General features: G+C 50.8%; 57 protein-coding genes and 1 pseudogene (1 of these 58 cut by a window edge). 21 read left to right on the forward strand and 37 right to left on the reverse strand.

What is annotated here, in order from left to right:
• Positions 1-350, forward strand: partial view of a uracil-xanthine permease family protein gene (locus Q0852_RS08770; RefSeq protein ID WP_299017181.1) — the 3' portion only. Its footprint begins 1,021 nt before the window's first position; only the last 350 of its 1,371 coding nucleotides appear in the window; its start codon lies beyond the left edge, outside the window; it ends in the stop codon at positions 348-350.
• Positions 351-437: 87 nt separating this feature from the next.
• On the opposite strand, the gene envZ is transcribed toward Q0852_RS08770, so the two are convergent.
• Complete coding sequence (gene envZ, locus Q0852_RS08775) at positions 438-1,775, reverse strand: two-component system sensor histidine kinase EnvZ (protein ID WP_299017397.1); 1,338 nt, start codon at positions 1,773-1,775, stop codon at positions 438-440.
• A 17-nt stretch (positions 1,776-1,792) separates the two neighbouring features.
• Positions 1,793-2,515, reverse strand: a complete 723-nt coding sequence (gene ompR, locus Q0852_RS08780; protein ID WP_299017184.1) for a two-component system response regulator OmpR — start codon at positions 2,513-2,515, stop codon at positions 1,793-1,795.
• 399 nt (positions 2,516-2,914) lie between these two features.
• Here ompR and Q0852_RS08785 point away from each other — a divergent pair, with 399 nt between their 5' ends.
• From Q0852_RS08785 to Q0852_RS08805, 5 genes and pseudogenes are all read left to right on the forward strand, one after another.
• Positions 2,915-3,958, forward strand: coding sequence for an SGNH/GDSL hydrolase family protein (locus tag Q0852_RS08785; protein ID WP_299017187.1), 1,044 nt, complete (start codon positions 2,915-2,917; stop codon positions 3,956-3,958).
• Positions 3,955-6,057, forward strand: coding sequence for a methyl-accepting chemotaxis protein (locus Q0852_RS08790; protein WP_299017190.1), 2,103 nt, complete (start codon positions 3,955-3,957; stop codon positions 6,055-6,057). Before Q0852_RS08785 ends, Q0852_RS08790 begins: the two co-directional genes overlap by 4 nt.
• 236 nt (positions 6,058-6,293) lie before the next feature.
• Positions 6,294-6,764, forward strand: a complete 471-nt coding sequence (gene greB / locus Q0852_RS08795; protein ID WP_299017192.1) for a transcription elongation factor GreB — start codon at positions 6,294-6,296, stop codon at positions 6,762-6,764.
• A gap of 262 nt (positions 6,765-7,026) precedes the next feature.
• Positions 7,027-8,541, forward strand: a pseudogene (locus tag Q0852_RS08800) (BCCT family transporter); the annotation flags it as partial.
• Positions 8,542-8,612: 71 nt separating this feature from the next.
• Positions 8,613-10,964 (forward strand): Tex family protein, encoded by a 2,352-nt coding sequence (locus Q0852_RS08805; protein WP_299017197.1) that lies wholly within the window; start codon positions 8,613-8,615, stop codon positions 10,962-10,964.
• 69 nt (positions 10,965-11,033) lie between these two features.
• Here the strand turns inward: Q0852_RS08805 and Q0852_RS08810 are convergent, their stop codons facing one another.
• From Q0852_RS08810 to bioH, 3 genes are all read right to left on the reverse strand, one after another.
• The gene (locus Q0852_RS08810) at positions 11,034-11,495 is read right to left on the reverse strand and encodes an ATP-dependent Lon protease (protein WP_299017200.1); all 462 of its coding nucleotides are present in this window, start codon (positions 11,493-11,495) and stop codon (positions 11,034-11,036) included.
• Positions 11,496-11,528: 33 nt separating this feature from the next.
• Positions 11,529-11,900, reverse strand: a complete 372-nt coding sequence (locus Q0852_RS08815) for a hypothetical protein (RefSeq protein ID WP_299017203.1) — start codon at positions 11,898-11,900, stop codon at positions 11,529-11,531.
• A 106-nt stretch (positions 11,901-12,006) separates the two neighbouring features.
• Complete coding sequence (gene bioH, locus Q0852_RS08820; protein ID WP_299017206.1) at positions 12,007-12,777, reverse strand: pimeloyl-ACP methyl ester esterase BioH; 771 nt, start codon at positions 12,775-12,777, stop codon at positions 12,007-12,009.
• 58 nt (positions 12,778-12,835) lie between these two features.
• On the opposite strand from bioH, the gene Q0852_RS08825 reads away from it, so the two are divergent.
• Positions 12,836-13,531 carry a ComF family protein gene (locus Q0852_RS08825; RefSeq protein ID WP_299017208.1) on the forward strand — a complete coding sequence of 232 codons (696 nt, stop codon included), beginning with the start codon at positions 12,836-12,838 and terminating at the stop codon, positions 13,529-13,531.
• 124 nt (positions 13,532-13,655) lie between these two features.
• The gene (nfuA, locus tag Q0852_RS08830; protein ID WP_299017400.1) at positions 13,656-14,234 is read left to right on the forward strand and encodes a Fe-S biogenesis protein NfuA; all 579 of its coding nucleotides are present in this window, start codon (positions 13,656-13,658) and stop codon (positions 14,232-14,234) included.
• A 145-nt stretch (positions 14,235-14,379) separates the two neighbouring features.
• Here nfuA and Q0852_RS08835 read toward each other — a convergent pair whose 3' ends face one another.
• From Q0852_RS08835 to Q0852_RS08860, 6 genes are all read right to left on the reverse strand, one after another.
• Positions 14,380-14,772, reverse strand: a complete 393-nt coding sequence (locus Q0852_RS08835) for a hypothetical protein (RefSeq protein ID WP_299017210.1) — start codon at positions 14,770-14,772, stop codon at positions 14,380-14,382.
• Between the two features lie 104 nt (positions 14,773-14,876).
• Entirely contained in the window at positions 14,877-16,226 is a 1,350-nt protein-coding gene (gene dinF / locus Q0852_RS08840) for an MATE family efflux transporter DinF (protein ID WP_299017213.1), read from the reverse strand.
• 139 nt (positions 16,227-16,365) lie between these two features.
• The gene (cyoE, locus tag Q0852_RS08845; protein WP_299017216.1) at positions 16,366-17,289 is read right to left on the reverse strand and encodes a heme o synthase; all 924 of its coding nucleotides are present in this window, start codon (positions 17,287-17,289) and stop codon (positions 16,366-16,368) included.
• Complete coding sequence (locus tag Q0852_RS08850) at positions 17,282-18,337, reverse strand: heme A synthase (protein WP_299017219.1); 1,056 nt, start codon at positions 18,335-18,337, stop codon at positions 17,282-17,284. The genes cyoE and Q0852_RS08850 overlap by 8 nt, the downstream gene beginning before the upstream one ends.
• A gap of 9 nt (positions 18,338-18,346) precedes the next feature.
• Complete coding sequence (locus Q0852_RS08855; protein ID WP_299017222.1) at positions 18,347-18,895, reverse strand: cytochrome oxidase; 549 nt, start codon at positions 18,893-18,895, stop codon at positions 18,347-18,349.
• On the reverse strand, positions 18,892-19,569 hold the full coding sequence (locus Q0852_RS08860) for an SURF1 family protein (protein ID WP_299017225.1): 678 nt from the start codon (positions 19,567-19,569) through the stop codon (positions 18,892-18,894). The genes Q0852_RS08855 and Q0852_RS08860 overlap by 4 nt, the downstream gene beginning before the upstream one ends.
• A 26-nt stretch (positions 19,570-19,595) precedes the next feature.
• Between Q0852_RS08860 and Q0852_RS08865 the strand changes: the two genes are divergently transcribed.
• Complete coding sequence (locus Q0852_RS08865; protein ID WP_299017228.1) at positions 19,596-19,802, forward strand: DUF2909 domain-containing protein; 207 nt, start codon at positions 19,596-19,598, stop codon at positions 19,800-19,802.
• 83 nt (positions 19,803-19,885) lie between these two features.
• On the opposite strand, the gene Q0852_RS08870 is transcribed toward Q0852_RS08865, so the two are convergent.
• From Q0852_RS08870 to lexA, 6 genes are all read right to left on the reverse strand, one after another.
• Positions 19,886-20,788, reverse strand: a complete 903-nt coding sequence (locus Q0852_RS08870; RefSeq protein ID WP_299017231.1) for a cytochrome c oxidase subunit 3 — start codon at positions 20,786-20,788, stop codon at positions 19,886-19,888.
• A 9-nt stretch (positions 20,789-20,797) separates the two neighbouring features.
• Positions 20,798-21,361 carry a cytochrome c oxidase assembly protein gene (locus tag Q0852_RS08875; protein ID WP_299017234.1) on the reverse strand — a complete coding sequence of 188 codons (564 nt, stop codon included), beginning with the start codon at positions 21,359-21,361 and terminating at the stop codon, positions 20,798-20,800.
• A 9-nt stretch (positions 21,362-21,370) separates the two neighbouring features.
• Entirely contained in the window at positions 21,371-22,969 is a 1,599-nt protein-coding gene (gene ctaD, locus Q0852_RS08880; protein ID WP_299017237.1) for a cytochrome c oxidase subunit I, read from the reverse strand.
• Positions 22,970-22,983: 14 nt separating this feature from the next.
• The gene (gene coxB / locus Q0852_RS08885) at positions 22,984-24,132 is read right to left on the reverse strand and encodes a cytochrome c oxidase subunit II (protein ID WP_299017403.1); all 1,149 of its coding nucleotides are present in this window, start codon (positions 24,130-24,132) and stop codon (positions 22,984-22,986) included.
• Between the two features lie 252 nt (positions 24,133-24,384).
• Positions 24,385-25,182, reverse strand: coding sequence for a class I SAM-dependent methyltransferase (locus Q0852_RS08890; RefSeq protein WP_299017240.1), 798 nt, complete (start codon positions 25,180-25,182; stop codon positions 24,385-24,387).
• Positions 25,183-25,300: 118 nt separating this feature from the next.
• On the reverse strand, positions 25,301-25,921 hold the full coding sequence (gene lexA / locus Q0852_RS08895) for a transcriptional repressor LexA (RefSeq protein ID WP_299017243.1): 621 nt from the start codon (positions 25,919-25,921) through the stop codon (positions 25,301-25,303).
• A gap of 334 nt (positions 25,922-26,255) precedes the next feature.
• Between lexA and plsB the strand changes: the two genes are divergently transcribed.
• Complete coding sequence (gene plsB / locus Q0852_RS08900; RefSeq protein ID WP_299017245.1) at positions 26,256-28,706, forward strand: glycerol-3-phosphate 1-O-acyltransferase PlsB; 2,451 nt, start codon at positions 26,256-26,258, stop codon at positions 28,704-28,706.
• A 332-nt stretch (positions 28,707-29,038) separates the two neighbouring features.
• Here plsB and ubiA read toward each other — a convergent pair whose 3' ends face one another.
• Together ubiA and Q0852_RS08910 are read right to left on the reverse strand one after the other, a co-directional pair.
• Positions 29,039-29,899, reverse strand: a complete 861-nt coding sequence (gene ubiA / locus Q0852_RS08905; protein WP_299017246.1) for a 4-hydroxybenzoate octaprenyltransferase — start codon at positions 29,897-29,899, stop codon at positions 29,039-29,041.
• Positions 29,890-30,438: a chorismate lyase gene (locus tag Q0852_RS08910; protein ID WP_299017249.1), complete on the reverse strand. Its 549-nt coding sequence runs from the start codon at positions 30,436-30,438 to the stop codon at positions 29,890-29,892. Before Q0852_RS08910 ends, ubiA begins: the two co-directional genes overlap by 10 nt.
• 170 nt (positions 30,439-30,608) lie before the next feature.
• On the opposite strand from Q0852_RS08910, the gene Q0852_RS08915 reads away from it, so the two are divergent.
• Positions 30,609-31,022, forward strand: coding sequence for a flagellar basal body-associated protein FliL (locus Q0852_RS08915; protein ID WP_299017252.1), 414 nt, complete (start codon positions 30,609-30,611; stop codon positions 31,020-31,022).
• A 90-nt stretch (positions 31,023-31,112) separates the two neighbouring features.
• On the opposite strand, the gene glpD is transcribed toward Q0852_RS08915, so the two are convergent.
• The 9 genes from glpD to ftsY form a co-directional block, all read right to left on the reverse strand.
• Positions 31,113-32,633, reverse strand: a complete 1,521-nt coding sequence (glpD, locus tag Q0852_RS08920; RefSeq protein WP_299017255.1) for a glycerol-3-phosphate dehydrogenase — start codon at positions 32,631-32,633, stop codon at positions 31,113-31,115.
• A 208-nt stretch (positions 32,634-32,841) separates the two neighbouring features.
• Positions 32,842-33,603: a DeoR/GlpR family transcriptional regulator gene (locus Q0852_RS08925; RefSeq protein WP_299017406.1), complete on the reverse strand. Its 762-nt coding sequence runs from the start codon at positions 33,601-33,603 to the stop codon at positions 32,842-32,844.
• Positions 33,604-33,700: 97 nt separating this feature from the next.
• Positions 33,701-35,071, reverse strand: coding sequence for a glycerol-3-phosphate transporter (glpT, locus tag Q0852_RS08930; protein ID WP_299017258.1), 1,371 nt, complete (start codon positions 35,069-35,071; stop codon positions 33,701-33,703).
• Between the two features lie 274 nt (positions 35,072-35,345).
• The gene (glpG, locus tag Q0852_RS08935; RefSeq protein WP_299017261.1) at positions 35,346-36,176 is read right to left on the reverse strand and encodes a rhomboid family intramembrane serine protease GlpG; all 831 of its coding nucleotides are present in this window, start codon (positions 36,174-36,176) and stop codon (positions 35,346-35,348) included.
• A 20-nt stretch (positions 36,177-36,196) separates the two neighbouring features.
• Positions 36,197-36,526, reverse strand: coding sequence for a thiosulfate sulfurtransferase GlpE (gene glpE / locus Q0852_RS08940; protein ID WP_299017264.1), 330 nt, complete (start codon positions 36,524-36,526; stop codon positions 36,197-36,199).
• A 516-nt stretch (positions 36,527-37,042) separates the two neighbouring features.
• A complete protein-coding gene (gene rpoH, locus Q0852_RS08945) occupies positions 37,043-37,903 on the reverse strand; it encodes an RNA polymerase sigma factor RpoH (RefSeq protein WP_299017267.1) in 861 nt (286 codons plus the stop codon).
• Between the two features lie 122 nt (positions 37,904-38,025).
• Positions 38,026-38,952, reverse strand: a complete 927-nt coding sequence (gene ftsX, locus Q0852_RS08950) for a permease-like cell division protein FtsX (RefSeq protein WP_299017270.1) — start codon at positions 38,950-38,952, stop codon at positions 38,026-38,028.
• Complete coding sequence (ftsE, locus tag Q0852_RS08955; RefSeq protein WP_299017274.1) at positions 38,942-39,610, reverse strand: cell division ATP-binding protein FtsE; 669 nt, start codon at positions 39,608-39,610, stop codon at positions 38,942-38,944. Before ftsE ends, ftsX begins: the two co-directional genes overlap by 11 nt.
• Before the next feature lie 3 nt (positions 39,611-39,613).
• Entirely contained in the window at positions 39,614-40,888 is a 1,275-nt protein-coding gene (gene ftsY / locus Q0852_RS08960) for a signal recognition particle-docking protein FtsY (RefSeq protein WP_299017276.1), read from the reverse strand.
• A gap of 84 nt (positions 40,889-40,972) precedes the next feature.
• On the opposite strand from ftsY, the gene rsmD reads away from it, so the two are divergent.
• Both rsmD and Q0852_RS08970 read left to right on the forward strand, forming a co-directional pair.
• On the forward strand, positions 40,973-41,578 hold the full coding sequence (rsmD, locus tag Q0852_RS08965) for a 16S rRNA (guanine(966)-N(2))-methyltransferase RsmD (RefSeq protein WP_299017278.1): 606 nt from the start codon (positions 40,973-40,975) through the stop codon (positions 41,576-41,578).
• Entirely contained in the window at positions 41,575-41,841 is a 267-nt protein-coding gene (locus tag Q0852_RS08970; protein ID WP_299017280.1) for a DUF1145 domain-containing protein, read from the forward strand. Before rsmD ends, Q0852_RS08970 begins: the two co-directional genes overlap by 4 nt.
• Positions 41,842-41,888: 47 nt before the next feature.
• Here the strand turns inward: Q0852_RS08970 and Q0852_RS08975 are convergent, their stop codons facing one another.
• From Q0852_RS08975 to Q0852_RS08990, 4 genes are all read right to left on the reverse strand, one after another.
• A complete protein-coding gene (locus tag Q0852_RS08975) occupies positions 41,889-42,479 on the reverse strand; it encodes a YhgN family NAAT transporter (RefSeq protein WP_299017283.1) in 591 nt (196 codons plus the stop codon).
• A 156-nt stretch (positions 42,480-42,635) separates the two neighbouring features.
• Complete coding sequence (locus tag Q0852_RS08980) at positions 42,636-42,875, reverse strand: YecH family metal-binding protein (RefSeq protein ID WP_299017286.1); 240 nt, start codon at positions 42,873-42,875, stop codon at positions 42,636-42,638.
• Positions 42,876-43,091: 216 nt separating this feature from the next.
• Positions 43,092-43,715: a lysoplasmalogenase gene (locus Q0852_RS08985; protein WP_299017289.1), complete on the reverse strand. Its 624-nt coding sequence runs from the start codon at positions 43,713-43,715 to the stop codon at positions 43,092-43,094.
• Between the two features lie 1,033 nt (positions 43,716-44,748).
• Entirely contained in the window at positions 44,749-45,114 is a 366-nt protein-coding gene (locus tag Q0852_RS08990) for a DUF4145 domain-containing protein (RefSeq protein WP_299017291.1), read from the reverse strand.
• Positions 45,115-45,387: 273 nt separating this feature from the next.
• Here Q0852_RS08990 and Q0852_RS08995 point away from each other — a divergent pair, with 273 nt between their 5' ends.
• A complete protein-coding gene (locus tag Q0852_RS08995; RefSeq protein ID WP_299017293.1) occupies positions 45,388-45,720 on the forward strand; it encodes a DUF2500 domain-containing protein in 333 nt (110 codons plus the stop codon).
• A 32-nt stretch (positions 45,721-45,752) separates the two neighbouring features.
• Here Q0852_RS08995 and Q0852_RS09000 read toward each other — a convergent pair whose 3' ends face one another.
• Positions 45,753-46,757: an acyltransferase gene (locus tag Q0852_RS09000; RefSeq protein WP_299017296.1), complete on the reverse strand. Its 1,005-nt coding sequence runs from the start codon at positions 46,755-46,757 to the stop codon at positions 45,753-45,755.
• 120 nt (positions 46,758-46,877) lie between these two features.
• Positions 46,878-47,600, reverse strand: a complete 723-nt coding sequence (locus tag Q0852_RS09005) for an SDR family oxidoreductase (protein WP_299017299.1) — start codon at positions 47,598-47,600, stop codon at positions 46,878-46,880.
• A 219-nt stretch (positions 47,601-47,819) separates the two neighbouring features.
• Between Q0852_RS09005 and Q0852_RS09010 the strand changes: the two genes are divergently transcribed.
• Positions 47,820-48,659, forward strand: a complete 840-nt coding sequence (locus Q0852_RS09010; RefSeq protein WP_299017302.1) for a LysR family transcriptional regulator — start codon at positions 47,820-47,822, stop codon at positions 48,657-48,659.
• A 60-nt stretch (positions 48,660-48,719) separates the two neighbouring features.
• On the opposite strand, the gene Q0852_RS09015 is transcribed toward Q0852_RS09010, so the two are convergent.
• Both Q0852_RS09015 and rhtB read right to left on the reverse strand, forming a co-directional pair.
• The gene (locus Q0852_RS09015; RefSeq protein WP_299017304.1) at positions 48,720-49,958 is read right to left on the reverse strand and encodes an EAL and HDOD domain-containing protein; all 1,239 of its coding nucleotides are present in this window, start codon (positions 49,956-49,958) and stop codon (positions 48,720-48,722) included.
• Positions 49,959-50,046: 88 nt separating this feature from the next.
• Positions 50,047-50,664, reverse strand: a complete 618-nt coding sequence (gene rhtB, locus Q0852_RS09020; protein ID WP_299017309.1) for a homoserine/homoserine lactone efflux protein — start codon at positions 50,662-50,664, stop codon at positions 50,047-50,049.
• A 243-nt stretch (positions 50,665-50,907) separates the two neighbouring features.
• Between rhtB and Q0852_RS09025 the strand changes: the two genes are divergently transcribed.
• Both Q0852_RS09025 and Q0852_RS09030 read left to right on the forward strand, forming a co-directional pair.
• The gene (locus Q0852_RS09025) at positions 50,908-51,909 is read left to right on the forward strand and encodes an alpha/beta fold hydrolase (RefSeq protein ID WP_299017312.1); all 1,002 of its coding nucleotides are present in this window, start codon (positions 50,908-50,910) and stop codon (positions 51,907-51,909) included.
• A 102-nt stretch (positions 51,910-52,011) separates the two neighbouring features.
• Positions 52,012-52,809 (forward strand): Cof-type HAD-IIB family hydrolase, encoded by a 798-nt coding sequence (locus Q0852_RS09030; RefSeq protein WP_299017315.1) that lies wholly within the window; start codon positions 52,012-52,014, stop codon positions 52,807-52,809.
• Between the two features lie 172 nt (positions 52,810-52,981).
• Here Q0852_RS09030 and Q0852_RS09035 read toward each other — a convergent pair whose 3' ends face one another.
• Positions 52,982-53,440 (reverse strand): EVE domain-containing protein, encoded by a 459-nt coding sequence (locus Q0852_RS09035; protein WP_299017318.1) that lies wholly within the window; start codon positions 53,438-53,440, stop codon positions 52,982-52,984.
• A gap of 61 nt (positions 53,441-53,501) precedes the next feature.
• On the opposite strand from Q0852_RS09035, the gene Q0852_RS09040 reads away from it, so the two are divergent.
• The 4 genes from Q0852_RS09040 (at position 53,502) to Q0852_RS09055 (ending at position 57,395) form a co-directional block, all read left to right on the forward strand.
• On the forward strand, positions 53,502-54,530 hold the full coding sequence (locus tag Q0852_RS09040) for a hypothetical protein (RefSeq protein ID WP_299017321.1): 1,029 nt from the start codon (positions 53,502-53,504) through the stop codon (positions 54,528-54,530).
• 79 nt (positions 54,531-54,609) lie between these two features.
• A complete protein-coding gene (locus tag Q0852_RS09045) occupies positions 54,610-55,185 on the forward strand; it encodes a tRNA-uridine aminocarboxypropyltransferase (RefSeq protein ID WP_299017323.1) in 576 nt (191 codons plus the stop codon).
• Positions 55,186-55,315: 130 nt separating this feature from the next.
• Entirely contained in the window at positions 55,316-56,752 is a 1,437-nt protein-coding gene (locus Q0852_RS09050; RefSeq protein ID WP_299017325.1) for a coniferyl aldehyde dehydrogenase, read from the forward strand.
• Between the two features lie 67 nt (positions 56,753-56,819).
• On the forward strand, positions 56,820-57,395 hold the full coding sequence (locus Q0852_RS09055) for a TetR/AcrR family transcriptional regulator (protein ID WP_299017327.1): 576 nt from the start codon (positions 56,820-56,822) through the stop codon (positions 57,393-57,395).
• Positions 57,396-57,507: the final 112 nt, after the last annotated feature.

Consider the following 57,507-nt stretch of genomic DNA (forward strand, 5'->3'; position numbering starts at 1 on the left):
GCCGCTATATCGGCTACTTTGTTGCCGGGATGCTGCTCTTACTCGGCCTGTTCCCTGGCGTTGCTAACCTCGTCCAGCTGATCCCGGAGCCAGTACTCGGTGGTGCTACAATCGTAATGTTCGGTACCATTGCCGCATCCGGCGTACGGATCATCTCTCGATGCAACCTCGACCGCCGCGCCATCCTGATCATGGCACTCTCTTTCTCAATGGGCCTCGGGATTGCCCAGAAACCGGAAATCCTTCAGTTCATGCCGGAGTGGATCAAAAGCATTCTGTCTTCAGGCATGGCGGCTGGCGGGATCACGGCGATTATCCTGAACCTGGTATTGCCGGAAGAGAAAAAATAAAAACGAGAAGCGAAACAGATAAAAACAAAAAAGCGAGAGTCACAGTGACTCTCGCTTTTTCTTTTTATGTAGACGAATTCTAGAAGATTAATGCTTCTTACCGGCGTCCAACGGCAAGTTAACCTGTACTTTCAGCCCCCCGGCATGGCGGTTAGTCACCGAAATCGTACCTTCATGCTGGTCGATGATCCGCTTAACAATCGCCAGGCCAAGGCCGGTCCCTTCCGACTCACAGCCCCGCGCAGTATCTCCCCGGGTCAGCGGCTGAAACATCTTAGTCACCTGCTCCGGCTCAATACCCGGCCCGTCATCCTCAACACAGTACCAGGCTGTCTTACGATCGGCGGTCACACCGCTGGCAATCCTCACCCAACCGTTACCGTAACGGAGGGCATTGGTCACCAAATTCGCAACCGAACGTTTAATCGCCACGCCATTGACATGCACCACACGGGGAATGTCATCAAGAGCCAGCTCAATCTCGTGCTCATAACCACCTTCAGTCTCGGCAACCTCCTGCAGCAGGCTGTTCAGGTTGAGGGCTTCCTCTTCCTGCTTTTTAGTCGATTTCAGGTAGTCCATAAACTGGCTAATGATCTCATTACACTCCTCGGTGTCATTGATCATGCTCTCGGCCAGGTAACTATCATCCGGTGACATCATTTCGGTAGCCAATCGGATCCGAGTCAACGGCGTACGCAAATCATGGCTCACCCCGGCCAAAAGCAGCGCCCGATCTTCTTCAAGCTGCTTGATACCCTCTGACATTCGATTGAACGATTTGGTTACGGCGCGAATTTCCGACGCCCCCTTCTCAGGCAGGTGCGGCGGCGTTTCCCCCCGGGCAACCAGCAAGGCCGCTTTCTCCAATGCCACCAAAGGCCGATTCTGGATCCGGATGAACAACCAACCACCAGCAATCACCATCAATGCAATCACCAGGCTATACTGGAACAACGGTGCAAAATCATCCTCTTGCAACTCCGACAGTGGGATCCGCATTAAAAAGCCGGGCATCGCCTCGCACTTCATCCACAGGACATAGCTGTCAGCCCCCAGCACCAAACTGACTTTTGTCGGCGTCTCCAGGGCTCGTGTCATTTCCTCACTGAGGTATTCAATTTCCGTAGCCTGCAAGTACTCCTGGTTCTGAGGGATGCTGTCGGGGTGCAAGGTCACACCCAGCTGCTCCAACAAACGGCGCCTTACCGGTGTATCCAGGTGGAAGGTTTCACCATCAGCCAGCTCAACATCTTCTTTCAGCATCAGCCGGACTTCATAAGCCAGAATCCGGTTGAACTGCTGCAAACTTGGTAACAAGGCATAATTGAGCACAGCCAGGTAAGAAAAAATCTGGCTGGCTATCAACAAGCCAGCCAGCAGAATAAGGGTACGGGTGAATGTACTGCGCGGGAATATCCGCATCATACTTGCCTCATGGATTAAGCTTCGCTGCCGTCAGGGACAAAAACGTAGCCCAACCCCCATACGGTCTGAATATAGCGTGGACGACTTGGATCTTCCTCAATCATCCGGCGCAGGCGGGAGATCTGCACATCTATCGAACGCTCCATTGCTGAATACTCACGGCCTCGGGCCATATTCATCAGCTTGTCACGCGACATCGGTTCACGAGCATTTGTCACCAGCGCTTTAAGCACCGCAAATTCACCTGAAGTCAGCGGCATTGCCTCATCACCACGGAACATCTCACGGGTTCCCAGGTTCAGTCGGAAGTCACCAAACTCAATCATCTTACTTTCCACACTCGGCGCGCCCGGCGCCTCAATAGTCTGGCGGCGCAGCACGGCACGGATCCTGGCCAGCAATTCTCGTGGGTTGAAAGGCTTCGGCAAATAATCATCGGCACCAACTTCCAGACCAACAATCCGGTCCACTTCGTCCCCTTTGGCTGTCAGCATCAAGATCGGCAACATATTATTGGCATTACGTAAGCGGCGGCAAATCGACAAGCCGTCCTCGCCCGGTAACATCAAGTCCAGCACCATTAAGTGAAAGGTTTCACGGGCTAATAAACGGTCCATCTGCTCACCGTTCGCCACACTGCGAACCTGAAAGCCCTGCTCCGACAGATAGCGCTCCAACAGCGCGCGTAGACGCATGTCATCATCAACAACCAGAATCTTAAAGTTTTCCTGCATCATTACCTACCTGCATCATTCTCACAACGAAAATCACCTTCGCGCATTCGATGATATGTTACCCAAACCGTCTCGCAGATACCCTGCCATCCGAGGAATAAATTGTTACGTATTATGTCCGCAAAGCACAACGAAAAAGACATGGCCTAACTATCAGTTTCGCCACTCATTTTCACAAGATGAGTCATGTTCGTCCCATTCATCAGGTATATAAAACACCCCATGCTGATAAATTTGATAACAATAAGTCATTCCATATAATCACTATGAACAATTACTTGCAGTGAATCGATTTAAATAAATCATGATTGCATAGAAATTTTATATCCTGTCAAAACATACATTCGTAACTAACACCATGCAAATGTTCTCTGCTTAGTTACACGAATCAAGAATTACACCATGAAAAAAATCACACTAACAACACTTCTGGCTATCATGCCTCTTTGCTCTCACGCTGCAGATTTCAACACCATCTCAAACTTCGGTGACAGCCTGTCTGATATCGGCAACAAACATATGATCACCGTTGGTATGAACCAGACCACCTCAGGAAAAATCGGCATTCGCGCTGCCAAGCCTAACTTCGATGGCCGCTTCAGTAATGGACCGGTATGGACTGAATATCTGGCAGGCTTTCTTGCTAAACCAGCACCAAGCCGAGCTCATGGTGAAATTACCAGCCAGGTAGTCTTAAAAGACCAAGCTGGCAAAATTATTACCTACCGTTACCACGACCAAGCTCAGCCAGGTTCCAACTGGGCTGTCGGCGGCGCAATGTCCGGCCTGGGTAACTTCATCGACATTGACGCCTCTCAAGGCTTCACCGCTGAATCTGGCCTAGACGTGCTAACCAACAGCGGAGAGCAAATCCAACAGCGTATCGCCAACAAAGGTCAGTTCACTGGCAATGAGCTGGTCAGCTACATGAGCGGAACCAACAACCTGTGGTTCACCCTGTTCGGCGATCTCAACCAGACCGGCGACAAGGCCGCAAGCTATGCCCTTGCCGATGTGAAAACCTTAATTGATGCCGGTGCAAAACAGATCCTGGCCGCTAACATTCCAAACTTCGCCGATGCCCCATGGTTTGCCGGTCAGCAGAAAAAAACCACCCAGTTCATCCTGTCACACAACCACGCCCTGAAAGCAGGTTTAGATAATCTGGCAGCAACCCATCCTGAGGTTGAAATCTTCTACTTTGATACGTTTGCCTTGTTTAGCAAGGTGAGCCACGAAGTGAAAACCAACGGTCAGTACCACGATAAAGAGCTGGCAGTCACTATCACGGACGTAACCGGTGAAGCCTTCAGCTATGCAACCGGTGAAGTGATTGCTCAGCCTAACCACAACCTGTTCTGGGATGGTCTGCACCCAACAACGGTAATGCACAAAATTATGGCTAAGGGCGCAGCTGATCTCGTCAAAGCCGGAAAGAGCTTATGATTTCACTCAAATCTATACGTCATCAAATCATTATAGGCGCGGCAACGTGCCTGTTTATCTCGCTAATGGCGGTCCTTTTTGTCGGCCTCAAATACTCCAGCCAGCTGGAAGATATGGTGTCTGACAAAACCTATTCATTTGCAGATAGCACGCTCAGCCAGCTACTGGAAGAAACCAGCAAGTTCCATTCAGGCCAGATCGAGAACCAGCTGTCCGTTGCGATGAACTCTATTGAGGCCATGGCAAGCGTTATCTCCGGCATGGCGAGCAACCAGGACGGGCAGAATAAGGTTAGCCGGGAAGCACTGTCACTGATGGTGCATGACCTGCTGGCCGGTAACCAGCAGTTCCTGGGTGCCTATATCGCCTTTGAACCCAACGCCTGGGATGGCAAAGACGATAGCTACGAAACCATTGACGGAAAAGGCCAGTTCAATGTGTACTGGACCCGCAGTAGTGACAGCCAGCTCAAACCGTCATCCGTTGACACTGATCGCTTTTATATCCAAGACAGAACCAAAACCGGGACGCGTGTCAGTGAGTGGTACCTCTGCCCGGTTGAAACCGGCCGCAGCTGCCTGATCGACCCTTGGGCATACAATGTACAGGGTAAACAGGTACTCATGGCTAACCTTGTCACTCCGATCAAGGCCAATGGCCGCACCATCGGTATGCTGGGTATCGACTTATCGGTCAACTTTATCAACGAACTGGCTCTGAAACTCCAGCAAGAAAAGTTTGGTCCGAACGCTCGTATCAGCATTATCACCCACCGTGGTGTTGTTGCGGCTGATACCGATCCTGTCTCGCCACTGGGCGGTATCCTTCCCGACTGGGCTCAATATCGCTCACAGTTTCAGGCTGGCAACCAGCTATGGCTATCGACCGACGAGTATTCCAGCCTGGCAACACCGATCCGGGTAGGTAATACAAACACACCATGGATGCTATGGATCTCAGTACCGAAAGCAGAACAGCTCAGTGAGATAAACCAATTGCAGAGCGATCTGGACTCCTCGTTCGACGAGTTCCTGAACAGCCAGGTTATTGCCGGTTTGCTGATCTCTATCGCGGCGCTGACTGTGCTTTACATCCTGGCCAGGCGTATTTCCACCCCGATCCAACAAGTGGTTCAGATTGTGCAGCGGCTCAGCCAGGCAGGCGGTGACCTGACCTTCCGGCTGGATGTCACCAGGAAAGACGAAACCGGAGAACTCACGTCCGGGCTCAATATCCTGATGGCCTCGCTGCAAAGTATGATCCGCGATATCGCAGGCTCCGTCGACAGGTTAAAACAAGCGGCAAACCACTCCGCCGATATTGCCGAAACTTCACATCAGGATGTACAGCAACAGCGCCTGGAGTTGGAACAAGTCGCCACCGCCATTAATGAAATGGCCTGTACCGCCAGTGAAGTTGCCAATAATGTCGCCAACACGGCCAGCTCGGTAGAAGAAGCAAACCAGGCCATTACCCGTTGCGGCAATGTCGTAAATAATAGCGCCAGCATGATCAACCAGCTAGGTGAAGTCATGGAAAACTCCACGGCGACCATTGCAGATCTGGAGACCCAGAGCCACCAGATCAGCAGTATCCTGGAAGTGATTCGCAGTATTTCTGATCAAACAAACTTGCTGGCCTTGAACGCGGCAATTGAAGCGGCCCGTGCCGGTGAGCATGGCCGTGGATTTGCCGTAGTAGCCGACGAGGTGCGTCAGCTGGCTTCCAAAACCCAGAGCTCAACAGAAGAAATCCAGCAAATGATCGACCGCTTCCAAAGCCAGATCAAGCTAACCGTTGATACTATCTCGAATGGCCGGGCCTTTAGCCAAAACAGTATCGAAAGCACGAAAACAGCAGTCATGGAACTGGAAGCACTCATGGCGACGACATCGGCGATTCAGGAAATGGTGTGTCAGATTGCCACTGCAGCAGAAGAGCAGCATCAGGTAACTGAAGACATCAACCGCAACATCAGCACAATTACCGAGCTCACCGCCAAAGCCGCCCAAGCCGCAGAGACATCCAGCCAGGAAGCACAAGGGATGTTGACGCAAACCAGTGACGTTGAAGCAAAACTAAACAAATTTAACTACTAGTTTAATCCTTGCCTTTAACGGCTTACCCGAAGCTATTTCGTTCCAGGCCCACAGCTATCGCTGGGTTAAGGGCGAAATAGCCTCTCCTATCACCCACAGAATTAGAATCGTTCTGAAAAAATGATAATTCACCCTTCACCTTTTATTCTTAGCCACACTATTTTCAACGGGTAAGATTGACGCCACCGACAAACCGTTAGACTATTTGGCAGGCATTAGGAAGCTGGATAAGAAAAATGAAGACCAACTTAATTACGCGCGAGGGCTACAACAAGCTCAAAAACGAACTTGATTTCCTATGGAAAGAAGAACGCCCGGAAGTTACCAAGAAAGTAACCTGGGCAGCCAGCCTGGGCGATCGCAGTGAGAACGCAGATTACCAATACAACAAAAAACGCCTGCGCGAAATCGACCGCCGGGTCAGATACCTGCGCAAGCGCCTGGAACAAGTTCAGGTAGTGGACTACTCACCACAGCAAGACGGAAAAGTCTTCTTCGGTGCCTGGGTCGAAATCGAAAACGAAGACGGCGAAACCAAATCCTTCCGCATTGTCGGCCCAGACGAAATCTACGGCCGCAACGACTATATCTCTATCGACTCGCCAATGGCACGGGCACTACTGAAAAAAGAAGTCGATGAAGAAGCCGAAGTAATGACACCGCAAGGGAAAAAACTTTGGTTCGTCAACAGTATCAAATACAACTAAGCGCTTTCAGCCTGTTAATGGTTTACCCGGGCTGATAAGCCCGGCCTCCCCTCCATCTGCCACCAGCAATGAAAAACACATCATCTTCGCTATCCTTAATTCAGGTTTATCCCTTGTTGTTTGCCCGCAGTGATGAACTGGATGCGTAACGGTCACAGGTCAAAAACCATTACGTTTATGCGAATGCAAATCCGATAACGTTTGGAGACATGACATGTCTGACTTAACGAACATTGTGAAAGCAGAACATACACCGATACAGCAATCGACCAGCAAAAAGCTGGGACTGGATAACCCGGCACTGTGGATGAGCGGCGGTTTTATTGCGTTATTTGTCGTAATGGCTCTGTACGACAATGTCCTCCTGTCATCTATCGTCAGTTCAGGGTTCTCCTGGGCAGTTAAAATATTTGGTCCATACTGGCAGCTGCTGCTACTGCTTACTTTTCTGATCAGCCTGATCTTAGCCGCAGGCAGAACCGGGCATGTCAGACTTGGCGCGCTGGACAGACCCGAAATTGACGGCTTTCGCTGGATGGCCATTATTCTTTGCACCCTGCTGGCAGGGGGAGGCGTGTTCTGGGCTGCCGCTGAGCCAATCGCGCATTTTGTCAACCCACCACCACTATATGGTGCGCAGGAAAACCTACAGCAAGGCGCAGTTAATGCCCTATCGCAATCATTCATGCACTGGGGGTTCCTGGCCTGGGCAATCCTCGGCAGCTTAACCTCCATCGTATTAATGCATCTCCATTATGATAAAGGCTTACCATTGCAGCCACGTACTCTGCTTTATCCGATACTGGGTGAACGCGCACTTAACGGCTTAACCGGCGCATTCATTGATGCCTGCTGCATCATCGCGGTTGCTGCCGGTACAATAGGCCCTATTGGCTTCCTTGGTTTGCAAATCAGCTTTGCCCTCAACGCATTATTTGGTATCCCAGACGGCTTTGCCACGCAATTTGCCGTTGTCCTTTTTGCGATTGCTATCTATACCATTTCGGCATTAAGCGGGTTAAACCGCGGTATTCAGATCCTCAGCCGTTATAACGTAATCCTCGCGGTTGGCTTAATGATATATATCTTAGTCTTCGGCCCGACGAGCTTTCTCGTCAACAGCTACCTACAAGGTGTTGGCACCATGCTGGACAACTTCATCCCAATGGCCACTTACCGTGGTGATGAAAATTGGCTAAGCTGGTGGACCGTTTTTTTCTGGGGTTGGTTTCTTGGCTACGGGCCGATGATGGCAATTTTTATTGCCCGTATCTCGCGTGGCCGCACCATTCGCCAACTGGTGATGGCAGTCAGTATTGCGGCACCGTTTATTACCTGCTTCTGGTTTACGGTCGTCGGGGGATCTGGGGTTGCCTTTGAAATTGCCGAACCGGGCTCTGTCAGTAAGGCTTTTGAAGGGTTTAACTTACCCGGGGCACTGCTTGCAATTACCCAGCAACTGCCAATGCCAATGCTGATCTCTATTCTGTTTTTGTTCCTGACCACCATCTTCATCGTAACCACGGGTGACTCGATGACCTACACCATCAGCGTTGTGGTCAGCGGTGATACCGAGCCCAATGCCATTATTCGGGTCTTTTGGGGGGTAATGATGGGAATCACGGCAATCATCCTCATCTCCCTTGGCTCAGGCGGTGTTTCGGCACTCCAGTCCTTTATCGTCATCACCGCTGTTCCTGTTTCATTAATCTTGCTGCCATCACTTTGGAATGCACCCCAAATGGCAATAAAAATGGCGAAGGAACAAGGTTTATAACGTTCAGTATTGTTCGTAGCCTAATCCGCCGTAGAATGGGCGGGTTAACGACAACCAAGAGATACCAACGGATGAGCAACGCTATCAATCAGACGATTGCCAAAGAACTAGCGGTACGCGAAGAGCAAGTCAAGGCAGCTGTAACGCTACTTGATGACGGTAACACCGTTCCCTTTATTGCCCGCTACCGAAAGGAAGTGACCAGCGGACTGGACGATACCCAGCTTCGTAACCTTGAATCCCGCCTCGGTTACCTGCGCGAGCTGGATGACCGCCGCCAGGTCATCCTCAAGTCAATCACCGAACAAGGCAAACTGACACCGGAACTTCAGGCCGAAATCCACAGCGCTGACAGCAAAACCCGCCTGGAAGATTTATACCTGCCATATAAACCGAAGCGCCGCACCAAGGGGCAGATTGCGATCGAAGCAGGCCTGGAGCCGCTGGCAGAAACCCTGTGGAACCAGCCGGAGAGCGATCCGGAAGCTATCGCCGCCCAATATATTGATACCGACAAAGGCGTGACTGATAACAAGGCTGCCCTTGATGGCGCCCGTGCAATACTGATGGAACGCTTTGCCGAAGATGCAGCGCTTCTGGATAAGATCCGCCGCCACCTGCAAAGCAGCGCCGAGCTGACTTCTCGCCTAGTCGAAGGCAAAGAACAGGAAGGCGCCAAGTTCAAAGATTACTTTGAATATAACGAACCCCTGAAAAACATCCCTTCACACCGCGCTCTTGCCCTGTTCCGTGGCCGTAACGAAGGCTTCTTACAACTTTCTCTTAATGCCGATCCTCAGCAGGAAGAAGGGGTACGCGGCTCTTACTGCGAAGTGATGATTGCCGACCACTTCGGCGTAGCCCTTGGCACCCAGCCAGCCGACACCTGGCGCAAGCAGGTGATCAGCTGGGCATGGCGTATCAAAATCCTGATGCACATGGAAACTGAGCTGATGAGCGCGCTGCGTGAAAAAGCTGAAGACGGGGCAATGCAGGTATTTGCCGACAACCTGAAAGATCTGCTAATGGCAGCACCGGCCGGCCCGCGCGTCACTCTGGCCCTCGACCCAGGCCTGCGTACCGGCTGTAAAGTCGCAGTGGTTGACGAAACCGGAAAACTGCTAGATACCGCAACTATCTACCCGCACCAGCCACAGCGTCAGGTTGCTCAATCGGAGGCCACGGTACTGGCTCTGATCACTAAGCATAACGTCAACCTGATTGCGATCGGTAACGGCACCGCATCCCGTGAAACAGACAGCTTCGTCGCTACGCTGCTGAAAGACAACAATCTGAAGATCCAGAGCGTGATGGTGAGCGAAGCCGGAGCCTCGGTTTATTCTGCTTCCGAGCTGGCCGCCAATGAATTCCCCAACCTTGACGTATCACTGCGTGGTGCCGTCTCTATCGGCCGCCGACTGCAAGATCCACTGGCTGAACTGGTGAAGATTGACCCGAAATCGATCGGGGTTGGCCAATACCAGCACGATGTCAGCCAAAGCATGCTGGCCAAACGCCTGGATGCCGTTGTTGAAGACTGTGTTAACGCCGTTGGCGTCGATGTCAACACTGCCTCACCAGCCCTGCTGACCCGTGTTGCTGGGCTTAACAACACTATCGCGCAGAACATCGTCAACTTCCGAGACGAAAACGGCCGCTTCGAAGCACGTACCGCACTGAAGAAAGTCGCCCGCCTCGGCCCTAAGGCATTTGAGCAGTGTGCCGGCTTCCTGCGTATCATGGGCGGCAAGAACCCGCTAGACAGCTCGGCTGTTCACCCGGAGTCTTACGCTGTCGTCAAAAACATCGCTGCCGCCAACGACAAAGCCCTGGATGCAATTATCGGAAACCGCGACTTCCTGCGCGGCCTGAAAGCGGCTGATTACACCGACGAGAAATTCGGCCTGCCGACCGTCACCGATATCATCAGCGAGCTGGACAAACCGGGCCGCGACCCGCGTCCGGAGTTCAAAACCGCCACCTTTGCCGAAGGGGTCAATGAAGTTAAAGACCTGAACCCGGGTATGGTACTGGAAGGAGTGATCACCAACGTCACCAACTTCGGTGCCTTTGTCGATGTCGGCGTCCATCAGGACGGTCTGGTTCATATCTCTGCCTTATCCGATAAATTTGTCTCGGACCCACGCGAAGTGGTGAAGGCCGGTGATATCGTCAAGGTAAAGGTGATGGAAGTCGATCTGCAACGTAAACGGATCGGTATGTCGATGCGCCTAAGCGACGAGCCGGGGCAAGAAAAGTCCGCTCGTAAACCGCAAGGTCAGCGCCAACAGCCGAGAGAACAACGCCAGCCACGCAGTAATAGCAATCGCGGAAACCAAAACAACAACCGCGGAAACCAAAACAGCAGCGCAATGGGTGGTGCCTTTGCTACAGCCTTTGCCAACGCGAAAACCAAGAAATAGAAACAGAATATGTTTCTATAAATAGCAAAGAGCCAGCAATCATTGCTGGCTCTTTTAAATCTGCTTCACTTATGAAACAACCAAATATTCAGTCGGTGGGTTGGGCACCGTTGACTGCGCATACTTATGGGCAATCACACCTTTGGTACGCTCGGTATCACTGATTTTTTCCAGCTCGTCCAGCAAATCCCGGGGCAACTTGATGTGCATCGAATACCCCAGTTCACTGACATCTTTCATGTAACTATCAGCTGATAAAGCCTTCACCAACTGCTCCAGATCATCCTGGTAGCCGTACTGTTGCTCGGCCACGGGCAGTTCAGTGTAGTCCGGGTGTTCGCTGGGATCCCAGGACGGCTTCTTTAGCTGCTTTTCCTCGCTATTGAGCGGTTTTTCCCGGGCGGATTCGGTGGTCTGGGTCGGAGGGACGATTTTTTCACGCACGCGATTATCCCGCGCAACCTGTTCGGTTGGCGGGTTCACTGAAGGAGCTACTGTTGGCGCTCCAACCTGTATGGGTGAAACTAGCATGCTGATGCACTTCTCCGGCCATCAGCTGATGGGTCAGGCAATTGCGAGCAACACCGTAGCCACCGTACCCAGGGCTGACAAAACTTGCCCTGCAGTATAGAAATCATCGGTATTTTGCTGCACTTCATCAGGATGATCCATCCCCAATGCGCCATAGGCAAACGACTCGGCCTTCTTCGTTGCCAATGCCGTCTCCTCATCAGCCTCTATGTTATGTTTGCCCGCATCGGCAACCTGCATAAGTTTCGCCTCCTCGGAGATCGACACCGTACTGTCACCGGCCTTCGCGGTTTGGGACTTATCTGCCACCTGAATCCCTTCAGCAGCCTGAGCTGAAGCAGCAACCGACGCCTTGAGCGTGGCTGGCGAATAAGCATTTGTACTCGCTACACTTCCTACTGTCATTATGGCCTCTCTCTGTCACAGAGCAACTCCATTTAACAAGGTATCGGCAACACTCGCGAAAAGTTTAATAGAATGTTACCAACCCGCCACACATGACAAGTATTCATCAAGACCGCTCGATAAACGACCGCAGCGCCTCTACAAATTCCTCAGGGTGGGAAATGAACGGTGCATGCGATGCCGCGGCAAACACTTGCCGTTGCGACTGGGGAACCAACGCATCCAGTTCTGCGGCAATCTTCACCGGCACCAACCCATCCAGGCGCCCGTACAAACGTAACCAAGGCTGGGATAGCCCAGACAAATACTCGCGTAAATCCACCTCAGCCAACAGCTTCAACCCAACTTCCAGCGCCTTCGGCGCAGGTTGAGGGCGTGATAATACCGCCTGCTTAAGTTGCTTAATATCCTGCCGAGCACTCGGACTACCCATCGCCTGTAGCGCCATAAAGCGCTCTACTGTCAGCTGGAAATCCTCACCCAACTGGCGGCGAAAATCGTCCAGCACCCGAGGTTGAATACCTCGCCATGTGTTGTGAGCCGCAAAGCGCGGGGAGCTAGCAACCGTCACCAGTTTATTCACCCGCTCTGGTGCTAATAGCGCCGCCTGGGTTGCCACCAATCCCCCCAGGGACCAGCCCAACCAAACTGCAGACTCTGGTGATTTTTCAAGCAACAAATATGCCATTTGTTCAACAGTATCAGCGGACACATCGCGGCTATGCCCATAACCCGGCAGATCCACCAAATGAACTCGGTAGTGCGGCGTCAACAGCGGCAGTAGCTGCTGCCAGACAGCCCCATTCATTCCCCAGCCATGAATGAGAACCAGATCCAAACCTTGCCCTTCTGTTTGCCAGTGTAGCTTGACTGTCATTTACACTTCCTTCTTTAACCACGGAACAGGCTGGTAGCAGCCCGACAGGATGGCAAGGATGTTATCCCCTTCATCGCTAAGATCAATCTTTCAATGGACCAACCAGCAATGCCAACTATGTCACCTGCCATTGCAGCCTGGTGAAACGCTCTGGTGCCAATACTGCCTTAGCCAATTTCCCCAACCACCCTACTGCAGCCGATGCGGCAGTACAACCCTGACACCGACAGCCCAGTGTGGCCGCTGCCTGCCATCACCGCCTCCCTGGCAACAGTTCTATCGTCTAGGAGAATATGACTTTCCCCTACGCCAGCTGGTTCACCAGCTTAAATTTCGCCGCAAATTCTGGCTGGCCGCACCACTAGGACACCTGCTCGCCAAGCAAATATCCCACCCGGCTCCGGCTTTGCTTCCTGTGCCGCTGCATCCTCTCCGCCGGCTCTACCGCAGCTTTAATCAAAGTACACTGCTGGCACAAGCTATTGCCTCCGACACCGGTAGCTTGTGCCTGCCAAATGCCATCAGCCGTGCTCGCTATACCCCCATGCAGCGCCAGCTAAGCAAGCGTGAACGCCGGAGAAACCTACACCGGGCTTTTATACTTAAAGAAAAGCAGATACCTGAGCATGTGGCGATTGTCGATGACGTCGTGACAACAGGCAGTACAGTGGCCGAAATGACGAAATTACTCCTAAGGCACGGAGTAAAGCAGGTCGACATCTACTGTATTTGCTATACCCCGACAACAAATTAAGGCCACAGAATCACCTAGATATGTGATGAAATCATGGTTGCAACGAATAAGGGGTGATAGAAAGGGCGTCTCGGAGTAGAATAGAATTAATCTTACTAATTAAGTCAGGTATTACGTCGTGTCTATGATTACTATTTCTGAAAATGCTCAGCAGCACTTCGGCAAGCTTCTTGCTCAGCAGCCTGAAGGCACTAACATCCGCGTCTTCGTGGTTAACCCAGGAACTCAAAACGCAGAATGCGGCGTGTCCTACTGTCCGCCGGAAGCAGTTGAAGCAAGCGATACTGAAATCAAATTCGAGCTGTTTTCAGCCTACCTTGATGAGCTGAGCCTGCCATTTTTAGAAGATGCAGAAATCGATTTTGTTACAGACAAAATGGGTTCGCAGCTTACCCTTAAAGCACCGAACGCCAAAATCCGTAAAGTGTCTGACGATGCTCCTCTGATGGAGCGTGTTGACTATGTGATCCAAACCCAGGTCAACCCACAGCTGGCGGGCCACGGTGGCCATGTATCACTGTCGGAAATCACTGAAGACGGCATCGCTATCTTGCAGTTCGGCGGTGGCTGTAACGGCTGCTCCATGGTAGATGTAACCCTGAAAGAAGGGATCGAAAAAGAGTTACTGGCACAATTTGCCGGTGAACTGACAGGCGTTCGTGATATTACCGAACACGCCCGCGGTGAACACTCTTACTACTAACTCTATGCAGGCGTAGCCAGTGTCGAAGCGCTTCCCTACAGGCCATAACGACACTACTTGCTGCACCATATAAACAAAAAACCAGCCTTGCGGCTGGTTTTTTTATGATAGCACTTTAGATATAAAACTCTTCGATATAAATCCGTTACGATTCTACGATAGTTATGGTCACTGCCCGGCGGCCCCATTTTTTCGCCGCCTTGATATCTTTGCCCATATAGATATCAATCTTGCGGGTCCAGCGCTTGTTCATCTTGTCCAGCACCACATACTCCCCCGGCAGCCCCGAAATCTTCACCTTGGTACCGCGGGTTATCCCCATCTTCAACAAATCACGGGATACCGCAATCGCCTTCATGCCGGGCTTCAGGCGATCCCCCCAGGCTGCAATTGTTGGGTTATTATTAGTCTGCGCCCGTACCGAATTATAAGCAGTCGCCGTTACCTTCAATGACTTACCTTGTATACTGGCCTGTGCAAAAGCACCCCACCCCAGCGTCATTGCAGCCAGCAAAAAACCAATAATTGCTTGTTTCATATCAACTACTCATTCATAAGTTGTTCATATTTTAAACAAGGATATCAAGTGATAGGTAGCATTTTTTGTCGCAAAAACGACCAATTACAGTTGAAACAATCTAACTAATTGTTTGTACTGGCTGGTTCAAGGAAAATATTTTTCTGCCATTGATAAACAAAGATCACCGCCAGCCCAATACCTCGCATAGCCATAAAACCCAGCATCGCCCCCCACAGAGCATGATTGCCCCACGAGCTAAGCAGCCACCATATCGTGAAGAAACAACAAGTCGCCACGAACATGCTGTTGCGCATCTCGCTACCGCGCGTCGCGCCGATAAAAATACCGTCGAGCAAAAAACACCACATCGATACTATCGGTACTGCAGCCAGCCATGGCAGGTACTGAGCAGCCTCTTCCCTCACTTCAGGAATGTCCGAAATCAGGCCGATAACATCCCGCCCGAACAGAGTAAATGCCAAAGTCAGCACCAGCGAAATCATCAGGCTCCAAAACGTGGTTCCGACCAGCGAGCGGCCGAGAGCATCACGGTTACGGGCTCCTATCGCCTTACCCACCAATGCTTCCATTGCATAAGCAAAACCATCCATCGCATAGGACACCAGCATCAGAAAGCTCATCAATACCGCATTAGCAGCCACCACATTATCTCCCAAGGTGGCGCCCTGGAATGTCATAAAGGTAAACGCCAGCTGCAAACAAAGGCTGCGCAGGAAAATATCACGGTTAAGCTTCAGCAACCGGCCCATACCATGGCGGACCGAACTGATCTTCTCCCGCAACCGGGGCAATGCCTGCGACAGCCACACCCGAGAGACAAACCACAATCCCAGCCCCAACCCGCTATAATCTGCCAGCACCGAGGCACCTGCCGCACCCTGCACTTTCCAGCCAAAACCGAGCACAAACAACATATCCAAGACGATATTCACCACATTCGTGATGATCAGCAGCCACATCGGTAACCTGGCATTCTGAGTTCCCAGCAGCCAGCCCATAATCACCAAGTTTGCCAATGCCGCCGGTGCACCCCAGATCCGGATTGAGAAATACTGTTCGGCATAAGTCTTTACCTCAGCACTTGCACTGCTGAAGTGGAACACTGCATCAGCAACCGGCTGATGGAAGGCAATCAACAACAAGGCCAATAACCCTGCCATGGCAATGCCCTGTACAAACACCCCGGCCTGAGCCTCCTTATCACTGGCACCATAAGCCTGCGCGCTCAGCCCGGTTGTGGCCATGCGCAAAAAACCCAGCAGCCAGAAGGTTACATTCATCATGGTGCCGCCAACAGCCACACCACCAAGATACCACGCATGGTCGAGATGCCCGATCACCGCCGCATCGACCAGCCCCAACAAAGGCACCGTAATATTGGATAACACCATAGGAAGCGCCAGGGCGAAAACCTGGCGATGTAACGAAACATCCCTTAACGCTTTGAGCACAACAGACCTCAACCTCGACCGGTGCCATGCAATAAGCCGGGACCGATATCGCTATAAAAATACCGGCCCACAGTGTAACGGGTTGCCGACAGTGACAAAAGCCGGCAGGAAAGAGTTAATAAATAATTCTGTTAATGCCTCACACCAACCATGCAACCAGCCAATGATCGGCCAGCAGCACGACAAACAAGACCAACAGATGCCAAATTGAATACTTGAACGTAGCCCAGGCATGGCCTGTCTCGTCGGCAAACTTCAATTTAGCCGCATAAGCAATAAAACCGAGATTCAGCGCACTGCTCCCAAACAAATAGAGCTCGCCACTCATGCCAGTCAGCCACGGTAAAAAACCGACCAGCGCCAGCATCACGGTATAAAGCAATACCATGGTTTTGGTGAATTCAATCCCATGCGTTACCGGCAGCATCGGGATCCCGGCTTTGGCATAATCATCCCGGCGATGGATAGCCAGAGCCCAGAAGTGCGGCGGGGTCCAGGTGAATACCAACATCACCAATAACAAAGCATGGGGTTCGAACTGACCGGTTACTGCCGTCCAGCCCAGCAGTGGTGGCGCCGCCCCTGCCAGACCGCCAATGACAATATTTTGTGGAGTCGCATGCTTCAGCCACACCGTGTAAACCACGGCATAACCAATCAGGCTGGCAAAGGTCAACCAAGCTGTCAGCGCATTGAGCAACCAAAGCAGGCCGAACCCTGCCACCATCAGAGCAGAAGCGAAAATCACCGCCTTGTACGTCTCAATCCGCCCCTTGGCGAGCGGGCGATGATAAGTCCTTGCCATTTTGGCATCGAAACGGCGATCCAGCACGTGGTTAAAGGCCGCAGCCGCAGCCGACTGCAAACCAATCCCGGCCAGCCCGAACACCACTGCCTCAACCGGCGGAATACCGGGCACCGCCAAGCACATACCAACCAATGCAGTCAGCAGCAACATTGCCACCACTTTCGGCTTGGTCATAGTCAGATAGTCCTGCCAGGCTCGCTGACGTCGGGCAGTGGGTTTTACCCCGGCATTACCGGCAACCTGTAACTTAGCCATGATTTTTGCCCTCCCGTGCAATATTCCAATAACTGCGGTTCTCTGCCCGGCAGCAATAAAGGTGATAATTGGTTGCGACCAGAGCCAGCAACAACAAGGCCCCTACCAAGTTATGCCCAACAGCAACCAGCAGTGGCAGGCTGGCAACAATGTTGGTGATCCCAAGCCCAAGCTGAAGCAGCAAAAGTCCTCCAATTATCACTCCCAAACGACGCAAAGCCACGAACTTCCAAAGGTGCCAGATCAGCATGGCCAGCATCCCAGTTACCACCAAGGCCCCCAGCCTATGGGTGACATGAATCGACACCCGCTGTGAAAAATTCAGTACCCCGTATTGATAACTGTCATGCTCGGGCTGGATCGGACTGAAAGCCGACAAATCAAACTGCTGCTGCCAGTCCACTTCGCAAAATGGAAACTGGGTACAGACAACGGCGGCATAATTAGCCGCAGTCCAGCCACCGAGCGCAACCTGCCCGACAGTTATCATCAGCGCCAGCGCCGCCAACCATGCTATTCCGTTATAGTTATGGCCAGTGGACGGAAGATAATATGCGCTGCCGGAACCGGCTTCCCGGCGACGGATAGTCAAAGCCAGCAACAACAATAAGGCTGCCGTCGTGAAACCACCCAGCAAGTGCCCCATCACCACCACCGGCATCAGAGCCAGGGTCACGGTCCACATGCCAAGCACCGCCTGGAAAATCACAGTGCCAAGCAACAGGGCTGGCAACACCCTCGGGGTATCGCGGCGATACCAAGCGACAATATTTATGATGAGGATCAGCAGGCCCAGCGTACCTGCGAAATAACGGTGAACCATCTCATTCCACGCTTTTTCCACTTCCACCGGATGGCCAGGGAAGGCCGCTTCAGCCAGCAGTTGCTGCAGCCCGGCTTGCGGCACAGCAGCAAAACCGTAGCAGCCCGGCCAGTCAGGGCAGCCCAGTCCGGCCTCGGTAAGCCGGGTATACGCCCCAAGAGCAATCACGAAAAGAGAAAACAGAAAGGTCAGATAGACAAGAGATTTGAAGCTAAACAATCGCATAGGCTCTCCTTAGCCAATTTTCGACACCTTCAGCAACCGCTTGAGATCGCGCAGTACATCCTTGCCAAGGGCAAGCACCGCGGCCTGCCCCTTCACCAAGGGATAAGCCATCATGACGTTACCGAGCGGATCGGCAATATAGATAGCCTGAGCGCCGTACTCCAATGTACGGAGCTGGGTAATAACATGATCGGGAACCAGCATCGACTCCAAGCCCTCGACCTGTTCAGCATAAGACGAAGATAAAGACGCCCACTCAGCTTCTGCCACCAGCAAAACACTGCTGATCCGCTCCTGCCCGGCGCCCACTACCTGGGGGATCTGGCGCAGGTTAAACAGGGCGCCGACACACCGTTCATCACACTCCGGCGGCATCAGGTAGACCAGCTGCCACTTATCGCTCTGTCCCAGCCAATCCGATGTCAGAGGGGATGCCAGTAACTCCCCCCGATTGGTCACCCCCCCCTGATACCAGTTCAGATCCAGCACCAGCTTAGCCAACACCACTGGTAGCATGAACACCCCGAGCAACAGCAATAACGTCCAATGTTTCTTCATACCTTACTCCGTCTCAGCCACCAGACCGCCAACCCGATAATCGCTACCGCCATCAAAAACCACTGCGTGGCATAGGCATAATGCTTTTGCGGCCCCATCACAACCGGCGTCCAGTTCTGCTGAAGAGCAACCGGATGTTCCGGATCAATCTGTAAAATCCAAGGCATCAGAGGCAGCCCCATTATCTCGCTGAGCTGACTGAGATGCAGGTTCTGCACCCGCAGCGGCCAATCCGGTCCAAGTAGCTCTGACTTCAGCTCCATCAGGTGTGAAGGGGGCGCGATGATCCCGGCCAGCTTCAGCTCACCATGGTACTCAGGCAACACCGGGATTTGATCCCGATAGGCAGGCGCAGCTATCCAGCCCAGGTTCACCAGCACCCAGCTTCCATCGGCCAAAAACGGATAAAGAACATGATAGCCAGGGCGACCACGATAGATCTGGTTATCCAGCAATACTGTCTTACCGTGATCAAACTCACCATGCAGCGCCAAACTGTACCAACGTGGGTCAACAGGCAAACTGGCAACACTGTAGTACCTCTGCTCGCTGCGATACTTAAGGGCTGAGCTCAGGGTTTGCTTTTCCTGTGCCCGTGACATTTGCCATAACCCCAGCTTGACCAATGTCGCCAGTACCACCACAGTAAAAAGTATGAAACCGATCCTTCGCATACCACCTGTATTCCATTGGAGTGTCTATGTTGCTAAAAGCGATTCTCATCTGCCTGCTGGTATTTATTATCCTCAACCTTTTCCGTGCCCTGCCCGCAATGCTTAAAGGCCAAAGCAACCAGCCGATGTCACGTCCCCTCGGACGGCGAGTCATGTTCTCCGTCATCCTGTTTGCCCTGCTGCTGCTCGCTCTCAGTACCGGCTATATCATTCCAAACCCGCGGCCTTATTAAGCAATCACATAAAAAGCACCACAGTAAGAACTGTCCGACCCAAAACCATCTGATTAAAGATATTCCCCCGGTTATCTCGCATGTCAGAGGATATAAACAAAGACAAACAATCCGAGCCAGACCACATCAACGAAGTGCCAGTACCAGGCTCCGGCCTGGAAGGCAAAATGCTTCTCAGGGGAGAAGTGTCCCCGAAGTACCCGCAACCAGACGATAAATAGAATCAAAGTACCAAGGGTGACGTGCAGGCCATGAAATCCCGTCAGCATAAAGAAAGTATTGCCATAAATACCGGCGTCCAGAGTCAGCCCCATATCTTGATAAGCATGGACATACTCCACTCCCTGCAAGTAAACAAACAGGCTACCCAGCAAGACGGTCAGCAGTAAAAACAAGGTCAGACGCGGTCGGTTTCCCTGTTCCAGAGCGGTATGAGCGATATGGACAGTGACAGATGATGTCAGCAGAATCAGGGTGTTATAAAGCGGCAGTCCCACCGCTCCCATCGCCTGCGTCTCTCCGCCACCCGGCGTCATCACCAGTGGCCACTGGGCAACAAACTCCGGCCACAATATGGCATGAGTCATCTCATTGTTACCGGCTCCACCCAGCCAGGGGATCGCAATCATCCGGACATAAAACAAGGCACCGAAAAAAGCAGCAAAAAACATCACTTCAGAAAAAATAAACCAGCTCATTCCCTGCTTGAACGACCGATCCATCTGGCTGCTGTAAAGCCCGCCCATAGACTCTTGAATAACATCCCGGAACCAACCCACCAACATCAACAACAACAAACCAACACCGGATAACAGGATCCACGGCCCTTGCCCGTTGAATAGCTCCCCGACAGTCGCCCCTGCCCCGAGGGCAATCAAAAACAAGGCTATGGCGCCAACAATCGGCCAGATACTGGCTTCCGGCACATAGTAACGTTCATATGGCGTGTTTATGGATTGGTCATGTTCAGTGTATGGATTTGCCATCTTTCAACCTCACTGGGTTTGTGCCGTATCCGTCGGCTGGACGTTAAATAAGGTGTATGCCAATGTCAGGGTATGAATTTCATCGGGCAACTCGGGATCGACATAAAAGATCAACGGTAACTGTGCCGACTCCCCAGCCGCCAACGGTTGACGATTGAAGCAAAAGCATTCGATTTTGTTAAAGTAACGGGCACCAAGCCCCGGTGTCACAGAAGGAACCGCCTGGCCAACCGTCGTCGTCGAAGTCAGATTACGCGCGGCATAGTTAACAGTCTTGGTCTCGCCGGGATGTACCACCATTCGCCGGACCTCCGGCTCAAATGTCCACTTCATCCCCGGGCTGATATAAGCCACAAACTCCACCGTCACCTGGCGGTTACTATCAATCCGCTGGCTTGCTACGGTCGGCCCCGCCGCCGTCTTACCATTAATCCCGGTAATGTCACAGAAGACGTCATATAGCGGGACAAGCGCAAAGGCGAAACCGAACATCACCACCGCCATACCAACCAGGGACCACAGCGAACGCTGCTTGCTACGATTTACCTGCGACGATTCCGATTGCTTAGCCATTACTCCCCCCTAATCAACCTTCGGTGGAGTCGAAAACGTATGGTGCGGTGCTGGTGATGCCACCGTCCACTCCAGCCCCTCAGCCCCGTCCCATGGCTTGGCTGATGCTGGTTCACCACCACGAACACACTTAATCACCACCGCCAGGAAAATCAGCTGAGACAGGCCAAAAAGGAAGCCACCGACACTGACAACCGCGTTGATGTCGGCAAATTGCAGGGCATAATCCGGGATCCGGCGCGGCATGCCGGCCAGACCAAGAAAGTGCATAGGGAAAAACAGGATGTTGACCGAAACCACCGAGCACCAGAAATGCAGCTTCGCCAGCTTTTCATCAAACATATAACCAGTCCATTTCGGCAGCCAATAATAGGCCGCCGCCATGATTGAGAAAATCGCTCCCGAGACCAGCACATAATGGAAATGGGCCACCACAAAATAGGTGTCGTGGTACTGGAAATCAGCCGGAGTTATGGCCAGCATCAGGCCGGAAAATCCACCGATGGTAAACAACACTATGAAAGCAATAGCAAACATCATCGGCACTTCAAATGTCAGCGATCCCCGCCACATGGTTGCCACCCAGTTAAACACCTTCACCCCGGTCGGCACTGAGATCAGCATGGTGCAATACATAAAGAACAGCTCGGCGGCCACCGGCATCCCGGTAGTAAACATATGGTGAGCCCATACCAGAAAACTCAGGCCGGCAATTGAGGCCGTTGCATAAACCATAGAGCTGTAACCAAACAGCTTTTTACGGGAAAATGCAGGGACTATCGCCGAAACAATACCGAAACTAGGCAAAATCATGATGTAGACTTCAGGGTGGCCAAAGAACCAGAAGATATGCTGGAACATCACCGGATCGCCGCCCCCCGCTGCATCAAAAAAGCTGGTACCGAAATACTTGTCGGTCAGCACCATGGTCACCGCTCCCGCCAACACAGGCATGACAGCAATCAACAGAAACGCAGTGATCAGCCAGGTCCAGACAAACAGCGGCATCTTCATATAAGTCATCCCCGGTGCGCGCAGGTTGACGATGGTGACGATGACATTAATTGCCCCCATGATGGAGCTGATCCCCATGATATGTACGGCAAACACAAACAAACCGGTACTTTCCGGGCTAAACGTTGTCGACAATGGCGCATAGAAAGTCCAGCCAAAGTTCGGACCACCACCTTCCATAAAGAGCGAGGCCAGCAACAGGGAAAAAGCAAACGGCAGAATCCAGAAACTCCAGTTATTCATCCGCGGCAATGCCATATCCGGTGCACCAATCATCATCGGGATCATCCAGTTAGCCAAGCCGGTAAAAGCCGGCATCACGGCACCAAACACCATGATCAGACCATGAACCGTCGTCATCTGGTTAAAAAAGTTCGGATCCACCAATTGCAGGCCCGGCTGAAACAGCTCGGCCCGGATCACCAGAGCCATGGCACCACCGATCAGAAACATCGCAAAACTGAACATTAAATACAGTGAGCCGATATCCTTATGATTAGTCGTAAACAGCCAGCGCTTGAACCCTGTTTGATGGTGCTCGTGCTCGGTCGTGCTTTCCTCGACCTCGGTCTGCTCACGCAACATGTCCGTCATCGTCACTCTCTCCCTTATAACTCTTGACCATCAAGGACAGCCTGTACCTCGGCAGCCTGCACGGTATCACCCGTATTATTGCCCCAGGCATTGCGCTCATAGGTAATCACCGCCGCCAGCTCTTTCAGGCTAAGTTGCGGCCCGAATGCTTGCATTGCAGTCCCGCTCCGACCATGAACAACTATGCTGATATGCTCAAGCTTCTTGGCCGGATCGATAGAGACCCCCTCCCCGGCCAAAGCCGGAAATGCACCGGGCAACCCCGCACCGTTAAGCTGATGACACATCGCACAGCGGGTGCCATAAACCTGCTCACCAAGAACCATCAGCTCATCCATCGACATCTGCATATCGAGCAGGCGCTGCTCTTCCTCGCGGGCCTCTTGCTGGGCAATTTTGGTTGCCTTCAACCACTGGTTATATTCGTCCTGCGGCTTGGCAATCACCACTATCGGCATGAAACCATGATCTTTACCGCACAGCTCAGCACACTGACCACGGTAAATCCCCGGCTTATCGATCCGGGTCCAAGCCTCATTAATAAAGCCAGGATTGGCATCTTTCTTAACGGCAAAATCCGGTATCCACCAGGAGTGAATGACATCCTGAGAAGTGATCAGAAAACGCACCTTTTGGCCGACCGGTAACACCAACGGACGATCAACTTCCAGCAGGTAGTTATCTCGTTTGTCCCGTTTATTCTCAATTTGAGCTGTGGTTGTCGCCAACAGTGAGTAAAACTCAACATCTTCTTCGAAATAACGATAATGCCACTTCCATTGCGATCCCGTGATCTGAACCGTGATATCAGATTCCGAAGAGTCTTCCATCGCCAGCAGGGTATTTGTGGCAGGAATTGCCATCAGAATAAGAATGACGAAAGGAATGACCGTCCAGATAATTTCAACCTTGGTGCTTTCATGGAAGGACGCCGCCACTGCCCCCTTCGACTTACGGTGCTGAATAATGGCCCAAAACATCGCACCAAATACCGCAATACCAATCGCGACACAGATATAGAAAATGGTCATATGAAGATCAAACACACGCTGGCTGACTTCGGTTACCCCTGGGGTCATGTTAAAGCGCATGGTTTCTGTTTCGGCCGATGCAGGCAGTGTCATCACTGCTGCCAGCAATCCGCATAGCAGTTGACGAATCATCACCAGGGTCCCTCCCTTCCTTGTTCCAAAATCACTCGACAACAGGTCAAGTAAGTGGATTTACCCACACAGACTGTGAGCAAATTCATGCAACCGCGATTAACAGTTTATTTACATTTAACTTAGGACAGGATCGAAAAAATAAGCAATAAATTGGCAGGAAAAAAGTACGCAGCGAATAAGGAGAAATCAGCTACTTTACAATGAGAAGTAGCAATGAAAATTAAAAAGCACGCTCTCAGGAAGAAAAAATTATAGTCGAATATGAACCAAAACCGGGGTCAGGCGATATTTCAAACTCGGTATTTTTGCAATCCAACGCTGCCAGGGACGCCAACGGGAACAAGGGTGATCCAACGGGCTGTGACTACTGGCCAACTCCGCCCACGGCAACCAGTTAAGCACCTGGCGTATCGGATCCCGATAACCGTGCCGATATTCGTCAGCCCCCATTTTTTTCGCCACAGCCGAACCACAACGATCGCCGGCAATCACCAGGCAAGCCTCAATCTGGCTGAAGTGGCAGCCGATACGCTGGATAAAGTTCGCTAGTTCACCATCACAGCATTGCAGCAGGGCCTGATCGCACAACAGTAATACCGGAGCATTACCCATCACCGGGAGAGACTTGAGCCAGGACAGATCCGTCACCGACCCCGAGCGCATGGTATAGCGCTCACTGCGATGAAACAAACGCTGACGCCACAATAAGTTCTCATCGGTATCAAGTTCAAACCAACGGCAACGGCCATTATCAAGACGATAAAAACGGGTATCTAACCCCGCACCGACATTAATAATCCAGCCGTTAGGGTGACGCTTAAGAAACTGCTGAACCTGGCGATCACATTGCAGCGTTAAGGTGGCATGAAGCAACTGGCGCTCAGTCACATTACCTGACAAACAGTCTGGTTTGAGGTGACACTGGCTACAGGCAGCAGCTGCGACTGGATCATAAATGAGGCCATCATCGACCAGACTCTCGCGGCTACGCAGCCAGAGCGGTTGAAGCAAGGCAGTCGGTATGTGGTAGCGGGAAGAATTGGTCATTATCATCTCCAGATCGACACCAAGATATGATAATGACTATCATTAACCTTTGCAAAGCATTCTATACAAAAAACAACCTATTTTTGTATGCTTCAAGCAAAAGTCGATCTGCAGAATCTTACATCCAGTCTCCGTTGCGGATCACACCTACCGCAATGCCCTCAATAGACAACTGCTGGTAGTTAAGATCAACCACAATCGGTTCAAACTCTTCGTTCTCGGCATGCAATAATACCTGGGAGCCTTTTTTCTCCAGGCGCTTCACTGTGACATCATCTTCAACACGGGCCACTACGACCTGACCGTTGTGGACATCCTGCGTTTTATGAACAGCAAGTAAATCACCATCCATAATACCGATATCTTTCATACTCATACCGTTGACTCTTAGCAGGAAGTCAGCGCGAGGCTTGAACAATGCCGGGTCAACTTCATAGTGGGTTTCCACATGCTCCTGAGCAAGAATAGGCTCACCCGCAGCAACCTGGCCAATCAACGGCAAGCCTTGCTCGTCCGAGCCCTGATCAGTCACCAGAAGGCGAATACCTCGGGAAGCCCCGGGAATGATCTCAATCACTTCTTTACGCGCCAATGCTTTCAGGTGTTCTTCGGCAGCATTGGCGGAACGGAATCCGAGTTCACGGGCTATTTCAGCACGTGTTGGCGGCATTCCAGAATCTTCAATTTTTGCTTTGATTAAATCAAAGACTTCTTGTTGGCGCGGCGTTAACGGCTTCATGACTCACCCTGTCTGTTTATACAGTTCACTGTGAGTATATCCAGTGTTCACAAGCTTGAAAAGGTAATTGTTTACGAAAAGAGCGATTTCCCTTTCGGGCTAAGCGGGGTGTGCTTTCCACTCCGGGCTTTTTGGTGTTTAAGTCCGGCGAAAAACAGTATAAATTCTCGGAAAAATGTAATACGCAGCTAGCATCACTAAATAGAACAATAAGTTACTGAAAAAGTGATTCAAAAATAATATTTAACCAAAAGTATGTGGCATTTCACAGCAAATCTACCCGCATTTTCTGCTATCCTTGCCACGCATTAAGAATTCGAGGCTAGTAAAAGATATGTCAAGTTGGCAGAAAATCTATCGAAATTTATTGAATTTGCCGCTTTCTCTGCTGGTTAAAACTCATTCCATCCCTTCAGATCCAATGGCGGATCTGGAATTAGATTTAGAACGACCGATTATCTATATTCTGCCGTTTTGTTCTAACACCGATTTAATGACACTACGCAGCAGCACCGAGGCACTGGGATTGCCCGACCCGCTGCAACCACTAGAGATCGGCGGCAAATCATACATCCGCTATGTATTCATTTCCGAAGGTCCGAGCGTATTTGGCTCTGACGGCGAACTCCCGCAGAAATCCATCGACCTGTTCACTGCTCTGCTTGAACAGCACAAACAAGATAGCGAGCTGGATATCCAGGTTGTTCCGGCATCGATCCTTTGGGGCCGCAAGCCCGGCAAAGAAGACAACCAGAAACCAACCCTGCGCCCACTTAACGGACCAGAGAAATTCTTTACCATTATGGCCCATGGCCGCGACTGTATGGTGCGTCTGAGCCCAGCAGTTTCGCTGCGCTATATGGCCGATCACCACGGCACTGATGATTCGATTGCCCACAAGCTGGCCCGTGTAGCTAAAATCCACTTCTCTCGTCAGCAACTGGCCGCCTCCGGCCCTAAGCTTCCGGATCGCCAGGCCCTGTTCAAACGCCTGCTGGCATCCAAGGCAATTGAAAAAGTTGTGGCTGAAGAAGCACAAAGCCGTGATGTACCGATAGAGAAAGTGCGTAAAGAAGCCATCGACATGATGGAAGAGATTGCGGCCGATTTCTCCTATTCACTGATCAAGCGCGGCGAGCGTTTCCTCGGCTGGCTGTGGAACAAGCTCTACCAGGGGCTGAACATACATAATGCCCAACGGGTACGCAAACTGGCGCAAGATGGCCACGAGATTGTCTACGTTCCCTGCCACCGCAGCCACATGGACTACTTGCTGCTGTCCTACGTCCTGTACCGCGAAGGCCTGGTACCACCGCATATCGCAGCCGGTATCAACCTTAACTTCTTCCCGGCCGGACCAATCTTCCGCCGTGGCGGTGCTTTCTTTATCCGTCGTAGCTTCAAAGGCAACCGCCTGTATTCCACCGTGTTCCGCGAGTACCTGGCCGAGCTGTTTGCCAAAGGCTACTCCGTAGAATACTTCAGCGAAGGAGGCCGCTCCCGGACCGGCCGTCTGCTACCGGCCAAAACCGGGATGCTGTCAATGACCATCCAGGCAATGCTACGCGGCCTGAACCGCCCGGTAACTCTGGTACCGGTCTACATTGGCTACGAGCATGTCATGGAAGTGGCAACTTATGCCAAAGAACTCCGCGGCAAACGCAAGGAAAAAGAAAACGTCGGTCAGGTGCTGCGTACCCTGCGCAAGCTACGCAACCTTGGTCAAGGTTATGTGAACTTCGGAGAGCCAATTTCACTGAACCACTACCTCAATGAAAATGTGCCGGAATGGCATCAGGACATTGACCCGATTGAGCCGCAACGCCCACAATGGCTGAGTCCTGCCGTTAATGATCTGGCCAACAAGATGATGACTCACATCAACGATGCGGCTGCGACTAACGCCCTGACCCTGTGTGCCCTGGCTCTGCTCTCGGCACGCCAGCGTGCGCTGAGCCGCGAAGAACTGGAGCAGCAGATTGATTGCTATCTGCAACTGCTGCGCAATGTCCCGTATTCAAACCAATGTACCATGCCGGATAACAATGCGGAGACGCTGGTCAAACACGCGATTGAAATGGATAAATTCATTGTCGAGCGCGACAGTCTGGGTGATATCGTTTCACTAAACCGTCAACAATCAATCCTGATGACCTACTACCGCAACAACATTATCCACTTGTTTGCGTTGCCATCACTGATCGCCCATATTGTGGTCCAGCACCAGCGCCTGAGCGTTGCGGCTATCCACGAACAGGTCGAGTTGTTATACCCGTTCCTCAAATCCGAGCTATTCCTGCGCTTTGAGAAAGATGAACTGGCAGAGGTTATCGATGCCCAGATCAACGAGCTGATCCGCCAGCGCCTGATCCTGAAAGACGGTAACGACATTGCCCTGAACAGTGCCCGTATCGGTCCATTGCAGCTGCTTGCCCGTACCATCACCGAGACCCTGCAACGCTATGCGATTGCCCTGACCCTGCTACGTTCAGAACCGCAGCTGATGAAGAGTGATCTTGAGCAGCAAAGTCAGATGATGGCCCAGCGTCTGAGCCGCCTGCACGGTATTAATGCACCGGAATTTTTCGACAAAGGTGTATTTGCAACCTTGGTGAAAACCCTGCGCAGCGAAGGCTACCTTAACGAAGAGTGCCACGCCGTCTCCCGCCCGGTTGAAAATCTGGCTGAGCTACTTGCAGCCTTAGTTTCTCCGGAGGTCAAACTGACCATACAGGCAGTAATGAACCGGGAAGACAAAGTAGAAGAGCCCGAGTCAACAGCCTAACGCGATACAATCGAGAAGAAACACGACGCTAAGCAGGCCTTTTCGGCCTGCTTTTTTTTTTGCTATTTTCATCTAAAAACATGTATGAGCAGCTTTAGGGCTACGATGTACCAATAACTCCCAATGCTGTACACAGAACAAGCCCAACAGGTAATGGATTGTTATTTATCAATTTTAATTGACGTCACCTAAGCTACCACGCAAGAGGCGTACAGCCGGTACAGCTTTTGATTAGTAGGAGGGTCAAAACCTCCTACTCCAGCATTCGAAGGCACCTTTAAAATAAAAAAAGCGCCTTAAGGCGCTTTTTAAAATCAACAGTCAGCAGCAGATCAGCCAAGGCAAGCACTCACAGCGATACCTATACATACCAGCATGCCAACGTAGTTATTGTTTAGGAACGCCCTGAAGCAGGGTTCACGGTCACGCCCCCGGAGCAGCATCTGCTGATAAACAAACAAGGCCGAGGCCAGCAGCAGGAACCAGAAATAAACCTGGCCCAGCGACAACATCGCACCAACGGCAATCAGAAATACCAGTGTACCGAGCTGCAATAACCCGATAATAATTTTATCGAATCGGCCGAACAGAATCGCTGTCGACTTGATCCCGACTTTGAGGTCGTCATCCCGGTCAACCATCGCATACTGAGTATCGTAGGCAATAGTCCACAAAATATTAGCCATGAACAGAAGCCAAGCGACCGTTGGCAGCTCACCGGCCTGTGCCGCATAAGCCATCGGGATCGACCAGCCAAACGCCACGCCCAATACCAGCTGCGGCAAATGGGTATAACGCTTCATAAACGGATAGGCCGCAGCAAGCAGCAAACCAACGACAGACAGCATGATAGTCAAGGTGTTCATGGTCAGCACCAGCAAGAAAGACACCAGTACCAACAAACCAAACAGACCCAACGCTTCACGCTCTGTCACCTTGCCCGACGGCATCGGCCGCTGAGCAGTCCGTTTAACATGACCATCAAAGTTTCGATCAGCAAAGTCATTAATCACACAGCCAGCAGCCCGCATGAAAATCACTCCAAATACAAAAACCACCAGGACATGCGGATCCGGCAAACCGTCGGCGGCAAGAAACAATGCCCACAAGGTCGGCCAAAGCAGTAGCAAACTACCAATCGGACGATCAAACCGTGCTAATTGCCAATAGGCCTTCGCTTTGCTCATTTCCAACTTTGAGTCTCCTTCGCATAAACCGGGGCCGCTTCTAAAAAGAGCTCTGCCACCAGCAGGGGTTTACCGTTAATCCACAACCGTGAACGCCGGGCCCACATCGGCTCTTCAGGAGTGCCGACATTCGCCACCACCAAGGCATCACGCCGGGCACTGCGATCAGTAAAGACCCTAAAGCCCAACGGCATTTCGCCCAACTGCTCGAGATCGCTCTCCTGACCGGTCAGAGTCGACAGAGGGATCAAAGTACGGGCAAAAACCCAAGCGACTCCATCTCCCTTCAGCACAACTTTACGTACCAGACAGTCAACATCACCAATCAATGCCCGTTCGTCGTCCGTCAGCTGTGACTTTCCAATCTTCAACTGCTCAATCAATGACACACTAAAATGGTCACAATGGCGCTGAAAACGGCGTGATAACGAGTCCGGTTCAAGCAACCAATGCCCAAACTCAGTCCCTTCAATGGCCGTTTCTGCCGGTGCCTGCCATCTGGCACGAGCCAATAAGGGTTTATATAACTGCTTGAATTTCGACATCTTTCCAATAAAAATCCCACCAACCAGTCATCTAGGGCTTGGTAGAATACGGTTAATTTATTACCATGAGGAAACACTATTGTAGCAAGCTGTAACGGGTACGAATATCGTTACGATCGAAAGAAAGCAATTCATTACCTTAAAAGGCCGACAAATCCATGAGTGTAATAATGAAACCGACAATCCTAGGCATCACCCTTTTCTTTGCCGCACTGCTGGCACCGATTTACGCTTCGGCTGAAGAAAGTCCAGCTGCTACCCCGCAATACACTTATTACACCCTGGCTCCGGATATTACGACAAACTATTTCACCCAAGGAAAACGCATTGGCTATCTACGGCTGCAGGTCGACCTGATGGTGGCCGATCCTGAGCTGATAAAAGACGTCGAGCACCACGCGCCGCTGATCCGTGACGCTATCATCAGCATCATTGGCCACCAACCTGAAGCCAAGATAAAATCACTGGCCGGACGTGAAAGTATCCGACAAGCTTGCCTCAATAAAGCCAATGAGCTCCTGATTGCGGAAACCAACCGAAAAATACTGACCGAGCTGTTGTTTACTAAATACCTCTACCAGTAATACAAAATTGAATAATAATCTGGCCTAGCGGCGAGAATTAAGAGGTAACAAAAAAGCGCTCAGTGAGCGCTCTTTTTAATCATCTTTGCATTACGCTGCGGCAACCGAGCGAGCTTCTCGCTGAGCATCGATATAGTCCGCGACCGCTTGCTGCTGCCCGGCATCAAGATACAAACCCAGCTTGCTACGTCGCCACAAGACATCCTCGGCAACCTGAACGAACTCATAAACCATCAGGTAGTCCAGCTCCCTTGCATACAGCCCTTCGCCAAAATGCAGGCCCATATCGGCTTCGCAATTAGCTCCTTCCAATAGCTTAAGGGCACAGGTACCGTAATTCGTTGCCATCCGCTCAGCGGTAAAGTCCGATAACCACGGGCATTGTTGCTGTAGCTTGACCGCGAACTGCCGGGCATCAAAGCCAGCTTCGCCACCGGGCAGGTAGGCATCAGCCGTCCAGGAGGTGCCCATGTTCGGGAAAAACGGGGCCAGCTTAGTCATCGCGGCCTCAGCCAGCTTGCGGTAGGTCGTCAGCTTGCCACCAAAAATCGACAGCAGCGGCACATTCCCCTCTTCCTGTTCAAGCTCAATCGTATAGTCACGGGTGATCGCCTGCGGTGAATCCGACTCATCATCACAGAGCGGCCGGACACCACTGTAGGTCCATACCACGTCTTCACGTTGCAGCTTGCTGGAAAAATGGTTGTTATAGACATCAAGCAGATAGCTAACTTCATTCTCATCAATAACCACTTCTCGAGGATCGCCCTGATATTCGACATCCGTTGTTCCAATGATAGAGAAACGATCCAGATAAGGGATCACAAACACAATGCGGCTATCTTCATTTTGCAGAATGTATGCCTGAGGCTGCTCATGTACTCGCGGCACCACAATGTGTGAACCTTTGATCAACCGGATATTTCGCGGTGATGCCGTTTCCAGACTCTGATCATAAAAGGCCTTCACCCACGGACCGGCAGCATTCACCAAGGCATGAGCCTGACGCTCAAACGTTTCACCAGACAAGGTATCACGAACCGTGACCCGCCAAAGCTTCCCATCCTTGACGGCTTTCTCCACCTTACAGCGGTTACGGACTTCACCACCGCGGGCTGCCACTTCCATGATATTCAGTATGACCAGGCGAGCATCATCAACCCAGCAATCAGAGTATTCAAACCCTTTGGTAATTTCCGGGATCAATACCGAATCTTTACCAAATGTCACTCCGTGGCTGGCAGGCAACGTCGTCCGCTTACCCAAATGGTCATAAAGAAACAGACCGGCGCGTATCATCCAGGCTGGGCGCAAATGTGGGCGGTGCGGCAAACGAAAACGCATAGGGCGAGCAATGTGCGGCACTTTTCGAAGCAGTACCTCACGCTCAGCCAGTGCTTCGCCCACCAGGCGAAACTCGTAATGCTCGAGGTAGCGCAACCCGCCGTGGATCAACTTGGAACTAGCTGACGACGTCGCCGATGCAAAGTCCGTCGCTTCAAACAAGCCCACGCGTAACCCACGCCCTGCTGCATCAGCAGCAATACCAGCACCGTTAATTCCGCCACCGACGACAATCAAATCCAAGACTTCCGTTGTTGCTTCCCGCATAGCACACCTCAATCGAAATTTAGCCAACTCAAAAATGTTCGTTTATGTTCGATATCGAACATAATAGACCATCAATTGATTGAGATCATCCTTTTTTGTTTTCGATTTGTTACAAAAACCCTGCTATTAATATGGATTTAACAAAAAAGGGCTGCCATTTCTGGCAGCCCGCTTATAAAAAATCGGCAATATCGTGACAATTGGCGAACTAGCGAATGATCTCGGTATGGATTTCGTTTTCCACCAAACGCTTGGACAGTTCAGACGGTGGTTCCTGATCAGTAAACAACATATCTATCTGACTGATGTCACCTAGGTTAACCATGGCATTACGACCAAATTTGGTATGGTCGACGCCAAGCATCACACAACGACTGTTTTCGATAATGGCCTGCTTGACCCTAACTTCATGGTAGTCGAAATCCAGCAATGAACCATCCAAATCAATGCCGCTGATCCCCATAATGCCAAAGTCCAGCCGGAACTGAGAGATAAAGTCCAGGGTCGCCTCACCAACAATCCCACCGTCGCGATTACGCACCTCACCACCGGCCAGGATAACCCGGAAATCATCTTTGCAAGTCAGGATACTGGCGACATTTAAGTTATTGGTCACGATGCGCAGGTCATTGTGATCGAGCAAAGCACGGGCAACCGCTTCAGGTGTCGTACCGATATCAATAAATAACGTAGCTCCGTCAGGGATATGCTTCACCATTGCCAGAGCAATACTGTCCTTCTCGGCCAGCTGCATCACTTTTCGGGTAGTGTATGAGGTATTGACGGAACTTGAAGGAATGGTCGCACCACCATGATGACGGCGAATTTGATTATCCGCGGCCAACTCGTTTAAATCACGACGGATTGTTTGCGGGCTCACGTTAAAACGCTCAACCAGATCGTCAGTGCTGACGTAACCATGGGTTTTAACGAGATCGATAATTTCCTGATGACGTTTGCTTTGCTTCACTACAGACGATGCTCCTAGTTGCAACAAGGCTTCGCGAATGCGAAGCCTTGTCATATTACCTAGAGCGTTACTAAGATGCCAATGATGGCGCTCTCAATCACGCTTTTTGTTCCGCAGGAGCTTTCACCGCTTCTTTGTGCAGCTTACTTTCCCCAATCAATGCCAGGGTCAAGAAGAAAATAGAGAAGCCACACGATGCAGTCAGCACCATAAAGCCACCGTCCCAGCCGAAGTGGTCAACGGTGTAACCCAAGACAGCGTTTGCAGCTACAGCGCCCCCCAGGTAACCGAATAGACCAGTCAGGCCAGCTGCAGTACCTGCCGCTTTCTTCGGTGCCAATTCAAGCGCGTACAGACCAATCAGCATAACCGGACCGTAAATCAGGAAGCCGATAGCAACCAATGCGATCATGTCGATGGTTGGGTTACCAGCTGGGTTGAACCAGTAAACCAGTACAGCCACAGTAACCAGAGCCATGAACAGGATACCCGCAGGCGCACGGCGGCCCTTGAAGAATTTATCCGACATCCAGCCACACAGTAGCGTACCTGGGATACCTGCCCACTCGTACAGGAAGTAAGCCCAAGATGACTTATCCACTGTGAAGTGTTTCGCTTCGCTCAGGTAAACCGGCGCCCAGTCCAGCACACCGTAGCGGATCATGTATACGAAGGCATTCGCAACCGCAATGAACCAAAGTAGCTTGTTGTTAAACACATACTTGAAGAAGATTTCCTTCGCCGTCATCTCTTTCTCGTGAGATTCGTCGTAGCTGTCAGGATAATCATTCTTGTGTTCTTCGATTGATGGCAAACCACAAGACTGCGGTGTATCGCGCATCACCAGCAAGGTGAAAGCTGCAACTAACAAGGCAAAGAACGCTGGTACATAGAAAGCTGTGCGCCAGTCATCATTGAACGCCCACAGACCCAACAGGAACATCGGACCGATCAAGCCGCCGCCAACGTTATGGGCAACGTTCCAGACCGATACAATCTCACCACGCTCCTTACGAGACCACCAGTGCACCATGGTCCGGCCACATGCTGGCCACCCCATTCCCTGGAACCAACCGTTCAGGAACAATAGGATAAACATGGCTGCAATACTGCTGGTAGCCCAAGGCATAAAGCCAAAGCACAGCATGACAATTGCCGACATCGACAGACCAGCCGCCAGGAAGTAGCGCGGATTTGAACGGTCCGAAACGCTACCCATAAGGAACTTGGACAGACCGTAAGCAATGGAAACGGCAGCCAGAGCCACACCCAAGTCACCACGGCTGTAGCCATATTCTTCAATCAGGTAAGGCATGGCCAGACTGAAGTTTTTACGAACCAGGTAGTAACCGGCATAGCCAAAGAAAATACCAATGAAGAGTTGCCAACGCAGGCGCTTGTATACGGGATCAGTCTGCCCGTCGGGGAGACGCTCCGTATGTGCAGCAGGTTTGAAGATGCCAAACATAAGATGTTCCTTAAAATTTTGTTGTTTTAGCGATGTTTTTTGCGTAAACGCAAATGTAGGGCGAGCGACATAACCGGTTGCGCTCAAGGTATGCAAATTATTGCTCGAATGATGAATTTAAAATGTGAAAAGAATCAAAAACGAAGATTTAATTCTCAATAATGGTGCTTTTACTCTAAAACTTTGACCTGTATCCGAATAAAACAAAGCAAGTCAACAAATAAGGAGAACATCCATTCGTCTTAATCTTAAAAATTAAACCGGAGATTATATATTAGTGTCGAAGCTTTGCATCCAGCAGCGCCAGGCCACAGCCACTTATCAAGCCAAACAAGTGCGCCATGTTGGCCACCGTCATACCAAATGGTTGAGCAAAGCCCAATACCAACCAAACCAACATAAAGACGACATAAGGTTTAGGTATCGCCAGACCGCGGCCGGGAGCCAACCAGCCCATCCACCAGATGTATCCCATCAAGGCATACACGACACCGGACAGGCCACCGAAATTTGGGCCGTGCAACCAGAACTGGGCAAAACCGGAGACCAAGGCGGAAAATAAGAAGACCTGTACCAACTTGGCACTCCCGCTATGACGTTCTAACTGCCCTCCCAGCAACCACCACCAAAGACAGTTAAAAAGGATGTGTATCATCGAAAAATGCAGCAAAGCATGGGAAAAAAAGCGCCAGGGCTGCCATTGATCCCCATCCATAAACGGAAAGTGAAATGCATCAAACACCGGTTTCTGCAAGCCAAGCAACCACAATACATAAATCGCAATAGCCGCAACCATCACCGACAAGCAGAATGGGCCAGCCCCGGATTTGATAATCGCCAGCAAATTCGGACTTCGATAATAAAACTTTGCCGTTCTCGTCTCGGCCACTTCCCAAGAAGCCGCCTGATATTTAGTGTCACTGGAATTGGCCAGGAACATATTAAGCTCCGCCTGCGCCTCCACCAGGTGCTGCACATCATTCAGCCAAATCGCAAACATCCCTTCCGGCTCCGGGGCCAAAGTCAAACCTATCCCCCTTGAAGCCATATAATCAATAAACGCCTGGGCCTGGCGTGGGTTGTTAAGTCCGGCTAAACGATGCATCTCTTTCTCCGAAAACAGGCCTATACCTGTTGAGTACAAGGGTAAGCTTGGCGCCGCCAGGCCTCAAACCCACCATCAAGACTATACACGGTCTCAAAACCCTGATTAATCAGATATTGTGCCGCTCCTTGGCTGCTGATCCCGTGATAACACATCACGACCACTGGCTGCTCAAAATCAACCCGGTCCATAAACTCGACTATTGTATCATTAGTCAGGTGAAAGGCAGCCTCAGCATGTGACTGAGCAAATGACTGCGGATCACGAATGTCTACTAACACAGCCTGTAAATTGTGCTGCTGCAGTAAGGTATAAGCCTGCTCTACTGAAATATGTTCAAACTGTTCCATGGACTGCCTCTTTCTCAAATCTGGTTATTTCTGCCAATAGCTTTTTTATTGTTTAATTATCTGTACGGTTTGATCTTTATGGCGGTTCAAAATGTGATGATCGTCCGTTTTAGGATCCCAGATAGGCTAACCGCCTGACCTTGCCGCCGCCAAATATTGTACCCCACAAAGTTACTCACAACCTCATGCAGAAAGTAAGGCTATCACAAGCAAGTAGCTCTCTTGCAGAGATCAGGTGGAGCAAGGCTCAGCTAACGGTCCGCCCAGTTCCCACCACCATCATTGCTCAATTTACCACCAGCTGTGGAAAAAACTGTGAATAGCGTTGATAATGTGTTTTCTCCAACTTAGATCCACTATATATAGATCGGATCCGATCAAAAGCTGTGGATAAAATTCCATTTGATCCACAGAGCTACTCACATATGTGATATATCTCCCAGAAATTAGGCACAAAAAAGCCGGCTCTAAGCCGGCTTCCTTAAATTCAATTATGTGGATAATTTTCGAAGATCCTTAGATCACATCACCAACAGCTTCTTTTAGCTTTTTCATCGCATTTTTTTCCAGCTGGCGGATCCTTTCTGCAGAAACCCCGTAATGGTCAGCCAGTTCCTGCAAGGTCGCTTTCTGATCGTCTAACCAGCGGGAGCGAACAATATGCTGGCTTCGCTCATCCAAACCACCCAAAGCCGAAGATAAGCGATTATTGGCATGAGCTTCCCAGTTATTTTCTTCATAACTCAGTGCAACGTCTGATGACTTATCTTCCAGGAAGTAAACCGGAGCAGTATAGCCACCGTCACGATCATCATCTTCAGACGGCATCTCAAAAGCCGGATCCTGAGCAGCCAAACGCGATTCCATCTCGCGCACTTCGCTAGCATCAACACCCAACTGTGCAGCTACCATCTCGACTTCGTCATTGTTGAACCAACCCAGGCGTTTTTTCGCCTTACGCAAGTTAAAGAACAATTTACGCTGCGCCTTGGTAGTCGCAACTTTAACAATTCGCCAATTACGCAGAACATATTCATGGATCTCGGCTTTGATCCAATGCACAGCAAACGACACCAGACGCACACCGACTTCAGGATTAAAGCGTTTCACCGCCTTCATCAGGCCAATATTACCTTCCTGAACCAGATCCGCCATTGGTAGGCCATAACCTGAATAACCACGCGCAACGTGCACCACGAAGCGCAGATGAGACATAACCAAGGCTTTCGCCGCATTGATGTCACCATCATAGTGAAGACGCTCAGCTAACTCACGCTCCTGCTCCGCCGACAGCATCGGATAGCTGTTAACGCTCTGGATATAACCATCCAGACTCTCCGCAGAAACTAGAGCCATTGAAGTCATCTCTTGTGCCATTCAATCAACCTCGTGTGTTTTTTGTACCAATGAGAAATCACTTGAACCTGCAATGATGCCCAGAAAACAAGCACCTTTGCAAGCAAGTCGCGTAATTTACACCATTTATAGAGTTAAAAACGTCAGATAGGTTCAATTTCTTTCAAATGGCGGCCAGCAGAAAGGCGGGCTGCCAACAGGCCAAGAAACGAGGCAACCATGAACAAAATCAGAGTTTCGTCCCAGCGTAAACCGACCAGACGGTAGCTACTGTCATACAACGAGGCAAGTTTTGCCACCGCACTATCAAGAAGTATAGTCACGATTGCCGTCAACACCCAGGCAACAACAGCCCCGATCAGACCATACCAGACTCCGGTATACAGATAAGGCCGCAGAATAAAACTATCTGTTGCCCCAACCAGTTTCATTACCTGGATCTCATCTTTATGGTTCTGTACTTGAAGCCGCAAGGTATTACCCACAATCAGAAAAACTGCAAACAGCATCAATCCGGATATCAGCAGGGCTAAAGTCACCGCCAGCTCTTTGATCGCAGCCAGCCGCTGCAACCAGTCGCTATCAAGACGAACCTCATCAACGGTTGGTTCAGTCCGGATTTTGGCAGCCAGTTGAGTCGCGCGCTCACTGGTTTGCCACTCACCAGCCGGGCGAACGACCACCACGGCGGGCAACGGGTTCTCATCCAGCAGGCTCAAGGCCTGATCAAAGCCTGCATGCTCCCGAAAATCCTGCAAGCCCTGCTGCGGCGGGATATATTCTACCGATTCTATCTCCGGCCAACCGCGCAGCTGTTCGCTGAACTGATCAGCCATCGGATCAGAAATACTCTGCTCCAGATACAATGTCAGCTGAGTCGGGCTCTGCCAGGCCTGGGCAATCAAGGCCACATTCTTCGCTAACAAATAGAAGCTGGCCGGCAACGTCAACGCAAAAGACAACACGGCCAGTGTCAGGATATTACCCAACGGCCGCCGCATCATCTCCGTCAGCGCCCCCAGGCATTGTTGCTTATGCACGGCAAAAAAGCCGGTTTGCTCACGCGCCACTTGCCAACTCCCTCAAATGTCCTTGCTGTAAGTCTAAACGCCGATAGTTATGAGTCGTCAACAACGAAGTATCGTGCGTCGCCATCAAAACACAGACGCCAACCCGGTTAAATTCTTCAAACAGCCGCATTACCTGCTGGGACAAGGCCGCATCTAGATTCCCCGTCGGCTCATCAGCCACCAGCAAACGAGGCTTATTGACCACCGCCCGCGCAATCCCGACGCGCTGTTGTTCACCACCGGATAACTGCATCGGCAGACACCGGGCCTTATCAAGCAAGCCGACCTTATCCAGCGCAGCTGATACCCGGCGCTTGATTTCATTTTCCGACGCCAGCTCAACCCGCAGCGGCAATGCCACATTGTCGTACACGCTGCGATCCATCAGCAATTTGTGATCCTGGAAAATAATCCCGATATTACGCCGCAAAAACGGGATCTGCTCATTATCAAGCCGGCTAATATCATGACCGTTGAAAAAAATCTGGCCATCACTTGGCCGCTCAATCGCACAGATCAGTTTCAGCAGGGTACTCTTACCCGCACCGGAATGGCCGGTCAAAAAAGCCATATCTGCCTGTTGCAGATGAAAATCCACTTTTTGCAGGGCCTGACGACCACCGCGGTAAACCTTACTTACCTGCTGAAACCGGATCACTATCTATTCCTCATCACTAAACAGTGCTGCAATAAACTCATCGGCGGCAAACGGGCGCAAGTCTTCAATTCCCTCTCCGATACCAATGTAGCGAATAGGAATATTAAACTGATCGGCAATGGCAAAGATCACCCCGCCTTTTGCCGTCCCATCCAGCTTGGTGATCGTAATACCGGTAACCGGTGCCACTTCACTGAACAATTTAGCCTGACTGATGGCGTTCTGACCTGTACCCGCATCCACGGTAAGCATTATTTCATGCGGCGCCTGCGGATCGACCTTCTTCATTACACGAACAATCTTACGCAACTCTTCCATCAGGTTGCCTTTGTTCTGCAAACGACCGGCAGTATCGGCAATCACCACATCAATATTCTTGGCTTTCGCCGATTCAATTGCATCAAAGATCACCGAGGCACTATCAGCACCAGTATGTTGGGCAACCACCGGTACATTATTTCGCTCACCCCATACCTGCAACTGCTCTACGGCAGCAGCACGGAAGGTATCGCCGGCAGCCAGCATGACGGACTTGCCATCACTCTGGAACTGCTTGGCCAGCTTACCAATTGTGGTGGTTTTACCAACGCCATTAACCCCGACCATCAAGATCACATATGGTTTACGGCTAGTATCAACAACCAGTGGCTGTTCCACCTTCTCCAGCATCTCGCCTAGCTCGTCCTTCAACAAGCCATATAGAGCCTCGCCGTCCTTAAGCTCCTTTCGATCTGCCTTTTCTGTCAGGCTCTCGATAATTTTAAGTGTGGTATCCATACCGACATCGGCGATCAGCAACTGCTCTTCGAGCTCCTCGAACAGCTCATCATCGATTTTCTTGCCACGGAACAAGCCAACAAAACCGGAACCAAAATTAGTTTTAGTTTTCTTCAAGCCGCGCATCAGGCGGGCAAAGAAACCCTCACTTTTTGGTTTTTCCTGTTCATGAACAACCGCTTCCGGCTTTTCATCTATAGCTACCGCTTTTTCTGCTTCAGCTTCTTCTGTAACCTCTGCTGCTGCAAGAGCTTCAGCCTCTTCCGCAGCCTTTGCCGCCGCCAGAGCCTCAGCTTCTTCTGCTGCCTGCGCTGCCGCCAAAGCCTCAGCTTCTTCTGCTGCCTTTGCTTTCGCTACATCATCTTGTGCCGGCGCTTCTTGTACAGCACCCGCTTCTGTCTCGACCTCTTGCTGGTCTTTCTGTTGTTCAGTTTGCTCGGTCTGTTCTTCAGAACCAAAACCCAGCCACGAAAATAATCCGCGTTTCTTTTTTTCTGCCATTGGCAAATCCTAGAGCTTGATTGGTACAATTTGCAGTCTAAAAACAGGTGTATACTATCATTTTCTAATCGGTCGAAGAAATCTATGACGAGACGCAGACAACAATCAGGGCAAAATATGCCAAATAACCGCCGGGAAGGGTTCGTGAGAATCATTAGTGGTCGCTGGCGCGGGCGTAAACTACCGGTCCATGATGTTGAAGGTCTCAGACCTACTACTGATCGTGTAAAAGAAACAGTTTTCAACTGGTTAGCTCAAGACCTCTATGAAGCGAAATGCTTGGATCTGTTTACTGGCAGCGGCAGCCTGAGCTTTGAAGCCCTATCTCGTGGGGCGCAAAACGTCACCATGATCGAGCTGGATAAAAAAGCGGCAAATCAATTGAAAAAAAACCGCGCCACCATCGAAGCCGATAATGCCACCATCCACAATACGGACAGCCTGACGTTTCTTAACCAACCGGGAACGCCGTATGACATCGTCTTTATCGATCCGCCATTTCGCAAAGATTTACTCCAGGATGTGATCAATCGACTGGAAGACAATGGTTGGCTGGCACCACATGCCATCATTTATATAGAGGCAGAAAAAGAGCTGGGGGAGCTGGACACGCCATCTCACTGGCATCAATACAAGGAAAAAACCACCGGTCAGGTTTGTTACCGGTTATTTGAAAGAGAGGAAGCATGAAAGCGCTGATTTTATTAGCCAAAGCCGCCATCGGATTCGTCTGGCTAGTATTGCTCGTTAATATTTTTTACCCGTTCCCAAGTGTTGCCGCTATGGCCCTGTATATCATGACGGGATTCCTGCTGATGATGCACGGTCTGCAGATGCTGATCTTCATTGGCGCCTTCGGCGACAAGATATCGATGAGTCGCTGGGAAAGGTGGTCGATACTAATCTTCGGTATCTTTGCCCTGTTGGATATCCGCCGCAAACACATGATGTAAAGAAAAAAAGCGAGCTCAGGTTATGAGCTCGCTTTTTTTTCCCATTTTTATCCCAAAGCGAAGAAATCGCGGACTCCGTTCAGGAACATCTGAGTCGACATCATGATCAACAATAACCCCATCAGACGCTCGACGGCCTTCAACCCCCTTTCACCCAACAGACGGTTGAACACTTCATAAAACATCAGGATCAAAAACGAGGCGCCCCAAGCTAATAAAACCGCCAGCACCCAGTCCCAGGTTCGACCCGGCTCCTGGTTTGACAACAGTAACAAAGAAGCCAGTACCGAGGGTCCAGCAATCATCGGGATCGCCATCGGTACAATAAACGGCTCTTCACCTGCGGCCAGACCGGTCACTCCTCCCGGTTGCGGGAAAATCATCCGAATCGCAATCAGAAACAGAATAATACCGCCAGAGATACTGACCGTTTCCGACGACACATGAAGGAAATTAAGCATCTTCTGGCCGCCAAACAAGAACATCAGCAAGATGACCAAAGCGATCAGGAGCTCGCGCACCATGATGACTCGTCGCCTTTTCGGCTCAATATGCCGCAAGATAGACAACATTACCGGCAAGTTACCCAGCGGATCCATGATCAAAAACAGCATGACCGCCGCAGAAATAATTTCCACAGAGCAGACCTCAGAAAGAGATTAATAAAAATGAAGGTTTAGAAAAATAACGATATCAGCCAGAAAGCTGACAAAGAGGGGAAAAGTATAACAAACGAACAGCAAGGTGGCGATAATTTACCACCTTGATTGTAAATTCTCTCGGGAGAGACCGACTTAGTGGTTACACATCCGTTCTTTATTGGCAGTAATTATATCGCCATCCTGAACAACCTTGCGACGATCAAGCAGGAAAATTAGCAAAGCATCGAAAGTCAGACCTTCCTGGCTACAAGTGTGAAAACGAACGCCTTCACCATATTCAGCAATAACCGCTTCTTTTAATGACTCTTTTGTATATGGAGTCTCGGCGGCAAGCAACATATTCAGGACATTATGGGCGTGGATCTGGCTCATGGTTTTACTCGCTGTCATCAAAAAGAGATAACATAATTAAACCACACTAGCCGCGAGCCAGATTGACCCAAAACAAATAAATATATTTAAAATGTATGTTTATCATGCCCGCACTGCCAGCATATTTCAAACTGGCCTTCATTGTGCTCACCGCAATTCGTACCGCGCCAATAACCCATTACAGACACAGACCTCAACCAGCCTATTTCTTTTCAGCTAAACCAGTAAAGAAGCAACAAAAAGTGACTGGGCCAGATAATAGCTAGACATCACCACCGCAGTAGCAGAAGGCAACGGGCCGCGAAACCTATCCAGCGCTAGCACCGTATCGGATAGCATAAATACCAACGCCCCCACAAATGCCAGCAAACTGGTCATCGAGCCAACGGTAAGCCAGAACTCACCTGCCGCCCACGTCATCTGTACAATCACTGCAATATACATCGCAACAGGTAGCATCAAAGCCCCCAAAGAAGGCAGAAAAAGCAGAAAGACGATGATACCGCCGGCAAATAGCAACGCAGGCAACCACCACACCATATTGTCATCAAGCTGACTCCAGAAGGCCAACGAATAAGCAATATGAGCCAAAAGAAAACTTACCAGCCCCGGGACAAACCTGTCTTTCGGTAACATCAGCAAAATATCACCGACAACAGACAATATCAGGCCAATAAAAATCACCTGGTGATAGAAGCCCTCCAGCCCGGACTGCCACGCTAGCATCAGCAGCAGCACCATAGTAAACGGCTTAAATAGGTAAAACTGCCACTTCGGTCCGTGATAAGCAGCAGTAATATGCAATAGTGCTGAGAAAGAGATGGCTAACCATACCCACATAACGTCACCGATATCATTATTGTTATAAGCAGAACAGTTTAGAAACCCAATCGAGATTGTCTAGCAGGGATCAACGAGAACTAGACACCGCTTATAAAAACACAAGCGATCATCATGACGGACAACAAAATAAACAACTCACCAGAAAGTCCCTTTCAACAGTGAACAAAAACAGAATATGCCAATGAGTAACAAATAAAGACAACAAAGTAGCCCACTACAACATCCTGTGACGATGAATAACTAATTACCGCCAATAAAATCCATCTACCACGTCTTTTTCGTGTCAATTTTTTGTCATGGCAAACAATCAGGACAGCAATAAATCAATAACTTACAACAACAATCATCACTAAACACCATGATTAACCCTGTTGGAAAGCGACTTCTGCCATACTCCACATACTATACAAATAGTTCAATTCAGCTCTCACCCATCAGCATAATTATTTCCATACCATGAGATCGCCGTCACACTCGGATATTCCACCCCACCCACATACCATCAGAATCACCATTTTGATACATCATGAATAGCATCGATCCACAAAACACAAGCAAATCATCTCAAACCACAAAAAGATAAATAACAACCAATAATTATCAATATAAATCAACGACTTAAAACGCAAAAGACAAAGGCAACCCAATAAGAACAGATTTTAAACACCACATAAAACACAATTTACCGACCCAAAAACAGCCAAAACCAGACACTTAAATTGACTTTTTACCAGCAAATTCACATTCAAGCTTGCCTAAAAGCCAAAAATAGTGCTATTCTAATAATCAAGACGTGATTAGCAGCAAGATAAGGAGCCTACCTATGATTACAACATCTCAAAAACAAGGGCTTATGATGATCGCAGTGGTTGTCGGTTTAATGACGCTGCCTGTAATCTACTAAGCAAAAAACAAATTCAAAAAAAGGTGCCCAGGGGCACCTTTTTTCGTTTTTAAACACAGAATATAAAAAAGAACAGACGAACCAGTCATCAACCGGTAATACTGATTGGAATAAAGTGAAGTAAAATCAAGGGGTCAGGTTAATACGGTGCCAGTGCTCGGAATAAAACCATATCGCCAGGCCGGTAAAACCAAGTACAACCAGAACGGCTACCGTCCAGACAAAGCGCCCGCTTCGCGGAGTCAGCTCATCTTCACAATCCCGGCATGCCGCCAGAAAGCCGGCCTTATCATCCAGCTTGTAACCTTCTTCATGCACCGTCTTGTTACGCACAGACGCGATAAAACGCAGTTTAGGTATAATTTCATGCGGCAAGCGCTCTTCACAGCTGGAGATCAACTGATGCAGACCTTTACCTTCAGCATGGTAATGTTGACGAAGTAAGTGCTCAATGCGTCTTGAGCGAGTCACGACGAGTTCAATATTGGCCATAAACAGACCTCCTTTCCGCTCTCTTCTTTTTACCTTACCGTGACTTGATAAGCATGCCCAGCACAATAACCGTGATTTACATTGTTTTAATAACTGTTTGTACCCAAAGAATAATCTTCATCCTAACAGCGATTGCCTTAAAGCATACTTGCCATTAAATCTTTGGCTAAAACCCACGGAGATCACGATTTGTCTCTCTGAAAGTTCTACCCGGGCCACCACTCAATAATAATGGCTCCCACCCGGTTGTTCGAATCACCAAGGAGATCCCCCATGCCCATATGGATTATGCTGGCGCTGGCAGCCCTGCTTATCATTTCTATTCTGTACTATGTTCGTTTTTATCGTCGCCATATGCTGGGAGAACATGCTCCCGAGCAAAAGATCGAAGTCGAGGTGCTCGACAAGCAAAGTGTTGCGATGGAGTACGCCCAACCCGGTGAAGAGAATGAAGAGTATTGGCTTTATGTGCAGCCCCGCAGCGGCGGGCTACGACGTGAATTTAAAATTGGTATCCACTACTACCATGCTCTCAACTCCGGCGACCGCGGTATCCTGACCTACCAGGGCACAACCTTTCTTCACTTTGCCCTCCAGCGCGACTGAGTAATTCCGGCATACAGTAAACCCGAGTCCCGCTAAGGTACCAACCAGGCTGTTTTCGGGTGTTTACCCAGCCCCCAGCTGGCCAGCAGTGCCAGGGCTGTGCAGATCACAGTCCAGAACGGGATCGTGATAAGTGGATGGGCAAAGTAAAGATTGTACTCGCGTACTGGCCACAAAAAGATGGGATGCAACAGGTAGATCCCCAAGCTATAACGGCTCATAAAGGCTGTCCGTGCCAGCCAGGCAGAAGACAGGCGCTCACCATAATGCCGGCACAAAGCAAATACCATTGCCGCAATCATGGCTGTATTCAAAGTTTTATAAGATAGCCAGCGACCAACGGTATATTCCCCGGCTGAAAGGCTGTTATTAATCACCATATAATCGGTCAGCAACAAACCGCCTCCCCCAAGCACTACCAACCACTTCAATGACGGCCACTGATAGTGATACAAACCATAGCCCAAAAGTAAGTACCCGCTATACAAAATAAGCTGGTGCCCCCAGAAGCCATCGATTTTCAGCAGAAACAAAGTGGTCAGAACCAACCAGACACATGTCAGCCCAATCACCCCACCCTGATCCGTACGCTGGACATAATGGCGCAGAAAAGGCACAACAAAATACAATGGGATGAAGTAGTAGAAGAAGCCCAGGTGATAGTAGGTCTCATGAGACGGCATTGCCTTGAGGGTTTCAAAGGCGGTTGCGGCAGTGTATCCCGCTGCAGTCAGCCCCGATAAGGCAGCATAGAATAGCGACCACACCAAAAACGGAGCCAGCACCTTGCCAAGCCGTCGTCTGACATAATACTGAAGATCAAACTCGCGAGTATCAGAAAGCATCAAGGCGCCGGTGATCATAATAAAAACCGGCACCGCCCAGCGACTGAAACTGTTAAAAGTAATTGCCGTGATCCAGCTGCTATCAGGTATCGCTCCAAGCTGGTCGCGATAAGGGCCAAGCACGTGGATCACCACCACCGCAATAGCCGCTACACAGCGCATCACATCAAAATAGACAATCTTCTGCCTCACCTGCCAATCTCCTGAGCCGACCGGTTAACCCTTTCAGTACCAGCTCTTAATATAGCAGTCAGCCAGAGTAAGTACCTGAACTTACTCTGGCTTTAAGAACTCACTAACAGAAGTATGTCATTAAGGCTGCTGGCGTGTCGCCGCCAGAACAATCTCACGAATACACAGGTTCTGCGGCTGCTGGTAAGCAAAACTGATCGCATTGGCAATATCGCTTGGTGCAATCACGCCACCCATCCCCTCTTTCCACTCTTCATAGCCAGCCTTGATTTCATCGCTGGTGGTATGGCTCAGCAGCTCAGTTTCAACCGCACCCGGTGCAATGGTAATAAAGCGTACATTGTCATCAGCAACTTCTTCACGAATATTTTCCGTAATCGCATGAACAGCAAACTTAGTACCGCAATAGGCGGCATGGCTCGGGAACGTCTTGCGACCCGCGATAGAACTAATATTGATCACAGTTCCGTGCTGGCGAGCCTTCATTGCAGCCAATACCACATGGATACCATTGAGCAGACCCAACACGTTCACATCAAACATGGTTTTCCACTCGGCCGGATCCTGCTCATGTACCAGTCCCAGTAGCATCATACCGGCGTTGTTGATCAGGCAATCAACCGGGCCGTATTGTGCTTCGGCTTCTTCAACGACAGCAGCAAATGCCTTTGCATCAGTCACATCAACCTGACGGCACAGCGTATTCGGCAACTGCAGGGCTTCAAGACGCTCAACACGGCGAGCCAGCAACAATAATGGGTGACCTTCTGCAGACAACTTGCGTGCCGTCGCTTCACCGATACCCGAGCTTGCACCAGTAATGACAATCAGAGACTTAGACATAGTAAAAAACCTTTGTAGTAGACAGAGAAAACGGAATCAACGGCCGGCATCAAGTTGATGGCGCTACTATATCGGGCTTGCGGAACGGGGGAAAATACCGATTTCTTCTGTTTACCATAAGTTTTATCTATGGATAGCAGCATGCCTGGCTTTTGTTTTTGTCCGGTTAGCCGCTATCCTGTGGAGATTATGACGGCCTGATAGCTAACGAGTTACCCTATGGATTTACGCCTACTGCGCTTTTTTGTTGCGGTCTACGAAGAAAAAAACATTACCCTGGCAGCAGAGCGCTGCTTTGTATCACAACCGTCTATCTCTAATGCAATCAAGCAACTAGAAGAGGAACTCAACACCAAGCTGTTCATACGACACAAAAAAGGGGTCGATCTTACGGACGAAGCCCACTACCTCTACCCGCTGGCCATCCGGCTACTGGGGGATATCAACCGACTACCTAAACTGTTCCAGCAGCGTACTGAATACCTGCCACTGAAGCTGGCCAACTTTCCCGACCTGAGTCAGTCACAACTGGCCAGAGTCTTTGCCGAGCTAAAACAACATATTCCCAACTTATTGCTGGAACTGGTCGATCACGATGCGACGGCCGATGCCCGGCTGACCCTGGATATGTTTAAGGCTGAAGACGAGATCTTCCTGCCGCTGTGGGACGAGGACTACCTCCTGTGCATGCAACCGGCTCACCCCCTGGCCACCTTAGACAAGGTTCTGCCAGAGCAGCTCCACCAGCATGACTTCATCGAGTGTCCCCCCTGTGAAGCCCACCAGCAAACCATCGGCTTGCTGGCCTGTGATGGCCTCGAGGTTAACCTGGTAGCCAAAGCCGAGCATAAAACCCAGGTCATGCATCTGGTTCAGGCTGGCCTTGGGATCTCCTTTCTCCCGACCGGTGTACTGGAAACATCCAACCAACTGGTAACCGTCCCGCTCGACGGCCCACGGATGTTCCGCCGCCTGGGCCTTTGCTACCCGGCCAACAAAACCCTCAATCCGGCACTTAGCGCTGCCGTCAAGGTGCTGAACCAGTATCAGGGCACATAAACAAAAAGGCGGTGACAAGCCAACCTTGTCACCGCCCTGAAAAAAGCCACAATCAAAGACTCAGGATGCAGGCTCATCCGGCCTGTCTGAGGCATTCAGGTATTGCATCGACCAAGCCAGTGCCTGGTGAAAACTTTCCACCACAATCTCCTCATTGAGCTTCAATGCCTGACAACATGCACTCACTTTGTCCCAATCGGCCTGCTCATAAGCATCGAGTAAAGCGAGGATCTGACCCAACTCTCCTTGGCGGTTCAGCAAAGCCTCCTGAACATCAGGCTCCAGCGGTAATAAGGCCAACAACTGCTCCAACGAGTTATCCAGCAGTGCATCAAGCAAGGAAAACAGCCCTGTCAGGAATGCCTTGTCCTTTAATATTGCCAAGCGGCTGGAAACTGCCAGCATCTCGCACATCCGTGCCCGCTGCAGTGACAATGAATACAACTCCTTGGGCTTATCGATCGCCGCATGGGCTGTCGCCACGGCACTGACGAAAATCTTGATTTTCTCTTGGCCAAGATAAACCAATGCCTGTTTGAACGAGCTGATCGGCTCAATGACCCGCTGTGTCGACGAATTCACATATCGCAACAGCAAATAAGACAGTGACACATCACTGGCAATAATCTCCTCGACCCGGCTGAAGTTCACCTCTTCTCGGCAGATTTCCTGCAGCAAACGAACTGTCGTCAACTTTTCCGGCTCAACCTGGCGGTTTTTCAGCAACTCCGGTTTGCTAAAATAGTAGCCCTGAAAAAAATGGAAACCGGCCTCAAAAGCGGCAGCAAAATCTTGGTGAGTTTCGACCTTCTCTGCCAGGAACTTGATCTTGCGGGCGCGGTTTTGAATAACGAACCAGCAAGCCTCCTCAACACCGACTTTCATCAAATCCAGTTTGATAATATGAACATAAGGCAAGAAGCGCTGCCATTGCGGCTCCATCTCGAAGTCATCCAGGGCGATCACATACCCCTGGCGATAAAGGTGCTTGATAGCCAGGAACAGCTCTTCGTCCGGGGTGCAGGTCTCCAGTACCTCGATGATCACCTTGCGCTTTGGCAACAGCATCGGCAGCAAACGGATCAGGCTCTCCTGGGGGAAATTGATAAAGGTACGCTGGCCAGCCGTGGCCGGGTTATCCCCGACAGCCATGTAATTCTCAACTAACAGCCGGCAGGTCGCCTTATTGGCCTCAATAATTGGAAACGCATTGTTTTCCCCGTCACGAAACAACAGCTCATAGCCGACCGTACGTTGCTGGCGGTTAAAAATAGGCTGGCGCGCGACATAAGAGTACATGATGCCCAGGTGGTTCCTTAATAGGTTGAAATGCAGACAGAATGTCTAAGCTGATTATAACAGCCCAAGTATACGTCTACCGCATACATTAAGCACGAGCCGAAGCAAGCAGCGCCCCGCAGCCGATAAACATTGACCCAAACAGGCGATTTAAGCTGCCCATCACCTTATCTGAACGAATATACACACTCAATCTTGATGCCAATGTGACATAACACAACATCACGACAGCATCGACAGCCAATGTCGTGATTCCCAGCACCGCCAGCTGCACATGCTGCGGCTCAGCCGGGTTAATAAATTGAGGAAACAAGGCAACCAGGAAAACAATGGTCTTCGGGTTGGTCAGGTTCACAACCACAGCCCGGCGAAACAGTTGTCCGGCCGACACGCTATCAGCTAGTACTGTCAAATCCAATGATGCCTTCTCACGCCACTTCTGGATACCCAGCCACACCAAGTAGACCACCCCCACCCATTTGATCAGAGTAAAGGCCAAGGCTGATTTAGCGACAATAGTACCAAGACCAACACCAACCAATACGATATGGAAAGCCATACCAACTTGCAGGCCAAGAATCGAAGCGAGGGATTTACGCCAGCCGTACATCACACCATTACTAATGGAGTTAACCGTGCCCGATCCCGGAGCCAAACTAAACACAATCGCCGTAGCTAAATAAGCCAGCCAAACTTCGATACCCACAACAACTCTCCAAAACCAGTGCAAACCTTTATGCGCGCCAGGCGCAGCCACCATTCAAACAGCTCAACCAGTACATACCGCACAAAACGGCTACAAGTTAACAGTAGTTCAATCACTAAAGCAACGCCCTCATAGGGAATGGGATCACTTTACGTTATACTGAACGTAGATTTTGCCATTAGCTGATGCGGCTGACCGCACATAATAACCCTCTGAAATAGTTTCATTAGCCTGAGAAATACCATGACAGTCCAACCTCCGCACTATTTTCACTTTACCCAGGAATCTCAGTTCAGCGATACCATGGCAGGCCCTGTTGCGGAATTATGGCAACACCGTCTGGAAGGCATGTTCGAAGGCGTTGACCGGGTGAATGTCGGCTGGGTTAGCCTGACAGGCTTCAACCACGACAAAGCAATAATTGTGGTCAACGGCCGGATTGAAAGTTACTGGAAATACCAGGAGCTGTTTTACGATTTAGTTCAGCAGGGCTACGATGTTTTTGCCCTCGATCACCGCGGCCAGGGCGTTTCTGACCGAATGGCGGAAGATTCCGAGCTGGGCCATGTCGAAGAGTTCGACCACTATGTCAGCGACCTTAAAACCTTCTTTGATACCGTGATCGCCCCAAAAGATTACCAGCAACACTTTATGCTGGGCCATTCGATGGGCGGAACAATTGCCAGTCTATTCATGGCCGAGCACCCATCGCTGATTAATAGCGCTGTTCTTAGTGCCCCGATGCACGGCATCAATATCAACAACTGGATGAAGCCGATTGCCTCGCCGCTGGCACGGGTCGTCGAACAGCTGCAAAACCAGCCAGACTACGCACCCGGCCAAGTTCCTTACTACCCGAAGCCTTTTACTGACAACCCGCTGAGCCAGAGCCAAATCCGCTACCAGTGGTTCCGCGACCTATATGAACAAAAACCAGAGCTGAAAATTGGCGGCCCGAGTGCGCGCTGGGTCTGGCAGGGCCTGGCCGCTGCCAAGCGCAGTATTGAGCAGGCATCAAAAATCACTGCTCCAGTTTTACTGCTCCAGGGCAGCGCCGATCATATTGTCGATAACAGTGCCCACACCCTGTTTTGCAAAGCAATGCAAAAAGCCAAACGCTCCTGCCAGCTTACCGTCATCGACGGTGCCCGCCATGAGTTACTGTTCGAAGTCGACAAGTACCGCCACCCAGTTCTGGCAGCTACTATCAACCACTTCAGGAAAGCGGAAGAAAACAGGGAATAAAATAACCTCTTTTCTCTGGCATAAACTGGTTTAAAATTGAACTCAATTTCCCCTTAACCACCGTGGCTAAGGGGTCTCCTGTTCCTTCAGCCGAGATTTTCCATGTACAAAATTGTTGCTTCAGATCTGGATGGTACCCTACTGACCCCTGACCATAAAATCGCCCCTTTTACCAAGCAAGTGCTGAACCAACTGCACCAGGTAGGCAAGGACTTTATCTTTGCCACGGGACGCCACCACATTGACGTTGCCGGCATGCGCGAACACTTGGGGATCCCAGCCTACATGATCACATCTAACGGAGCCCGGGTTCACAACAGCAAGGGCGAAGTCATTTTCCAGCAAGATGTTCAGCCAGAAGTGATTAGCAGTATCATTGAAATGACCAAGCACGATCCCGAGCTGAAAATCCACATCTACCGCAACGACGACTGGTTGCTCAATGCCGAAGACCCAACCTTGCAAGATTTCCATGATGAGTTCAGCTACCAGCTGTTCGATGTTAACAACCCGCCGCTGGAAGGTGTCGCTAAGGTTTTCTTCACCCGTGATGACCGCGACCACGATAAACTGGTTGAGTGGGAAGACCGCCTCAATGCCCACTTCGGCCAACAGGCCAATATTGCCTTCTCAACCCCATGGTGCCTGGAAGTAATGGATGCCAATGTTTCCAAAGGCCATGCGCTGGAAGCCGTTGCCAAAGAGAAAGGCTACGGACTGCAGGACTGCATTGCCTTCGGGGACGGTATGAATGATGTCGAGATGCTGAGCATGGCCGGCAAGGGGCTGATCATGGAAACGGCCCATGACAAAGTAAAACAGGCCCTACCGGAAAACAACGTGATCGGTGCCTGCAACGACGAAGCCGTTGCCCACTACCTGGCCAACAACCTGCTGTAATCCAAAAATTACTTTGATGCAGAGCCACTGTATCTTCGCCAATTCGGGTTACTCTCTAACGGCTGAGAACACTCTGCTTGGATCAGTTTATTGGTTCACTGGATATAAAACAAAACGAGCACAGGAAACCACCTGTGCTCACCTATCCTTTTCCTATAAAATCGGAAAACGGCTAAAACTGTCCTGTCATCTGCAAGATCTCATTCCACTGGGTTTCAGTTACCGGCATGATGCTGAGGCGGTTACCACGCTTAGCCAAAGGCATCTCCGCCAACGCAGGGTTGGCCTTGATACGTTTGAGCGACACCAACCTCAGATGTCGCTGATATTCAATATCAACCATCACCCAGCGTGGATTGTCCGGGTCAGATTTTGGATCAAAAGACAGCCCATCAGGTTCAAACTGGAAATGGTCCGGGTAAGCCTCCCGAACGACAGTCGCAATCCCCACCACCCCGACATCCTTACAGGATGAGTGATAGATAAAAACCTGATCGCCAACCTTGACCTCATCCCGCATCATATTACGCGCCTGATAGTTACGAACGCCTTCCCAGCAGGAAACTTTTTGCTGTTTCAGGGTGTCTATCGAAAAAGTATCCGGCTCTGTTTTAAATAACCAATAGGCCATAATTATTCTCGTTATAGTAATGACTTTACTGCATCTCAGCCTAACATACCGAGGGAATCGAATGACACACCTGCGACAGGCAACACCAGCCGCCATTCTATTGGCCTTGCTGGCCGGTTGCACCACTACATCGACGTCCGAACCAGTCAACATCACTCCGGCCGGCAACCAGCAAGCCACTGCCGATGGCAGTAAGGTCCAGGCCTTTATGCTACGGGGAACCGTTGTACTTGGCCACGAATCCAACAGCATCCAGCCCTGTGGCAGCTCCAAGCAGTATTGGCTCAGCACCCCGCTGGCCGATAGGCAAGCACTGGCAGCAATCACTCACCCGGGCTATGCCCCTATGTATGGCGAGTTTATCGGCTACCTTGAGCCGGCTCCGGCCAAGGGGTTTGCTGCTGACTATGACGGTCGATTTCAGGTCAAGCAAATCAACCTGATTTCAGCAGAAATGAGCCAAGGTTGCGCCCAGCTTCCACACACTACCCGCGCCTTCGGCCATGAGCCGGGCTGGGTTGTCGAGATCGACGGCGACCAGGCCAACCTGCTTCGCCCTGACAACCAGCGCCAGCAACAAGCGATTACCGACAAACATATCCTCACCGGCCAGCAACGCTACCAAGGCGAGGTATTCCAGCTCGACCTGACCAAAGGCCGTTGCAACGACACCATGAGCAACTCACTGTTCGGCTGGCAGGCGAACCTCCGTTGGGAAGGAAACAATTACCGCGGCTGCGCTACGTTAGGGGCAACAGATATTACCCTTCATTGGATCGGCCGCTACCAAGGGACTTCATACAGTGGCGGCAACCCGACCCTGACGACCACCGTTACCCTTAAACCAGACCACACTGCAACTACCCGTTATGACTATCCGTCCGGGGATCCGAGCACCCACGAAACCGGCTTCTGGCAGCAGGTAAGCGATAACTCAGTCCAGGTCGTAATGACCAAGCATCAGGGAAGGCGGCTGATCAGCGAGCGGCGGTTTGTCCTCGACGGTGATCGCATCACTACCCGCGAAGAAACCGTTAACGGGCAGACCTACAGCCTCGGTGATAACGGCCTGGTCCTGAAAAAACAGTGATGATGGCAGCCTCAATTGCCCTTGCTGCCGGGGATGTGTCACACTCCCCGGCAGCTTTGATTAACCATGAGAATCGACTATGTCCTGTCCCCGCTGCGGCTTCCGGCACAACTGTATCTGCGCAGCCGAACCGCAACTCAGCTGCGATGCCCGCTTTATACTGCTGACTCACCCTAAAGAACTCAACAAGGACACCAACACCGGCGAACTGATGCTGCGCACCCTGCCCGACTGCCAACGCTATATCTGGGACAGGGTTAATCCACCTGTCGAGTTGCTGGAGCAAATTAACAGCTCCCGTTACCGCCCCTGGTTACTGTTTCCAAGCGACGAACAGCACCCTGCCGTGCCATACCAGGCGAAAGAAGGCCAAACCGATCTCTTCATCCTGCTAGATGCCACCTGGCAAGAAGCCCGGAAAATGGTCCGCAAGAGTCCATGGCTGGCGCAGCTGCCACGCCTAAGCCTGACACCAAGATCAGAGTCAAGCTATCAGCTACGGCGAAACCAGCAGACCGGAAACCTTTGTACCTGCGAAGCCGGAATTGCGCTGCTGGAACTATTGGGTGAAGGCGAACAAGCCACACAACTTCAGCAATATTTTCAGTCATTTCTCGATACTTTTCATGCCGACAAAAGCGGGCATGCCAAATAGCCACGATGAAATTATGTGTATAATTTTACCGCCACTTTCTTCGAAGGATGATTTTAACCGCTATACTTAAAACCGACTGACTAGTCGGTTTTTTGTTAATCAGGCACACAGGCAGCGAAGGAGCAAGGCAATGACAGCGGTAGAAAACGTATCCCCCGAACGCTTGGACAGCGCCGTAATGGATAAGACCCTACAGGAACAACGGGCCCGTTTCATGGCTGCTCCCATGCCGACACTGCAACAGCGACGCGACAAACTCAAAGCGCTTAAACAATCTCTTCTGAAATTCAAGCAGCCACTGTGCGATGCACTTAACCGGGACTATGGCAGACGCAGCCAGCACGATAGCCTGATGGCCGATATCCTGCCGTGCGTTATGAACATCAACTACACCCTCAAGCACCTAAAAAAATGGATGAAGCCGTCCCGTCGCCACGCCGGAATCCTGCTGGCTCCAGCCAAGGTTGAAGTGATCTACCAGCCCCTAGGCGTAGTCGGTATCGTGGTGCCTTGGAACTTCCCGGTTATGCTCAGCATCGGTCCGCTGATCTCAGCCGTTGCCGCCGGTAACCGGGCAATGATCAAACTGAGCGAGTTTACCCCGCAAACCAACTCAGTGCTTCGCCAGCTACTAAACGAAACTTTCAGCCACGACGAAGTAGCCGTGTTTGAAGGCGAGGCCGATACTGCTGCGGCCTTTACTGCCCTGCAGTTTGATCACCTGCTCTTTACTGGCTCCACCGCCGTCGGCCGCCATGTTATGCATGCAGCCGCTGACAACCTGACCCCTGTCACCCTGGAGTTGGGCGGCAAGACACCGACTCTGATCGCGCCGGATATGCCATTAGATACCGCCGTAGAACGGATGATTTACGGTAAAAGTATGAATGCCGGCCAGATCTGCGTCGCCCCCGACTACGTACTGGTTCCCGAGAAAAAAGTGGATGACTTTGTTGCTGAATATCAAAAACAATTCAGTGCCATGTACCCGGAAGGCGTTGTCAGTCAGGACTTCGCCTCCGTAGTCAACGAGCGCCAGTACCAGCGTTTGCTCGACTGGCTCAACGAGGCCAAGGACAAAGGTGCCAAGGTGATCCCATGCCACGACCGGGCCCGTATTGACCAGCAGCACCGGATGATCACCCACCTGGTCCTCAATACCAGTGATGACATGACTTTAATGCAGGAAGAAATTTTCGGTCCGCTGCTGCCAGTGATCCCCTATAAGCAGCTCGACCAGGCTCTCGAATATATCCGCCAGCGACCGCGCCCACTGGCTCTCTACCTGATGAGCTTCGATCCGACCTTGCAGCAGCAGGTCAAGGCGACCACTCATTCCGGCGGAATGTGCATCAACGAATCCCTGTTTCACGTTGCAGCCGATGACGCCCCCTTTGGCGGAATCGGTCATTCCGGCATGGGGCATTACCACGGCAAGGAAGGGTTCGAAACCTTCTCCAAAGCCAAAACCGTCCTTAGCCGCGGCAAGTTCACAACCGCTAAGCTCGTCACCCCGCCCTACGGCGGTTGGATCCAAAAACTGATGCTGGCTTTTTTCCTGCGCTAGCCACTGCGCGCACTCCCGGCCCCGGATGATTTCAAAACCGGGGCCCAACTGACCGACAACGGGTACTATGGGCTATAGCAAAAAACAGCAAATTCTCGACAGCGCACTTCGGCTTTTTGTCCATCAGGGAATTCAGGCTACCTCGACGGCCAGCATTGCCAAGGAGGCCAATGTCGCAACCGGCACCCTGTTCCACCACTTTCCCAGCAAGCAAAGTTTGGTTCTTTGTCTCTATAGCAGCATCAAATCAGAATTGGGCGAAGCCATGCAGCAATGTCCTCATCAGCAAGCTCCCCGCCAGCAAGTACGCCATTACTGGCAACAAGCCCTGCAATGGGCACAAGCTAATCCGGAAAAACTTCGCTTCCTGCTGCATATCGCCCACGACCCACAGTTTTATACCAGCCAGCATCAGGAGCTGATGGTGGCCACCATGAATTTCCTGGTTGAACAAATCAAACAAGCCCAGCACCAACAGCTGCTCGCCCCGCTACCGCTGGATCTTGTCCTCAACTTCTGCCACAACCATTACCTGGCCTGCGCGAATTTATTTATCGAACAACCTGATCTGGCCCACCAGCGCAGCTATCAGGACGGTGCATTCCAAATTCTGTGGCAGGGGCTTTCCCCAGTTAAAAGCTGAGGCATCAGTCCCTGGCATTCACAATTTCAGCAGAGACAAAAACGGCGCCCGAGGCGCCGCTTGTTACTTCTTAGCTTCTTTTATCTGTGTAGAATCTATTATTATTCCTACA

Origin of the sequence: uncultured Photobacterium sp., from assembly GCF_947502415.1 — a bacterium.
Classification (GTDB): Bacteria; Pseudomonadota; Gammaproteobacteria; order Enterobacterales; family Vibrionaceae; genus Photobacterium.

Excerpts from the sequence above, each read along its gene's own strand:
- envZ (WP_299017397.1), bottom strand. The coding sequence starts at position 1,775 with ATGCGGATATTCCCGCGCAGTACATTCACCCGTACCCTTATTCTGCTG.
- ompR (WP_299017184.1), bottom strand. The coding sequence starts at position 2,515 with ATGATGCAGGAAAACTTTAAGATTCTGGTTGTTGATGATGACATGCGT.
- Q0852_RS08785 (WP_299017187.1), top strand. The coding sequence starts at position 2,915 with ATGAAAAAAATCACACTAACAACACTTCTGGCTATCATGCCTCTTTGC.
- Q0852_RS08790 (WP_299017190.1), top strand. The coding sequence starts at position 3,955 with ATGATTTCACTCAAATCTATACGTCATCAAATCATTATAGGCGCGGCA.
- greB (WP_299017192.1), top strand. The coding sequence starts at position 6,294 with ATGAAGACCAACTTAATTACGCGCGAGGGCTACAACAAGCTCAAAAAC.
- Q0852_RS08805 (WP_299017197.1), top strand. The coding sequence starts at position 8,613 with ATGAGCAACGCTATCAATCAGACGATTGCCAAAGAACTAGCGGTACGC.
- Q0852_RS08810 (WP_299017200.1), bottom strand. The coding sequence starts at position 11,495 with ATGCTAGTTTCACCCATACAGGTTGGAGCGCCAACAGTAGCTCCTTCA.
- Q0852_RS08815 (WP_299017203.1), bottom strand. The coding sequence starts at position 11,900 with ATGACAGTAGGAAGTGTAGCGAGTACAAATGCTTATTCGCCAGCCACG.
- bioH (WP_299017206.1), bottom strand. The coding sequence starts at position 12,777 with ATGACAGTCAAGCTACACTGGCAAACAGAAGGGCAAGGTTTGGATCTG.
- Q0852_RS08825 (WP_299017208.1), top strand. The coding sequence starts at position 12,836 with ATGTTATCCCCTTCATCGCTAAGATCAATCTTTCAATGGACCAACCAG.
- nfuA (WP_299017400.1), top strand. The coding sequence starts at position 13,656 with ATGATTACTATTTCTGAAAATGCTCAGCAGCACTTCGGCAAGCTTCTT.
- Q0852_RS08835 (WP_299017210.1), bottom strand. The coding sequence starts at position 14,772 with ATGAAACAAGCAATTATTGGTTTTTTGCTGGCTGCAATGACGCTGGGG.
- cyoE (WP_299017216.1), bottom strand. The coding sequence starts at position 17,289 with ATGGCTAAGTTACAGGTTGCCGGTAATGCCGGGGTAAAACCCACTGCC.
- Q0852_RS08850 (WP_299017219.1), bottom strand. The coding sequence starts at position 18,337 with ATGCGATTGTTTAGCTTCAAATCTCTTGTCTATCTGACCTTTCTGTTT.
- Q0852_RS08855 (WP_299017222.1), bottom strand. The coding sequence starts at position 18,895 with ATGAAGAAACATTGGACGTTATTGCTGTTGCTCGGGGTGTTCATGCTA.
- Q0852_RS08860 (WP_299017225.1), bottom strand. The coding sequence starts at position 19,569 with ATGCGAAGGATCGGTTTCATACTTTTTACTGTGGTGGTACTGGCGACA.
- Q0852_RS08865 (WP_299017228.1), top strand. The coding sequence starts at position 19,596 with ATGTTGCTAAAAGCGATTCTCATCTGCCTGCTGGTATTTATTATCCTC.
- Q0852_RS08870 (WP_299017231.1), bottom strand. The coding sequence starts at position 20,788 with ATGGCAAATCCATACACTGAACATGACCAATCCATAAACACGCCATAT.
- Q0852_RS08875 (WP_299017234.1), bottom strand. The coding sequence starts at position 21,361 with ATGGCTAAGCAATCGGAATCGTCGCAGGTAAATCGTAGCAAGCAGCGT.
- ctaD (WP_299017237.1), bottom strand. The coding sequence starts at position 22,969 with ATGACGGACATGTTGCGTGAGCAGACCGAGGTCGAGGAAAGCACGACC.
- coxB (WP_299017403.1), bottom strand. The coding sequence starts at position 24,132 with ATGATTCGTCAACTGCTATGCGGATTGCTGGCAGCAGTGATGACACTG.
- Q0852_RS08890 (WP_299017240.1), bottom strand. The coding sequence starts at position 25,182 with ATGACCAATTCTTCCCGCTACCACATACCGACTGCCTTGCTTCAACCG.
- lexA (WP_299017243.1), bottom strand. The coding sequence starts at position 25,921 with ATGAAGCCGTTAACGCCGCGCCAACAAGAAGTCTTTGATTTAATCAAA.
- plsB (WP_299017245.1), top strand. The coding sequence starts at position 26,256 with ATGTCAAGTTGGCAGAAAATCTATCGAAATTTATTGAATTTGCCGCTT.
- Q0852_RS08910 (WP_299017249.1), bottom strand. The coding sequence starts at position 30,438 with ATGTCGAAATTCAAGCAGTTATATAAACCCTTATTGGCTCGTGCCAGA.
- Q0852_RS08915 (WP_299017252.1), top strand. The coding sequence starts at position 30,609 with ATGAAACCGACAATCCTAGGCATCACCCTTTTCTTTGCCGCACTGCTG.
- glpD (WP_299017255.1), bottom strand. The coding sequence starts at position 32,633 with ATGCGGGAAGCAACAACGGAAGTCTTGGATTTGATTGTCGTCGGTGGC.
- glpT (WP_299017258.1), bottom strand. The coding sequence starts at position 35,071 with ATGTTTGGCATCTTCAAACCTGCTGCACATACGGAGCGTCTCCCCGAC.
- glpG (WP_299017261.1), bottom strand. The coding sequence starts at position 36,176 with ATGCATCGTTTAGCCGGACTTAACAACCCACGCCAGGCCCAGGCGTTT.
- glpE (WP_299017264.1), bottom strand. The coding sequence starts at position 36,526 with ATGGAACAGTTTGAACATATTTCAGTAGAGCAGGCTTATACCTTACTG.
- rpoH (WP_299017267.1), bottom strand. The coding sequence starts at position 37,903 with ATGGCACAAGAGATGACTTCAATGGCTCTAGTTTCTGCGGAGAGTCTG.
- ftsY (WP_299017276.1), bottom strand. The coding sequence starts at position 40,888 with ATGGCAGAAAAAAAGAAACGCGGATTATTTTCGTGGCTGGGTTTTGGT.
- rsmD (WP_299017278.1), top strand. The coding sequence starts at position 40,973 with ATGACGAGACGCAGACAACAATCAGGGCAAAATATGCCAAATAACCGC.
- Q0852_RS08970 (WP_299017280.1), top strand. The coding sequence starts at position 41,575 with ATGAAAGCGCTGATTTTATTAGCCAAAGCCGCCATCGGATTCGTCTGG.
- Q0852_RS08980 (WP_299017286.1), bottom strand. The coding sequence starts at position 42,875 with ATGAGCCAGATCCACGCCCATAATGTCCTGAATATGTTGCTTGCCGCC.
- Q0852_RS08985 (WP_299017289.1), bottom strand. The coding sequence starts at position 43,715 with ATGTGGGTATGGTTAGCCATCTCTTTCTCAGCACTATTGCATATTACT.
- Q0852_RS08990 (WP_299017291.1), bottom strand. The coding sequence starts at position 45,114 with ATGGCCAATATTGAACTCGTCGTGACTCGCTCAAGACGCATTGAGCAC.
- Q0852_RS08995 (WP_299017293.1), top strand. The coding sequence starts at position 45,388 with ATGCCCATATGGATTATGCTGGCGCTGGCAGCCCTGCTTATCATTTCT.
- Q0852_RS09005 (WP_299017299.1), bottom strand. The coding sequence starts at position 47,600 with ATGTCTAAGTCTCTGATTGTCATTACTGGTGCAAGCTCGGGTATCGGT.
- Q0852_RS09010 (WP_299017302.1), top strand. The coding sequence starts at position 47,820 with ATGGATTTACGCCTACTGCGCTTTTTTGTTGCGGTCTACGAAGAAAAA.
- Q0852_RS09015 (WP_299017304.1), bottom strand. The coding sequence starts at position 49,958 with ATGTACTCTTATGTCGCGCGCCAGCCTATTTTTAACCGCCAGCAACGT.
- Q0852_RS09025 (WP_299017312.1), top strand. The coding sequence starts at position 50,908 with ATGACAGTCCAACCTCCGCACTATTTTCACTTTACCCAGGAATCTCAG.
- Q0852_RS09030 (WP_299017315.1), top strand. The coding sequence starts at position 52,012 with ATGTACAAAATTGTTGCTTCAGATCTGGATGGTACCCTACTGACCCCT.
- Q0852_RS09035 (WP_299017318.1), bottom strand. The coding sequence starts at position 53,440 with ATGGCCTATTGGTTATTTAAAACAGAGCCGGATACTTTTTCGATAGAC.
- Q0852_RS09040 (WP_299017321.1), top strand. The coding sequence starts at position 53,502 with ATGACACACCTGCGACAGGCAACACCAGCCGCCATTCTATTGGCCTTG.
- Q0852_RS09045 (WP_299017323.1), top strand. The coding sequence starts at position 54,610 with ATGTCCTGTCCCCGCTGCGGCTTCCGGCACAACTGTATCTGCGCAGCC.
- Q0852_RS09050 (WP_299017325.1), top strand. The coding sequence starts at position 55,316 with ATGACAGCGGTAGAAAACGTATCCCCCGAACGCTTGGACAGCGCCGTA.
- Q0852_RS09055 (WP_299017327.1), top strand. The coding sequence starts at position 56,820 with ATGGGCTATAGCAAAAAACAGCAAATTCTCGACAGCGCACTTCGGCTT.